At 25.6% G+C, this 57,671-nt stretch carries 46 protein-coding genes and 5 tRNA genes (1 of these 51 running past the window's edge); 25 read left to right on the top strand and 26 right to left on the bottom strand.

All coding sequences use genetic code 11. From position 1 onward, the window contains the following. Positions 1-1,302, top strand: the 3' portion of a protein-coding gene (gene rpoD, locus BUAMB_RS00260; RefSeq protein WP_014499786.1) for an RNA polymerase sigma factor RpoD. Its footprint begins 525 nt before the window's first position; 1,302 of the gene's 1,827 nt are visible here — the last part of the coding sequence; its start codon lies off the left edge, out of view; its stop codon occupies positions 1,300-1,302. 101 nt (positions 1,303-1,403) lie between these two features. Here the strand turns inward: rpoD and cysE are convergent, their stop codons facing one another. The 6 genes from cysE to metF all read right to left on the bottom strand — a co-directional run bounded on the left by cysE (position 1,404) and on the right by metF (position 8,277). Beyond that, positions 1,404-2,228, bottom strand: coding sequence for a serine O-acetyltransferase (cysE, locus tag BUAMB_RS00255; RefSeq protein ID WP_014499785.1), 825 nt, complete (start codon positions 2,226-2,228; stop codon positions 1,404-1,406). Positions 2,229-2,314: 86 nt separating this feature from the next. Next, on the bottom strand, positions 2,315-2,758 hold the full coding sequence (gene secB, locus BUAMB_RS00250; protein WP_014499784.1) for a protein-export chaperone SecB: 444 nt from the start codon (positions 2,756-2,758) through the stop codon (positions 2,315-2,317). Between the two features lie 112 nt (positions 2,759-2,870). Continuing rightward, positions 2,871-3,311, bottom strand: coding sequence for a rhodanese-like domain-containing protein (locus tag BUAMB_RS00245; RefSeq protein ID WP_014499783.1), 441 nt, complete (start codon positions 3,309-3,311; stop codon positions 2,871-2,873). Positions 3,312-3,426: 115 nt separating this feature from the next. Beyond that, positions 3,427-4,806, bottom strand: coding sequence for an argininosuccinate lyase (gene argH / locus BUAMB_RS00240; protein WP_014499782.1), 1,380 nt, complete (start codon positions 4,804-4,806; stop codon positions 3,427-3,429). 72 nt (positions 4,807-4,878) lie between these two features. Beyond that, positions 4,879-6,090, bottom strand: a complete 1,212-nt coding sequence (locus tag BUAMB_RS00235) for an argininosuccinate synthase (protein WP_014499781.1) — start codon at positions 6,088-6,090, stop codon at positions 4,879-4,881. 1,308 nt (positions 6,091-7,398) lie between these two features. After that, positions 7,399-8,277 carry a methylenetetrahydrofolate reductase gene (metF, locus tag BUAMB_RS00230; protein ID WP_014499780.1) on the bottom strand — a complete coding sequence of 293 codons (879 nt, stop codon included), beginning with the start codon at positions 8,275-8,277 and terminating at the stop codon, positions 7,399-7,401. A gap of 100 nt (positions 8,278-8,377) precedes the next feature. On the opposite strand from metF, the gene murB reads away from it, so the two are divergent. The 15 genes from murB to purH all read left to right on the top strand — a co-directional run bounded on the left by murB (position 8,378) and on the right by purH (position 24,663). Beyond that, the gene (murB, locus tag BUAMB_RS00225) at positions 8,378-9,439 is read left to right on the top strand and encodes a UDP-N-acetylmuramate dehydrogenase (RefSeq protein ID WP_014499779.1); all 1,062 of its coding nucleotides are present in this window, start codon (positions 8,378-8,380) and stop codon (positions 9,437-9,439) included. Between the two features lie 127 nt (positions 9,440-9,566). Next, a tRNA-Thr gene (locus BUAMB_RS00220) sits at positions 9,567-9,639 on the top strand. 38 nt (positions 9,640-9,677) lie between these two features. Further along, positions 9,678-9,759: transfer RNA gene (locus BUAMB_RS00215), tRNA-Tyr, on the top strand. Between the two features lie 25 nt (positions 9,760-9,784). Then, positions 9,785-9,856 (top strand) — tRNA-Gly (locus BUAMB_RS00210). A gap of 26 nt (positions 9,857-9,882) precedes the next feature. Further along, positions 9,883-9,955 (top strand) — tRNA-Thr (locus BUAMB_RS00205). A 228-nt stretch (positions 9,956-10,183) separates the two neighbouring features. Next, entirely contained in the window at positions 10,184-10,567 is a 384-nt protein-coding gene (secE, locus tag BUAMB_RS00200) for a preprotein translocase subunit SecE (RefSeq protein WP_014499778.1), read from the top strand. A 6-nt stretch (positions 10,568-10,573) separates the two neighbouring features. Continuing rightward, entirely contained in the window at positions 10,574-11,113 is a 540-nt protein-coding gene (nusG, locus tag BUAMB_RS00195) for a transcription termination/antitermination protein NusG (protein ID WP_014499777.1), read from the top strand. A gap of 39 nt (positions 11,114-11,152) precedes the next feature. After that, the gene (gene rplK, locus BUAMB_RS00190; protein ID WP_014499776.1) at positions 11,153-11,581 is read left to right on the top strand and encodes a 50S ribosomal protein L11; all 429 of its coding nucleotides are present in this window, start codon (positions 11,153-11,155) and stop codon (positions 11,579-11,581) included. A 1-nt stretch (position 11,582) separates the two neighbouring features. After that, complete coding sequence (gene rplA / locus BUAMB_RS00185) at positions 11,583-12,278, top strand: 50S ribosomal protein L1 (RefSeq protein WP_014499775.1); 696 nt, start codon at positions 11,583-11,585, stop codon at positions 12,276-12,278. 270 nt (positions 12,279-12,548) lie between these two features. Beyond that, positions 12,549-13,046: a 50S ribosomal protein L10 gene (gene rplJ, locus BUAMB_RS00180; protein ID WP_014499774.1), complete on the top strand. Its 498-nt coding sequence runs from the start codon at positions 12,549-12,551 to the stop codon at positions 13,044-13,046. 65 nt (positions 13,047-13,111) lie between these two features. After that, positions 13,112-13,480 (top strand): 50S ribosomal protein L7/L12, encoded by a 369-nt coding sequence (rplL, locus tag BUAMB_RS00175; RefSeq protein ID WP_014499773.1) that lies wholly within the window; start codon positions 13,112-13,114, stop codon positions 13,478-13,480. Positions 13,481-13,697: 217 nt separating this feature from the next. Beyond that, entirely contained in the window at positions 13,698-17,723 is a 4,026-nt protein-coding gene (rpoB, locus tag BUAMB_RS00170; RefSeq protein ID WP_014499772.1) for a DNA-directed RNA polymerase subunit beta, read from the top strand. Between the two features lie 73 nt (positions 17,724-17,796). Further along, positions 17,797-22,017, top strand: a complete 4,221-nt coding sequence (gene rpoC / locus BUAMB_RS00165) for a DNA-directed RNA polymerase subunit beta' (protein ID WP_014499771.1) — start codon at positions 17,797-17,799, stop codon at positions 22,015-22,017. A gap of 612 nt (positions 22,018-22,629) precedes the next feature. Continuing rightward, the gene (locus BUAMB_RS00160) at positions 22,630-22,902 is read left to right on the top strand and encodes an HU family DNA-binding protein (protein WP_014499770.1); all 273 of its coding nucleotides are present in this window, start codon (positions 22,630-22,632) and stop codon (positions 22,900-22,902) included. A 183-nt stretch (positions 22,903-23,085) separates the two neighbouring features. Beyond that, positions 23,086-24,663 carry a bifunctional phosphoribosylaminoimidazolecarboxamide formyltransferase/IMP cyclohydrolase gene (purH, locus tag BUAMB_RS00150; protein ID WP_014499769.1) on the top strand — a complete coding sequence of 526 codons (1,578 nt, stop codon included), beginning with the start codon at positions 23,086-23,088 and terminating at the stop codon, positions 24,661-24,663. Positions 24,664-24,785: 122 nt separating this feature from the next. On the opposite strand, the gene metE is transcribed toward purH, so the two are convergent. Both metE and BUAMB_RS00140 read right to left on the bottom strand, forming a co-directional pair. After that, positions 24,786-27,068, bottom strand: coding sequence for a 5-methyltetrahydropteroyltriglutamate--homocysteine S-methyltransferase (gene metE / locus BUAMB_RS00145; protein WP_014499768.1), 2,283 nt, complete (start codon positions 27,066-27,068; stop codon positions 24,786-24,788). A 933-nt stretch (positions 27,069-28,001) separates the two neighbouring features. After that, positions 28,002-28,805, bottom strand: coding sequence for a Cof-type HAD-IIB family hydrolase (locus BUAMB_RS00140; protein WP_014499767.1), 804 nt, complete (start codon positions 28,803-28,805; stop codon positions 28,002-28,004). A 185-nt stretch (positions 28,806-28,990) separates the two neighbouring features. On the opposite strand from BUAMB_RS00140, the gene glmU reads away from it, so the two are divergent. Together glmU and glmS are read left to right on the top strand one after the other, a co-directional pair. After that, on the top strand, positions 28,991-30,367 hold the full coding sequence (glmU, locus tag BUAMB_RS00135; protein ID WP_014499766.1) for a bifunctional UDP-N-acetylglucosamine diphosphorylase/glucosamine-1-phosphate N-acetyltransferase GlmU: 1,377 nt from the start codon (positions 28,991-28,993) through the stop codon (positions 30,365-30,367). Between the two features lie 75 nt (positions 30,368-30,442). Continuing rightward, positions 30,443-32,272: a glutamine--fructose-6-phosphate transaminase (isomerizing) gene (gene glmS, locus BUAMB_RS00130; RefSeq protein ID WP_014499765.1), complete on the top strand. Its 1,830-nt coding sequence runs from the start codon at positions 30,443-30,445 to the stop codon at positions 32,270-32,272. A gap of 126 nt (positions 32,273-32,398) precedes the next feature. Here glmS and rpoH read toward each other — a convergent pair whose 3' ends face one another. Further along, positions 32,399-33,253 carry an RNA polymerase sigma factor RpoH gene (gene rpoH / locus BUAMB_RS00125; protein ID WP_014499764.1) on the bottom strand — a complete coding sequence of 285 codons (855 nt, stop codon included), beginning with the start codon at positions 33,251-33,253 and terminating at the stop codon, positions 32,399-32,401. A gap of 136 nt (positions 33,254-33,389) precedes the next feature. Next, entirely contained in the window at positions 33,390-34,484 is a 1,095-nt protein-coding gene (gene ftsY, locus BUAMB_RS00120) for a signal recognition particle-docking protein FtsY (RefSeq protein ID WP_014499763.1), read from the bottom strand. Between the two features lie 139 nt (positions 34,485-34,623). Between ftsY and rsmD the strand changes: the two genes are divergently transcribed. The 3 genes from rsmD (at position 34,624) to dnaC (ending at position 36,517) form a co-directional block, all read left to right on the top strand. Continuing rightward, on the top strand, positions 34,624-35,196 hold the full coding sequence (rsmD, locus tag BUAMB_RS00115; RefSeq protein WP_014499762.1) for a 16S rRNA (guanine(966)-N(2))-methyltransferase RsmD: 573 nt from the start codon (positions 34,624-34,626) through the stop codon (positions 35,194-35,196). Between the two features lie 82 nt (positions 35,197-35,278). After that, positions 35,279-35,776, top strand: coding sequence for a primosomal protein DnaT (dnaT, locus tag BUAMB_RS00110; protein ID WP_014499761.1), 498 nt, complete (start codon positions 35,279-35,281; stop codon positions 35,774-35,776). Then, on the top strand, positions 35,777-36,517 hold the full coding sequence (gene dnaC, locus BUAMB_RS00105) for a DNA replication protein DnaC (protein ID WP_014499760.1): 741 nt from the start codon (positions 35,777-35,779) through the stop codon (positions 36,515-36,517). Between the two features lie 6 nt (positions 36,518-36,523). Here the strand turns inward: dnaC and efp are convergent, their stop codons facing one another. The 3 genes from efp to BUAMB_RS00090 all read right to left on the bottom strand — a co-directional run bounded on the left by efp (position 36,524) and on the right by BUAMB_RS00090 (position 39,253). Continuing rightward, positions 36,524-37,087, bottom strand: coding sequence for an elongation factor P (efp, locus tag BUAMB_RS00100; RefSeq protein WP_014499759.1), 564 nt, complete (start codon positions 37,085-37,087; stop codon positions 36,524-36,526). Positions 37,088-37,260: 173 nt separating this feature from the next. Then, positions 37,261-38,907 (bottom strand): chaperonin GroEL, encoded by a 1,647-nt coding sequence (gene groL, locus BUAMB_RS00095; protein ID WP_014499758.1) that lies wholly within the window; start codon positions 38,905-38,907, stop codon positions 37,261-37,263. 55 nt (positions 38,908-38,962) lie between these two features. After that, positions 38,963-39,253: a co-chaperone GroES gene (locus tag BUAMB_RS00090; RefSeq protein ID WP_014499757.1), complete on the bottom strand. Its 291-nt coding sequence runs from the start codon at positions 39,251-39,253 to the stop codon at positions 38,963-38,965. Positions 39,254-39,521: 268 nt separating this feature from the next. On the opposite strand from BUAMB_RS00090, the gene BUAMB_RS00085 reads away from it, so the two are divergent. Then, positions 39,522-39,594 (top strand) — tRNA-Phe (locus tag BUAMB_RS00085). A gap of 36 nt (positions 39,595-39,630) precedes the next feature. On the opposite strand, the gene mnmE is transcribed toward BUAMB_RS00085, so the two are convergent. The 4 genes from mnmE to rpmH form a co-directional block, all read right to left on the bottom strand. Continuing rightward, complete coding sequence (mnmE, locus tag BUAMB_RS00080; RefSeq protein WP_014499756.1) at positions 39,631-40,992, bottom strand: tRNA uridine-5-carboxymethylaminomethyl(34) synthesis GTPase MnmE; 1,362 nt, start codon at positions 40,990-40,992, stop codon at positions 39,631-39,633. A gap of 54 nt (positions 40,993-41,046) precedes the next feature. Then, on the bottom strand, positions 41,047-42,660 hold the full coding sequence (yidC, locus tag BUAMB_RS00075; protein ID WP_014499755.1) for a membrane protein insertase YidC: 1,614 nt from the start codon (positions 42,658-42,660) through the stop codon (positions 41,047-41,049). A 189-nt stretch (positions 42,661-42,849) separates the two neighbouring features. Next, positions 42,850-43,194 (bottom strand): ribonuclease P protein component, encoded by a 345-nt coding sequence (gene rnpA, locus BUAMB_RS00070; RefSeq protein WP_014499754.1) that lies wholly within the window; start codon positions 43,192-43,194, stop codon positions 42,850-42,852. Positions 43,195-43,209: 15 nt separating this feature from the next. Beyond that, a complete protein-coding gene (gene rpmH / locus BUAMB_RS00065) occupies positions 43,210-43,353 on the bottom strand; it encodes a 50S ribosomal protein L34 (RefSeq protein ID WP_014499753.1) in 144 nt (47 codons plus the stop codon). 520 nt (positions 43,354-43,873) lie between these two features. Here rpmH and dnaA point away from each other — a divergent pair. Genes dnaA through gyrB form a run of 3 tightly spaced genes read left to right on the top strand, consistent with a single transcriptional unit; the run spans position 43,874 to position 48,738 of the window. After that, positions 43,874-45,169, top strand: a complete 1,296-nt coding sequence (gene dnaA, locus BUAMB_RS00060; protein WP_430393306.1) for a chromosomal replication initiator protein DnaA — start codon at positions 43,874-43,876, stop codon at positions 45,167-45,169. A gap of 4 nt (positions 45,170-45,173) precedes the next feature. After that, on the top strand, positions 45,174-46,280 hold the full coding sequence (gene dnaN, locus BUAMB_RS00055) for a DNA polymerase III subunit beta (RefSeq protein WP_014499751.1): 1,107 nt from the start codon (positions 45,174-45,176) through the stop codon (positions 46,278-46,280). Positions 46,281-46,329: 49 nt separating this feature from the next. Then, on the top strand, positions 46,330-48,738 hold the full coding sequence (gene gyrB, locus BUAMB_RS00050; protein ID WP_014499750.1) for a DNA topoisomerase (ATP-hydrolyzing) subunit B: 2,409 nt from the start codon (positions 46,330-46,332) through the stop codon (positions 48,736-48,738). Positions 48,739-48,802: 64 nt separating this feature from the next. Here gyrB and BUAMB_RS00045 read toward each other — a convergent pair whose 3' ends face one another. From BUAMB_RS00045 to mnmG, 9 genes are all read right to left on the bottom strand, one after another. Then, positions 48,803-49,219 carry a F0F1 ATP synthase subunit epsilon gene (locus BUAMB_RS00045; protein ID WP_014499749.1) on the bottom strand — a complete coding sequence of 139 codons (417 nt, stop codon included), beginning with the start codon at positions 49,217-49,219 and terminating at the stop codon, positions 48,803-48,805. A gap of 26 nt (positions 49,220-49,245) precedes the next feature. Continuing rightward, positions 49,246-50,643, bottom strand: a complete 1,398-nt coding sequence (atpD, locus tag BUAMB_RS00040; RefSeq protein ID WP_014499748.1) for a F0F1 ATP synthase subunit beta — start codon at positions 50,641-50,643, stop codon at positions 49,246-49,248. A 29-nt stretch (positions 50,644-50,672) separates the two neighbouring features. Then, a complete protein-coding gene (gene atpG / locus BUAMB_RS00035) occupies positions 50,673-51,545 on the bottom strand; it encodes a F0F1 ATP synthase subunit gamma (protein ID WP_014499747.1) in 873 nt (290 codons plus the stop codon). 32 nt (positions 51,546-51,577) lie between these two features. Next, positions 51,578-53,119, bottom strand: a complete 1,542-nt coding sequence (atpA, locus tag BUAMB_RS00030) for a F0F1 ATP synthase subunit alpha (protein WP_014499746.1) — start codon at positions 53,117-53,119, stop codon at positions 51,578-51,580. An 11-nt stretch (positions 53,120-53,130) separates the two neighbouring features. Then, positions 53,131-53,664 carry a F0F1 ATP synthase subunit delta gene (locus BUAMB_RS00025; RefSeq protein WP_014499745.1) on the bottom strand — a complete coding sequence of 178 codons (534 nt, stop codon included), beginning with the start codon at positions 53,662-53,664 and terminating at the stop codon, positions 53,131-53,133. After that, positions 53,639-54,148: a F0F1 ATP synthase subunit B gene (locus BUAMB_RS00020; protein WP_014499744.1), complete on the bottom strand. Its 510-nt coding sequence runs from the start codon at positions 54,146-54,148 to the stop codon at positions 53,639-53,641. The genes BUAMB_RS00025 and BUAMB_RS00020 overlap by 26 nt, the downstream gene beginning before the upstream one ends. 141 nt (positions 54,149-54,289) lie before the next feature. After that, positions 54,290-54,529, bottom strand: coding sequence for a F0F1 ATP synthase subunit C (atpE, locus tag BUAMB_RS00015; protein ID WP_014499743.1), 240 nt, complete (start codon positions 54,527-54,529; stop codon positions 54,290-54,292). 37 nt (positions 54,530-54,566) lie between these two features. Beyond that, positions 54,567-55,391, bottom strand: a complete 825-nt coding sequence (gene atpB / locus BUAMB_RS00010; protein WP_014499742.1) for a F0F1 ATP synthase subunit A — start codon at positions 55,389-55,391, stop codon at positions 54,567-54,569. A gap of 196 nt (positions 55,392-55,587) precedes the next feature. After that, on the bottom strand, positions 55,588-57,471 hold the full coding sequence (gene mnmG / locus BUAMB_RS00005) for a tRNA uridine-5-carboxymethylaminomethyl(34) synthesis enzyme MnmG (protein ID WP_014499741.1): 1,884 nt from the start codon (positions 57,469-57,471) through the stop codon (positions 55,588-55,590). Positions 57,472-57,671 lie beyond the last annotated feature (200 nt).

Here is a 57,671-nt window from a genome sequence, read left to right as displayed (position 1 = left end):
TTTTCCCCGACAGCTCTACATATAGGTTCTGAACTCTTAGAAGAAGAACAAAACAATGAAGAAGATCACGAAAATCATGAAGACGATCATTCTATTGATCCAGAACTAGCTAATGAAAAATTTTCTGCATTACGTATGCAATATAATAATACTAATAAAACTATAAAAAATAAAAATAGAAAACATGAAGATTCATTATTAGAAATTTATCATTTATCAGAAATATTTAAGCAATTTCGATTAGTTCCAAAACAATTTGATCATTTAGTTAATAACATGCGAAATATGATGGAAAGAGTAAGAAAACAAGAAAGAATTATTATAAAATTATGTGTTGATATTTGTAAAATGCCAAAAAAAAATTTTCTTAAAATTTTTCCAGTTCAAAATATCGATCATGTTTGGTTTATTCAAGAACAAAATAAAAATCAACCATGGTCTGAAAACTTAACAAAAGTTCAAGATGATGTGTTTATCAGTATAAAAAAATTAATTGAAATAGAAAAAGAAACAGGCTTAACAATTGAACAAGTAAAAGATATTAATAAACGCATGTCTATTGGAGAACTAAAAGCTAAACGTGCAAAAAAAGAAATGGTAGAAGCTAATTTAAGACTAGTGATCTCTATTGCAAAAAAATATACAAATAGAGGTTTACAATTCTTAGATTTAATACAAGAGGGAAATATTGGTTTAATGAAGGCTGTTGATAAATTTGAATACCGTCGAGGTTATAAATTTTCCACATATGCTACTTGGTGGATTCGTCAAGCAATTACTCGTTCTATTGCTGACCAAGCTCGAACAATTCGAATTCCAGTACATATGATTGAAACAATTAATAAATTAAATCGTATTTCTAGACAAATGTTACAAGAAATAGGACGAGAACCAACGCCAGAAGAATTATCTGAAAAAATGTTTATTCCTGAAGATAAAATTAGAAAAGTATTAAAAATAGCTAAGGAACCAATCTCTATGGAAACTCCAATTGGAGATGATGATGATTCACATTTAGGAGATTTCATAGAAGATACAACTTTAGAATTACCATTAGATTCTGCTACATCTGAAAGTTTAAGATCAGCAACACATGATGTGTTATCAGGTTTAACAGCTCGTGAAGCAAAAGTACTACGTATGCGTTTTGGAATTGATATGAATACTGATCACACTTTAGAAGAAGTGGGAAAACAATTTGATGTTACTAGAGAAAGAATACGACAAATAGAAGCTAAGGCATTAAGAAAATTACGTCATCCAAGTAGATCAGAAGTATTACGTAGTTTTTTAGATGATTAAATTTTAATTAATTAAATATAAAATAAAACTTCTGTATTAATATAAGTATATTAATCATAGTTTTTATAAAACAGAAGTTTTTATTTTATATATAAAATTTATTAAATTCCATCACCATATTGAAAATTATTTAAATAAGATACATTATTTTTTTGTTCTTGTAAAAATTGTTTTTTATTATCTAGATTATTTATAATTTTAGCTGGTGTACCAACGACTGTAACATAAGCAGGAATATTTTTTACAACTACTGCACCAGCCCCTATCTTAGCTTTTAATCCGATTTCAATATTACCTAAAATTTTGGCGCCTGCACCAATTATCACTCCTCTTCGAATAGTAGGATGTCTATTTTTTCCTAAATCTTTACCAGTACTACCTAAAGTAACAGAATGAAAAATTGAAACATCATCTTCTATATTAACAGTTTCACCAATAACAATACCATTTGCATGATCTAACATGACACCAGATCCAATATATGCAGCTGGATGAATATCTACTGAAAATTCAGAAGATATTCTACTGTGTAAATATTGTGATAATGATTTTTTATTGATACGCCATAAATAATGGCTAATTCTATATGCTTCTAAAGCATGAAAACCTTTCAAATATAAAAGAGGTATTAAATAATTATTTACTGCTGGATCACGTTCTAAAATAGCTTCAATATCTCGTACTATATATTTTAACATACAATGATTCTCTAAATATACATGATCAAATATCTTTTGAAGAGTTTTTTTAGGAAAAATAGATGTAGATAATTTATTTGCTAATATATAACTTAAAGCATTAATAAAACTTTTGTGTTGTAATATAGAATTATAATAAAAATTTGATAAGATTGGTTCTTTTTTTGAAAATAAATAAGTTTGATTAAGTATTTTGCGCCATATTTTTGATATTTTCAAAAAATACATTATTTTCTCCTGACATGATATTATAATAATTGTAATAATATTTTGATATTTGCATTATTAAACATCGACATATTATATTAATTATTTTATTGATATTCTTTTAATTTAATATGATTCTCATAAAGAGCATCAAAATTAATAGGTGCAAGATTAATTGGAGGAAAACTTCCATGAGATATTAAATTAGAAATATTAGAACGAGCATAAGGAAATAAAATATTTGGACAATCAGAATATAAACAATGTTTTAATTTTTGTTGATTTATCTGAATAATTAAAAAAATACCAGCTTGATCTAAATCACATAAAAATGCTAATTGTTCTTGAATTTTAACTGTAATCTGTATTTTCAAAACAATTTCAAACATATGTTTTTCTATTTCTTTTACTGTATTATTGATATTTAATTTAACATTTGGTATCCAGTCATAATAAAAAATATTAGGTGTATTAGGAGCTTCAAAAGAAGCATCTTTTATATAAATACGTTTAATTTCAAAAAATTCTTTTTGATTTTTTTCATCTAACATAATATGTCCAAAAATAAAATTTTTTTTGTTAATTAATGATATGTAAATATTTTTATTAAAAAATATTATTTATAAAACAATACATAAAAAACTTTTTTTAGTATAAAAATGATTAATGATCTATTTTTTTAACAAACAAAGGTAAATTTTCTAAATTCCAATCATATAAACCATTCTTTAAAATATAAACATTCTTAAATCCATGTTTTAATAGTTCTTTCATACACTTATTATACTCATATGTATTATTTAAAATAAGAATAATAGGAAAAATCTTATATTTTTTTATTTGATTAACATTTCCTAAAAAAATATTTTCTAATGGAATATTAATAGAATTTATAATATGTCCTGTTTTAAAAATTTCAGCAGTACGAGTATCAAAAACAATTGCTTTATCTTCATTAATTAACTTAATTGCTTGAATATTATTAATAATTTTTGATTGTATAAATATGTTTTTAGTAGAAGAAAAAAATAACATAATTAAACAAAAAAACCAAAAACTGACTAATACAATATGTTCACTAATAAACAAAAATAAATCTTGCATAAATGATATTTCCTAATATTTTATATTTTATAAATAAATTAACTGAGCATTTAAAAAATTTTAAATGCTAGTTAATCAATGTAAATCAATAGTATTTTATAGAAAATAAAATATATTAAAAAATATTTAATCGTTTTTTTGCTGTTATTATTTCTTGATCAACTTGATATGGTGCTACACCACCTTTTGATATTCTTTTTAAGAGACAAGATTCTAAAGTAATATGTTTATATATATCATCTTCAATAAGATTACTATAAATATGAAATATAGATAATGTTAAAGAATGTAAAGGTTGGTGTAATTTAATTGCATGAAGTACTATTTGACCAGATATTTTATGAGCTTCACGAAACGTTAAGCCTTTTTTGACTAAATAATCTGCAATTTCTGTTGCATTAGCATAACCTGCTTCTGCAGCTTGGCGACATATATCATGTTTTATTTTTATATTTTTTAAAACTAAAATAGTCATGCATAAACAATTATTCCATGTTTTTATGGCATCAAATAAACCTTCTTTATCTTCTTGCATATCTTTATTATAAGATAATGGAAGAGATTTTAATATGACTAAAATAGACATTAAAGAACCATAAACACGACCGCATTTAGATCGAATTAATTCTAATGCATCTGGATTTTTTTTTTGAGGCATTAATGATGAACCAGATGTAATAGCATCAGATAATTCAATAAAATTCGCTTCACCTGAATTAAAAAAAATGATATCTTCAGAAAATCTTGAGAGATGCATCATACTTATAGAAGCAGTAGATAATAATTCAATGACATAATCACGATCAGAAACACTATCTAGTGCATTATTTGTTGCAGAATGAAATCCAAGAGATACAGCAAGTTCTTCACGATCAATGTTCCATGCTGTACCAGAAAGAGCACCTGAACCAAGAGGACTAATATTTAATCTTTTTAAAATATTTTTTAAACGACTAACATCTCGTTTTAACATTTCTACATATGCTAAACACCAATAAGCAAAAGTAATTGGTTGGGCTCTTTGTAAATGTGTGTAACCTGGCATAATAACATTTTTATTAGCTTCAGCAAGAATAATAAATCTTATTTGTAACTTAATAAGATTATCTAATAAAATATCAATTATTTTTCTACACCATAACTTTAAATCAGTTGTGATTTGATCATTTCGACTACGACCAGTATGTAATTTTTTACCTAATTCTCCAATTTTATTAATTAATTGTTCTTCAACCCAACTATGAATATCTTCACAATCACTTAAAAGAATATTTTTACTGTTAATTTTAATTTCTTTTAATAATTCAACAAGTGCATGCTCAATTGTAATTTGTTCTTTTTTACTAAGAATGTTACTCTTCATTAAAATTTTAGACCAAGCAATTGAAGCCGTTATATCTTCTTGTGCTAAGATATAATCAAATGATAAAGAAGTATTAAATTTTTTAAATAATTTATTTGATTCACCAATAAATCGTCCGCCCCAAAGTGCCATATATTATCTCGATAAAATTATAAATATAATTAAATTTTTTAATAAAAAAGTATCGTTCTATTTTTAATAAAATTATTTAAGTGCATTTTGTGCGCGTATTCTAGAAGATAAAGAAAATAAACGAATAAAACCATCTGCATCAGATTGTTTGTAAACTTCATCTTTTCCAAAAGTTGCATATTCTTCAGAATATAGTGAATAAGGAGATTTTTTTTGAATAGCTGTTACGACACCTTTAAATAATTTTAAAACAACTTCTCCTGTTATTTGTTGTGATAATGAATTTGCAGCTGCTTGTAAAGATTCACGTATTGGAGTAAACCAGCGTCCATCATAAACTACAGAAGACATTTCTAATGCTAGTTTTTCTCTCCACTGAAAACTTTCACGATCTAAAACTAATTGCTCAAGCGCTTTTATAGCTGTCATAATAATCGTACCTCCTGGTGTTTCATAACATCCCCTAGATTTCATCCCAACTAATCTATTTTCAACAATATCAATTCTACCAATACCATGTTTAGAACCTAATTTATTAAGCATTTCAACACATTTGCTAGGTTTTAAATTGATATTATTAACTGATATAACACAACCAGATTTTAAAATAAGTGAAACATATTCAGGTTGATTTGGAGCATCTTCAGGATCTACCGTCCAACTCCAGCAATCTTTATTAGATCTATTCCAAGGATTTTCAAGCAATCCTCCTTCTGTTGAAATATGCCAAGCATTTTCATCTTTACTATAAATTTTTTCGACTGTTGCAGTTGTAGAAATATTTTTTTGATGTAAATATTTTAGTAATGATTCTCTAGAATTAAGATGCCACTCTCTCCATGGAGCTATAATTCTTAAATGTGGAGCTAATGCTGCATATGCCATTTCAAAACGAACTTGATCATTACCTTTTCCTGTAGCACCATGACATAATGCATTTGCATTAATATTTAATGCTAATTCCACTTGTTTTTTGGCAATAATAGGCCTAGCCATTGCTGTGCCTAATAAATAACTACCTTCATATAAAGCTCCAGTTTTTAAAATAGGATAGACATAGTCTTCTATAAATTCTTCTTTTAAATCTGCAATATAACAACTAGATGCACCAGAATGTATAGACTTTTGATTAATTTCATCTAAATCTTGTTTAGATTGTCCTATATCAGCTACAAAAGCAATAACTTCAAAATTATAATTTTCTTTCAGCCATGGAATGATTGCTGAAGTGTCTAAACCTCCAGAATATGCTAAAACAACCTTTTTATGCTGACTTTTTTTCATATATTTAAACTCATCCTATTTGATGACAAAATTATAAATATCTAAATTAAAATGTTTATACTTATGAAGTAATAATAATTTAGTATTTACTAAATTACTAAAAGTTATAATTGTAAGAATAATTTATTTTTACAATAACAATTCTGTTAAATTTAGATTTATTTGAAATTCAATAATTTTAATAATCATAACTACCTTTTTTATTGTTTTAATTCAATATTATTCGTTTCTATTATTTTTATATTTTGTGTCTATATATAAAATTATTATTTAAATAACAAACAAACTATTTCTTAAAAAATAAAAAATATATTACTTTTAACTATAATTAATCTTTCATAAAAATGATTTTTAATAATTTTTATTAACAATAGATATAAAATTTATTTTGTGTATAAAAATTACTATATAATAATTATTGTTGAATATAATATAAATTATTCTCTAGTTATTTTAACTTTTATATTATTACATTTAAAAAAAAATCGCTTAACAACATATAATCTCTCTAATAAAAAAATAGCATTTTTTTTAATAAAATATATTGCATAATATATCTATATTTATATAAATATATTTGAATAAAATGATGATTAATTATTTTTTTAATTGATAATTCATTAAAATATCTGTATTATTATATAATCTATTTAAAAAAAATCTGTAATTAATAATTAATATAAAAAATTAATATCTATATCAAATTGAAAAAATTTTAATAATTAAACGCTCTATTAAAATAAAAATAATTATTTTTAATGAAATATGATACTGAATCAAATTTATAACAACTGTATATGTTTTTATTGATATATTTTTTTATTAAAATATTGTTTATAGTAAATTTTTAATGATTATATAAAAAATACAATATAAAATGATTAATAAACATATAATTTTATATTTTTATATGTTAAATTTCAATTAAATATCAGTGATATACTATTTATTTAATCAAACAAACTAATTTATTTTATTAAAATAAAAATAATATTTTTTATTTAAATTATCGAATCATCTAAATTTTTTCTTGACCATTCAAAAAATTAATAAATAAAGATAAAATAACAAAAAATTAACAAACTATATTGCAACTGTTTTAAAAATAATATATATATAAATCTAAACATTTTATTTAATACATAACTAATAAAATTTTGTATCTCAATAATTAAAAAATAAAATATTTAAAATACTTAAATATATATAAAAAATATTCTAATTATTTATCAAAATATCAATTATATTAAAAGTATGTATTACACAGACACTTTTATGACTGGCATTATAAAAGTATTATAAATAAAATTATAAACCTAAAATATTACAAATAGAATAAGTCATATCTAATTGATTTAAAGTGTAAAAATGAAAATTTTTTATTCCTTCAGAAGACAATTTTTTTATCATATCTATTGCTATATTTGTTCCTATAATTTTTTGTGTAAATATATCATTATCTAATCCATAAAACATATTTAACATCCATTTAGGTATTGTAACATTAGTCATTTTCAAAAAACGTTGTAATTGTTTAAAATTATAAATCGGCAAAATTCCAGGTATAATTTCAACTGTAATTCCATTTTTTATACAATTCTCACGAAACTCTAAATAACAATCTACATTAAAAAAAAATTGAGTAATAGCTCTATTTGCACCTGCATCAATTTTCTTTTTTAAATTAATAATATCTGCTTTAGAATTCTTTGATTCTGGATGTAATTCAGGATACGCTGCTACAGAAATATCAAAATCAGCTATTTTTTTTAATAACATGATTAAATCTGAAGCATACATAGTATGTTGATAATTTTTTTCTATTATATCTCCTCTTAGTGCAACAATATTCTTAATTCCATTATTCCAATATTTTTCTGCTATATATTTTAATTGACGAGGAGTGGAATTAACACAAGTTAAATGAGCTGCAGTAATAATTCCTGTTTTTTCTCGTATTTTTTTTACAATATTATATGTTTGTTGACGTTCCCCGCTATTTGCTCCATAAGTCACAGAAAAAAATTGTGGTTTTAATGTAGTTAGTTTATTAATAGTCAACCATAAATTTTGTTTTAAAGCATTTGTTTTAGGTGGAAAAAATTCAAAAGAACAATGTATACTATTTTTTATATTTTCTATTTTTTGATTCAATATATCTTGATAATATTCAGATAATATATTCATTTTTACATTCCATTTATTGTGTATAAAATGTTTTAAAAACTAATATAACATATAAAAAATATATATTTATTACCTTAATAATATCATTATTGCACATACTATGTATAAAAAAAAATGTTCTCGTAATCCATCATTAAAACATTTAAATACTTTTGCTATAGATATTACAGCAAAAAAAATTGTTTTTGTGACAACAATTCAGCAACTAATTGAGATATCAAAAAAATGTAAATTGTATAATATTCCTTATATAATTTTAGGTGAAGCAAGTAATATATTATTTTTACAAAATTATACAGGAGTAGTAATTTTTAATCGTATTAAAGGTATTAAGATAATTGAACAACATGACTCTTGGTTATTACATGTTAGTTCAGGGGAAAAATGGCATAATTTAGTAAAATTAACTTTAAATTTAGGTATTTTTGGATTAGAAAATTTAGCATTCATTCCTGGTTACATCGGATCTGCAGCAATTCAAAATATCGGAGCATATGGTCTAGAATTTAAAGATATCTGTCAATATGTTGAAATTCTATCCTTAAAAAATTGTACAAAAATGAAAATATATAAAAAATTTTGTCAATTTTCTTATCGAAATAGTATTTTTAAATATAAATACGAAAATGAATACGCAATTATTAAAGTGGGAATAAAAATATTAAAAAATTGGAAACCTATTATCTTATCTTCAATGAAACATTATATTCAAAAAAAAAATATTAATGCATATCAAATATTTAATATAATATGTAAAATACGTAAAAATAAACTACCTGATCCAAAGAAAACTGGTAATGCTGGTAGTTTTTTTAAAAATCCTATTATTACACAAAAAAAACTAAAAAAACTTATATCTTTATATAAAAGCATACCATATTTCCCTCAAAAAAATAGTTTAGTAAAAATTTCTGCTGGTTGGTTGATTGATAATTATAAATTTAATAATATACATATTGGTGATGCAAGTATTTATCAAAAACAAAAACTTATCTTAATTAATAAAAAAAATGCTACTCCCCAAGATATTATACAATTAGCAAAAATAATACATTCATGTATTTTAAATAAATTTCATATCTCATTAGAACCAGAAATAGATTTCATTGGAGCATTCGGAAAAATAAAATCATTAGATGTTTTAAATCACAAAGTATATTAAATAGATATAATAGATATAAAATAATTATTTACGATAAAAAACTTGCAATACCATTTAAAAATTATATAATATATTTTATTAAAAAAGAATGTAATCTTTTTGAAAATTAATAATAACATAAAATATAGCCGGCTTAGCTCAGCAGGTAGAGCAACTGACTTGTAATCAGTAGGTCACCAGTTCAATTCCGGTAGCCGGCAAATTATTAATATAATATAATAATTATTAAATCATTATAGGTGGGATTCCCGAGCGGCCAAAGGGAGCAGACTGTAAATCTGATGTCATAGACTTCGAAGGTTCGAATCCTTCTCCCACCATAAAAATATTAAAAATTATATAAATGCGGACATCGTATAATGGCTATTACCTCAGCCTTCCAAGCTGATGACGCGGGTTCAATTCCCGCTGTCCGCTTAAAAAAATATAAAAAAATAAAATTTGCTGATATGGCTCAGTAGGTAGAGCACACCCTTGGTAAGGGTGAGGTCCCCAGTTCAATTCTGGGTATCAGCATGATAGAAATTATTTGATATCTTCTTTATTTTAGTTTAAATTATTTTCAAATCATTTATCATACATCTCACCTAATACTTTATTGTGAATAAATGCTTAACTTACCTCACAATCCATCAATCTATTTTTAAAAAAATAATTTATTTTTTTTGAGTAATCTTAACAAATAAATATTGACCATATAAAAATATTTTTTCTACTATTCTTTTAGAGTGTTCAGGAGTATGCATGAATAAAAACAACCATAATCAACAAAAATCTAAAATTCTAGAAAAAATAAAATGGTTATCTATATTATTTTTTTTTCTTTTATTATTGTTTTTTACATACTATTTTTATACAACACAATTATTAATTCGTATATTTATTACATTGCTTTTAATCTTATGTATAGGAGGAGTTTTTATATCTACAAAAAAAGGGAAACACATAATATCATGTATAATTATGTCAACAAAAGAAATGAAAAAAATTATATGGCCTACATATAAAGATACTTTATATACTACTTTAATTATCATTTCTGTCACAATTCTTATTTCTTTTCTATTATGGTGCATAGATAGTATAATATTTCGTTTGATAGCATTTATTATTAGTTTAAGGTTCTAAAAATGTATGAAAATAAAAAAAAAATGGTACGTATTACAAGCTTTTTCTGGTTTTGAAAGTCGTGTAGCACAGTCAATACGCGAACATGTAAAATTAAATGATATGCATGATTTCTTTGGAGAAGTCATGGTTCCTTCTCAAGAAGTAGTTGAAATCAGAGGTGGCCAACGTAGAAAAAGCGAATATAAATTTTTTCCTGGATATGTATTAATTCACATGATTATGACAGATTCAACTTGGCATTTAATTAGAAATATTCCTAAAGTGTTAGGATTTATTGGCGGAAAATCAGATAAACCTTCACCTATTAGTGATAAAGAAGTAGAAATTATTGTGAATAGACTGCGTCAAATTGGAGATAAACCAAGACCTAAAACTTTATTTGAACCAGGAGAAATGATTCGTGTTAATGATGGTCCTTTTTCAGATTTTAATGGTGTAGTAGAAGAAGTAGACTATGATAAAAGTAGATTAAAAGTATCTGTTTCTATTTTTGGAAGATCTACTCCTGTAGAACTTGATTTTAAACAAGTAGAAAAAAATTAATATTTTTTTTTTAAAATATTTATTAAAAAAGAGAAAACAATGGCAAAAAAAATACAATCTTATATTAAACTACAAGTTTCAGCTGGTACAGCTAACCCTAGTCCACCTATTGGGCCCGCTTTAGGACAAAAAGGTGTAAATATTATGGAATTTTGTAAATTATTTAATAAAAAAACAGAAAATATGGAAAAAGGTTTGCCGATACCTGTCATTATTACAGTATATACTGATCGTTCATTTACATTTATTACAAAAACTCCTCCAGCGTCTATATTATTAAAAAAATTATCTGGTATTAAATCAGGATCTAGTAAAAATAAATCTGAAATATCGGGGAAAATTAGTCGTGCACAAATCAAAGAAATAGCAGAAATTAAAAAAAATGACATGAGTGGATCTAATATTGAAAGCATGATGCGATCTATTGAAGGAACAGCAAAATCTATGGGACTAATAATTGAGGAATAATATGAAAAAAATAACTAAACGAATCAAAATAATTAAAGAGAATATTGATTGTAAAAAATTATATCATATTAATGAAATTATTAGTCTATTAAAAACAAAATCTACAGTAAAATTCAATGAAAGCATTGATATTGCTATTAATTTAGGAATTAATCCTAAAAAATCAGATCAAAATATAAGAGGCTCAACTATCTTACCAAATGGTCTTGGACGTTCTGTGCGAATAGCAGTTTTTACACAAGGGGAAAATATTGAAGTAGCTCAAAAACTAGGAGTAGAATTTGTAGGTATGCAAGATTTAGCGGATAAAATTAAAACAGAAGGTGTACATTTTAACACTGTTATCGCCTCTCCCGATGCGATGAAAATAGTAACACAATTAGGCCATATTCTTGGGCCTCGTAATTTAATGCCTAATTTAAAATTAGGAACAGTTACTACAAATATAGCGCAAGCAATTCAAAATGCAAAAACAGGACAAGTAAAATATCGAAATGATAAAAATGGTATCATTCATGCTACAATTGGTCGAGTTAGTTTTTCTGAAACACATATAAAAGAAAATTTTAATACATTTTTAGAATCTATTAAAAAATCTAAACCACCTCAATCAAAAGGAATATATATAAAAAAAATTACGTTATCAACAACTATGGGTATAGGATTAACAGTTGATCCATCTAATTTATCTATTTAATAAAATTATTTTTACTTTACTCCATACAAAAAATTAATTATAATAATGTCCTTTTTTTTAAATGTTTTGTTTCTATTTTATTTAAAATAAATCTAATTATATATTAATAAATACAGTTATGTAAAATCTTTATTTATAGTCAGATAGCAATAAAATATAATATAATTATATAACAAAATTTTTATTTGTAGTATAAAATTTTTTATAAAAAATAGTGCAATAAATTATCTCTCTAAAAATCAATTAAGATAAATAAGGAGAATCTGATAAATGGCATTAAGTCTTGATAAAAAAAAAATAATTGTTTCTAAAATCAATACACTATCTAATACAGCATTATCAGCAATAATAGCAGATTCTCAAAATATTTGTGTTAATAAAATTAACCAATTAAGAAAATCTGGACGTGAAATCGGCGTTAAAATGAGTATTATTCAAAATACTCTATTATCTTTAGCAATTCAAAACACTAACTTTGAATGTTTGAAAAAAAAAATAAAAGGTTCTACTTTTATTGGATATTCTATGATACATCCTGGTAGTTGTGCTAGATTATTTAAAGAATTTTCAAAAAATAATAAACAATTTAAAATTACAGGAGCAGCGTTTGAGGGAAAATTACTCTCCGAGTTAGAAATCAATCAACTTGCAGATATGCCAACTTATAAAGAAGCAATAATTAAACTTCTATTAACAATGAAGATATTAATTTCTGGTAAACTTATTTATACATTATCTGCTATAAAACAAAAAAAAGAAACCTCTTAAGGTTATTATTTTTGATGTATTAAAAACATCTAAAATAAATCTTATTGTTATTAGGAATGATTTTTATGTCTATTACTAAAGAACAAATTTTAGAAGCTGTATCAAAAATGTCAGTTATGAATGTTGTAGATCTTATTACAGCTATGGAAGAAAAATTTGGTGTTTCTGCTAGCATGTCTCTTAATAGTAACAATAATCATGAAAAAGAATCAAATGAAGAAAAAACAGAATTTGATGTTTTCTTGAAATCTATTGGTCCAAATAAAGTTCCAGTTATTAAAACAGTACGTAGTGCTACTGGATTAGGATTAAAAGAAGCAAAAGATTTAGTTGAATCAGCTCCAATAGTTTTAAAAGAAAATATTAGTAAAGAAGATGCAGAATCACTCAAAAAACAATTAGAAGATGTTGGTGCTGAAATAGAAATTAAATAATATATACACATTATAATTTAAAAAATTTTAAAATATGGCTGGTGATTATAATTCACCAGCTTTTTCGATCTAAAAAAATTTAAATCATTTTCTAAAAATATTTATAAAAAATGATTAAAACATTAAAAATATTTTAAAAACACTAAAACTGTATCCCCCTTCAGACAAAATGATAAATTAATTTTCTAACTTATCTATCAACGAAATTAGGAACCCCATGGTTTACTCTTATACTGAAAAAAAACGTATTCGTAAAGATTTTGGCAAACGTCCTAAAGTTTTAGATATACCATATCTTCTTTCGATTCAATTAGATTCTTTTAAAAAATTTATCCAACCAGATTTAAGTGGTCAACACGGTTTAGAAGCAGCATTTCGTTCTGTATTTCCTATTTATGGTTATAACGGTAACTCTGAATTACAATATGTTAGTTATCGTTTAGGAGAATCTATATTTGATGTAAAAGAATGTCAAATAAGAGGCGCGACTTACTCAGCACCACTAAGAGTAAGATTACGTTTAGTAATTTATGAACGTGAAATATTAGAAGCAACTGTTAAAGATATAAAAGAACAAGAAGTTTATATGGGTGAAATTCCATTAATGACCAACAATGGGACTTTTATAATTAATGGTACAGAACGAGTGGTAGTTTCTCAATTACATCGTAGCCCTGGAGTTTTTTTTGATAGTGATAAAGGGAAAACACATTCTTCAGGAAAAGTACTTTATAATGCTAGAATTATTCCTTATCGCGGATCTTGGCTAGATTTTGAATTTGACCCAAAAGATAATTTATTTGTTAGAATTGATAGACGCAGAAAACTACCCGTTAGTATTATTTTACGTGCTTTGAACTATAATACAGAAGAAATATTAAATATCTTTTTTGAAAAAAACATATTTAAAATAGGTAATGATATTAAATTAAAATTAGTTCCTGAAAGACTAAGAGGTGAAACAGCCTCTTTTGATATTAAAAAAAATGAAAAAATATATATAAAAAAAGGACGTCGTATTACTGCTAGACATATTCACGCATTAAAAAATGATAATATAACATGTATTATAGTTCCTACTGAATATATATTAGGTAGAGTTGTATCTAAAACTTATATAAATCAAAAAACAGGCGAAAAAATTATTTCTGCTAATACAGAATTATCTTTAGAAATATTAGAAAAATTAAAAAAAGCAGGATTTCATGATATTGAAACATTATTTACTAATGATTTAGATCATGGTCCATATATATCAGAAACATTACGAATAGATTCATCTCATGATCGCATGAGTGCTTTAATAGAGATTTATCGAGTAATGAGACCTGGAGAACCACCTACTAAAGAAGCTACAGAAAATTTATTTGAAAATTTATTTTTTTCTGAAGATAGATATGATCTTTCTTCTGTTGGTAGGATGAAATTTAATCGATCTCTTTTACGTCAAGAAATTGAAGGTTCAGGAACTTTGAATAAAGAAGATATTATTGATGTAATAAAAAAAATTATTGATATTCGAAATGGAAAAGGTGAAGTAGATGATATTGATCATTTAGGGAATCGACGTGTTAGATCAGTTGGTGAAATGGCAGAAAATCAATTTAGAATTGGTCTTGTAAGAGTAGAAAGAGCTGTAAAAGAAAGATTATCTATAGGTGATTTAGATACTCTTATGCCACAAGATGTAATTAATGCCAAACCAATATCAGCTGCTGTTAAAGAATTTTTTGGTTCTAGTCAATTATCACAATTTATGGATCAAAATAATCCTTTATCTGAAATTACACATAAAAGACGGATTTCAGCATTAGGGTTAGGAGGTTTAACTAGAGAACGAGCAGGATTTGAAGTGAGAGATGTTCATCCTACTCACTATGGACGCGTATGTCCTATCGAAACACCAGAAGGTCCAAATATTGGATTAATTAATTCTTTATCTGTATATGCTCAAACAAATTCATATGGATTTTTAGAAACACCTTATCGAAAAGTTAAAAATAGTTTAGTTACTCAGGAAATTAATTATTTATCAGCTATAGAAGAAGGTAAATATATTATTGCACAAGCTAACACTAATATTGATAAAAATGGTTTTTTTATTGACGATTTAATAACATGTCGACATAAAGGTGAATCCAGTTTATTTCATCCTCATCAAATTGATTATATGGATGTTTCTACTCAACAAATTGTTTCTGTTGGCGCATCTTTAATTCCTTTTCTTGAACACGACGATGCAAATCGAGCATTAATGGGCGCGAATATGCAACGTCAAGCAGTGCCTACTTTAAAAACAGATAAACCTTTAGTAGGAACGGGGATAGAACGAGCAGTAGCAGTAGATTCAGGAGTTACAGTAGTTGCTAAAAGAAATGGTTTTATTCAATATGTAGATGCTTCTCGTATTGTTATTAAAGTTGATGAAAAAGAAATACATTCTAGAGAAGCAGGAATTGATATTTATAATTTAACTAAATATACTCGATCAAATCAAAACACTTGCATTAATCAACATCCATGTGTCACATTAGGTGAACAAGTTAAAAAAGGAGATGTATTAGCAGATGGTCCATCTACTGATTTAGGTGAACTTGCTTTAGGACAAAACATGCGTGTAGCATTTATGCCTTGGAATGGATACAATTTTGAAGACTCAATTCTTGTATCAGAAAGAGTCGTACAAGAAGATCGTTTCACTACTATACATATTCAAGAATTATCTTGCATATCTCGAGATACTAAATTAGGTCCAGAAGATATTAGTTCTGATATACCTAATGTAGGAGAAGCCGCATTATCAAAATTAGATGAATCAGGTATTGTATATATTGGAGCTGAAGTCACTGGAGGTGATATACTAGTCGGAAAAGTTACTCCAAAAGGAGAAACTCAACTTACACCTGAAGAAAAATTATTACGTGCTATTTTTGGAGAAAAAGCATCAGATGTCAAAGATTCATCATTACGAGTACCTAATGGTGTATCAGGTACAGTAATAGACGTACAAATATTTACAAGAGATGGTGTAAAAAAAGATAAAAGAACTTTAGAAATTGAAGATATGCAGCTGAAACAAGTTAAAAAAGATCTGACTGAAGAATTTAAAATATTTGAATCTAGTTTATTTAATCATATCAAAAAAATATTAATCTCTTTTAATATTAATTTAGAACAACTGAATAGAACACCATATGAAAAATGGTTTTCTATTGATATAAAAGAAAAAAACAAAAAAAAAGTAATAGAAAAACTTGAAAAACAACATAATGAATTAAAATCAAAATTTGAAAAAAAAATTGACATGCAACGTCGAAAAATCACTCAAGGTGATGATCTTGCTCCAGGAATTTTAAAAATCGTTAAAGTATATTTAGCTGTTAAACGTCAAATTCAACCTGGTGATAAAATGGCAGGAAGACATGGAAATAAAGGAGTAATTTCAAAAATAAATCCAATTGAAGATATGCCTTATGATACAAATGGGGTACCAGTTGATATTGTTTTAAACCCTTTAGGCGTTCCTTCTCGTATGAATATTGGACAAATATTAGAAACACATCTAGGTATGGCGGCCAAGGGAATTGGGGATCAAATAAATAATATGTTAAAAAATCAACAAAATATATCCAATTTACGCGAATTTATACAACAAGCTTTTAACTTAGGTGATAACTTGCGTCAAAAAGTAAATTTTGATCAATTCTCAGACGAAGAAATATTATGTTTAGCACATAACTTTAAAAATGGATTACCTATTTCAACACCAGTTTTTGATGGTGCGCAAGAAAATGAAATAAAAAAAATGCTACAATTCGCAAATTTACCAACTTCTGGTCAAATTATTCTTTTTGATGGAAGAACAGGAGAAAAATTTGAACGACCTGTAACAGTTGGTTATATGTATATGCTTAAATTAAATCATTTAGTAGACGATAAAATGCATGCTCGTTCTACTGGTTCTTATAGTTTAGTTACTCAACAACCTTTAGGTGGAAAAGCTCAGTTTGGTGGACAACGTTTTGGTGAAATGGAAGTTTGGGCATTAGAAGCATACGGAGCTTCTTATACATTACAAGAAATGTTAACAGTAAAATCTGATGATGTAAATGGAAGAACGAGAATGTATAAAAATATCGTAGATGGAAATTATCAAATGGAACCTGGCATGCCAGAATCTTTTAACGTACTTTTAAAAGAAATTCGGTCTCTAGGTATTAATATTGAATTAGAAAGTGAATAAAAAATAGAATTAAATTCTAAAAATATTAATTGACTATCTTAAAAAAAAGTTTTACTCTAACGAGAGATAATCTGTGAAAGATTTACTAAAATTTCTTAAATCTCAAACTAAAAATGAAGATTTTGATGCCATTAAAATTTCATTAGCTTCTCCTGATATGATAAGATCTTGGTCATTTGGTGAAGTTAAAAAGCCTGAAACTATTAATTACCGAACATTTAAACCTGAACGAGATGGATTATTTTGTGCTCGTATTTTTGGTCCAGTAAAAGATTATGAATGTTTATGTGGTAAATACAAAAGATTAAAACATAGAGGCGTAATTTGTGAAAAATGTGGTGTAGAAGTAACACAAAGTAAAGTCAGACGAGAACGAATGGGTCATATAGAATTATCATCCCCTACAGCTCATATTTGGTTTTTAAAATCTTTACCATCAAGAATAGGATTACTATTAGATATGCCTCTTAGAGACATTGAAAGAGTGTTATATTTTGAATCTTATGTCGTTATAGAAACAGGTATGACTAATCTTGAAAAACATCAAATTTTAACTGAAGAACAATATGTCGATGCATTAGAAGAATTTGGAGATGAATTTCATGCTACTATGGGAGCAGAAGCAATTCAATACTTATTAAAAGATATCAATTTAGTTCAAGTATGTAATACATTAAGACTAGAATTAAACGAAACAAATTCTGAAACAAAACGAAAAAAACTAACAAAACGAATTAAATTATTAGAATCTTTTATTCAATCTCATAATAAACCTGAATGGATGATTCTTAACGTATTACCAGTACTACCACCAGATCTCAGACCATTAGTACCACTAGATGGAGGAAGATTTGCAACGTCAGATTTAAACGATTTATATCGTCGAGTAATTAATAGAAATAATCGTCTAAAACGTTTATTAGATTTAGCTGCACCAGATATTATTGTAAGAAATGAAAAAAGAATGTTGCAAGAAGCAGTAGATGCTTTATTAGATAATGGAAGAAGAGGGCGAGCAATTACTGGTTCAAATAAAAGACCTCTTAAATCATTAGCTGATATGATTAAAGGTAAACAAGGAAGGTTTCGACAAAATCTTCTTGGAAAACGTGTAGATTATTCTGGTCGTTCAGTTATTACTGTCGGTCCCTACCTTCATTTACATCAATGTGGATTACCTAAAAAAATGGCATTAGAGCTATTTAAGCCATTTATATATGGAAAATTAGAAGTACGTAGTTTAGCAACTACTATCAAAGCAGCAAAAAAAATGGTAGAAAGAGAAGAATCAGTAGTCTGGGATATTTTAGATGAAGTAATTCGCGAACATCCAGTTTTATTAAATCGCGCACCTACTTTACATAGATTAGGTATACAAGCATTTGAACCAGTTCTTATAGAAGGCAAAGCTATTCAACTACATCCTTTAGTATGTGCGGCTTATAATGCTGATTTTGATGGTGATCAAATGGCTGTACATGTCCCTCTTACTCTAGAATCACAATTAGAATCTAGAGCCTTAATGATGTCAACAAATAATATACTATCTCCAGCTAATGGAGAGCCAATTATCGTACCTTCTCAAGATGTTGTATTAGGTTTATATTATATGACTCGCGAGAAAATTAATAGCAAGGGCGAAGGTATGTTATTAAACAGCTCTAATGAAGCAGAAAAAGTATATCATTTAGGAATTGCTGAATTACATGCTGCAGTTAAAGTACGAATAATAGAATATAAAAAAAATGAAGATAACAGTTTTACTCCAAGAAAAAAGATAGTGTCTACTACGATTGGACGAGCGATTTTATGGATGATTATTCCAAAAGGACTTCCTTTTAGTATCATCAATCAAACTTTAGGAAAAAAAGATATCTCTAAAATGCTGAATACTTGTTATCGTATTTTAGGCATTAAACCTACTGTATTTTTTGCTGATCAAATTATGTATACCGGTTTTGCTTATGCAGCACGATCAGGATCTTCAGTTGGTATTGATGATATGGTGATACCTGAAAAAAAAGCAAATATTATCAGTGAAGCAGAAATTGAAGTAGCTGAAATACAAGAACAATTTCAATCAGGATTAGTAACATCAGGTGAAAGATATAACAAAGTGATTGATATTTGGGCAGCAGCAAATGAACGTGTAGCAAAAGCTATGATGAAAAATTTATCTACAGAATCTGTGATTAATAAAATAGGTTCAAAACAAACACAAATATCTTTTAATAGTATATTTATGATGGCAGATTCAGGAGCAAGAGGTTCTGCTGCACAAATTCGTCAATTAGCTGGTATGAGAGGTTTAATGGCTAAACCAGATGGTTCTATTATTGAAACACCAATTACAGCTAATTTTCGAGAAGGTTTAAATGTATTGCAATATTTTATTTCTACTCATGGAGCACGAAAAGGATTAGCAGACACTGCTTTAAAAACTGCTAATTCTGGATATTTAACACGTCGTTTAGTAGATGTTGCGCAAGACTTAGTTGTCACACAAGACGATTGTCAAACACATGAAGGAATTTTAATGACACCATTAATTGAAGGAGGAGATGTTAAAGAACCTTTACGTGAACGAGTATTAGGACGAGTCACTGCAAAAAATATTAATATTCCTAATACTAAAAATATTTTAATTGAAAGAAATACATTACTTAATGAACAATTATGTGATCTTCTACAAAAAAATTCTATAGATACTGTTAAAGTAAGATCAGTAGTAAACTGTGATACTGATTTTGGTGTCTGTGCTTATTGTTATGGTCGTGATTTAGCTCGGGGTAATTTAGTAAATAAAGGTGAAGCTATTGGAGTCATTGCTGCTCAATCTATAGGAGAGCCTGGTACACAATTAACTATGAGAACTTTTCACATTGGAGGAGCCGCATCAAGAGCAGCATCAGAATCTAGTATTCAAGTTAGAACTCAGGGTATGATTAATCTTAATAATGCTAAATCTGTAAAAAATTCTAATGGAAAGATTGTTATTACTTCTAGAAATGTTTCACTAAACATTATTGATAATTTTGGACGAACTCAAGAAAGTTATAAAATTCCTTATGGAGCAATTATGGCCAAGGGAGCTGGTGAACAAGTTAATTCTGGAGAAACTGTTGCAAAATGGGATCCACATACTATTCCAGTCATTACTGAAGTTAATGGTTTTGTGCGATTTGTAGATATGATAGATGGTCAGAGTATTACCAGGCAAGCTGATGAATTAACAGGTTTATCGTCTATAGTAATATTAGATACAGCAGAGAGAATGTCTATTGGTAAAGATTTAAGACCTGCATTAAAAATTATTGATCATCATGGTCATGATGTACTAATTTCAGGAACAGACATGCCTGCACAATATTTTTTACCTGGAAAAGCTATTGTTCAACTTGAAGATGGGGTAAAAATTAGCTCTGGTGATACATTAGCAAGAGTACCACAAGAATCAGGAGGAACTAGAGATATTACTGGTGGCTTACCAAGAGTAGCAGATTTATTTGAAGCTAGACGTCCAAAAGAATCAGCAATTTTAGCAGAAATTAATGGTATCATATCTTTTGGAAAAGAAACAAAAGGAAAAAGACGATTAATTATTACTCCAGTTAATGGTAATGATGCTTATGAAGAAATGATTCCAAAATGGAGACAATTAAATGTTTTTGAAGGAGAACGAGTAGAAAAAGGTGATATTATATCTGATGGACCAGAATCACCACATGATATTTTAAGACTCAGAGGAGTTCAAGCAGTAACAAAATATATTGTTAATGAAGTCCAAGAAGTATATCGACTTCAAGGTGTAAAAATTAATGATAAACATATTGAAGTCATTATTAGACAAATGTTAAGAAAAGCTACTATATTAAAATCAGGAGATTCAACGTTTTTAGATGGCGAGCAAGTAGAGTTTTCACGCATTAAAATGTCTAATCGTATTTTAGAAAAAAATAACAAGATACCTGCTACTTTTTTAAGAGACTTGTTAGGTATTACAAAGGCATCACTTGCAACAGAATCTTTTATATCTGCCGCTTCTTTTCAAGAAACAACAAGAGTATTAACTGAGTCTGCAGTCGCAGGAAAAAAAGACGAACTTAGAGGTTTAAAAGAAAATGTAATTGTCGGACGTTTAATTCCTGCAGGGACAGGATATGCATATCATAAAGAACGTTTAAATCGTAGACAAAAAAAACATCATCCAATGATTAGTAGTTCTCACGTGAGTGCAGAAGAAGCTTCTGCTAGTCTTTCAGAATTATTAAATTCTACTCTCACAGAAAAATAAAATAATTATTTTAATATTTTAATATATATTTAAATTATGGCTGCTCTTAACAGCAGCCGCAGAAAAAAATATAATAATTTTAAATAATATTGAAATTATTATTTTATAAGATATTAACTGTTCTTAAAATTATTTGTTTTATATTATAATATTAAATAAATAATTAATTTAAAAAATAAAATTTTTAATATATTTATATAAACTTAGTTTTAAGAATTAATAGTGTTTATTATGTGATATATAACAATCTTAAAATATTAAATAATATTCGATTAAAACAAATATACATATTATTAATAGAATATATCAATATACATATATTTTTTCTATATATTATTTTTTAATAATGTTTATATATATTATAAAGTTTAATCTCTATCATGAATGCATTTTTAAACAATTCTTCTTTTTTTATATTTATTTTCATAACATAAATATTTATTCATACACAATAAAAAATTATATTTTTTCTTTTTATATTATACATGTATAAAAAAAGTTAAAAATACAAAAAAAAATGTAGTTTTTCAAGTAAAATTTTCTATCTAAATTTAAAAAAATAATGAATTAATAAATTATTAGTTTTCAGATTTAAATAAAAAAGGAAAAATAATGAATAAAACTCAATTAATTAGCGTTATATCTAAAAAATCTAATGTATCTAAAATACAAGCTAAAATAACCTTAGAAACAACATTATCAACTATAATTGACTCTTTAAAAAAAGGAGAATCAGTACAAATAGTTGGTTTTGGTACTTTTAAAGTTAATTTAAGATCATCTCGTATAGGAAGAAATCCTCAAACAGGTAAAGAAATACAAATCCCTGCTACTAAAGTACCAAGTTTTACATCTGGTAAAACATTTAAAAATGCAATTAAATAATAATTATCTTATTTATATATCTCAAAAATTTATAAGGGGCATTATGCCCCTCATTTTAAACATTATATCTATTATAATTAATTTAAAACATATTTATATTTATTTTAATAATATAAATATCAAAAAATTTTATAGTATAAGAAATTATTTAATTTTTTCTATTTACAAAAAAGAAAGTCTATTATGTTACCAACTAATCTTATAAAAAATGCTTTAATTAGTGTCTCAGATAAAGAAAATATTTTAACAATAGCACAAACATTAATTACAAATAAAATCAAGTTATTTTCAACAGATGGAACTGCAACTATTTTAAAAAAAAATAATATACCTGTAACAGAAATATCAAATTATACCAAATTTCCTGAAATCATGAATGGACGTGTTAAAACGTTGCATCCTAAAATTATGGGTGGAATTTTAAGAAGACAAAATCAAGATGAAAAAACCATGAAGCTATATGATATTTTACCAATAGATATAGTCATTGTAAATTTTTATCCATTTAATAAAATAATACAAAATATTTCAAAAAATAGTATAAATGATATTATAGAAAATATTGATATTGGTGGACCTACGTTAGTACGAGCAGCTGCAAAAAACTATCAAAATGTTATAGTCATCGTAGATATTAATGATGTTAAGAAGATTATAGAATCTATTAAAAATAATACTATAAATATAGAAAATAGATTTAATTTAGCATCTAAAGCGTTTGAATATACATCATCTTATGAAAAAATGATTTCAGAATATTTTATTCAAAAAATAATTTTCATAAAAACAATAGTCATAATTTATTTCCAAAAAAATACATTTTTCTTTTATAAAAAACAAGACTTAAGATATGGTGAAAATCATCATCAACAAGCATCTTTTTACATAGAAAAACATATCTGTCAATCTGGAACTATTAGTACTGCAAAACAGATACAAGGAAAAACTTTATCATATAATAATATAGCAGATGCTGATATAGCATTAGAATGTGTCAAAAAATTCAAAACACCAGCATGTGCTATTGTAAAACATGGAAATCCATGTGGTGTTGCAGTAAGTAATTGCATTTTAAAAGCATATTTATCAGCATATTATGCTGATCCTATTTCAGCATTTGGAGGAATAATTGCTTTTAATGATATCTTAGATATGAAAACAGCTAAAACTATTATTGATACACAATTTATTGAAGTAATAATAGCACCTGAAATTAATATATTCGCAAAAAAAATATTACAAACTAAAAAAAATATCAGAATACTAACTACTGGTAAATTTAAAAATGAAAAAATAGGATTAGATTTAAAAAGAATTACGAATGGTTTGCTCGTACAAGAATATGATTTAGATAATATAGATCATAAAGAATGGATTATAGTTACAAAACGTATTCCAACAAAAATAGAATTTAAAGATGCTATTTTTTGTTGGACTGTAGCTAAATTTGTAAAATCAAATGCAATTGTATACGGACGCAATCAAGTAACTATTGGTATAGGAGCTGGTCAAATGAGTAGAATTTATTCTACAAAATTAGCTAATATAAAAGCACAAGATCAAGGTCATAAAATTATAGGTGCTACAATGGCTTCTGATGCTTTTTTTCCTTTTAGAGATGGAATTGATAGTGCTGCTTCTATTGGTATTAAATGTATTGTTCAACCAGGAGGTTCAATACGCGATCAAGAAATAATTCAAGCGGCAAATGAACATGATATAGCAATGATTTTTACTAATCAGCGTCATTTTAAACATTAATTATATTTATTAAAAAATAGAATAATTATCATTATTTTTTTTTAAATAAAACATTTATAAAAATTAAATCATCATTTAGATTGTTAAATATTCTAAAAGATGATTTAATATCATACCAATAATCAAGTTATTTGATTACTAATAATTTGATTTCTAATTTTTTTAGTCGATATTATCATATTTTTTAAAGATAATATTGTTTCATTCCAATTTCTTGTTTTTAAACCGCAATCGGGATTAACCCATAGACGTTTAAAGGGAATATATTTTCTTGCTATATTTAAAAGTTTATAGATCGACTCTATACTTGGTATATTAGCAGAATGAATATCATATACTCCAGGACCAACTTCATTAAGATATTTGAATTTTTGAAATGATTGTAATAATTTCATATCTGATCGAGCTGTTTCAATAGTAATAACATCAGCATCTAACAAAGCAATAGAATCCATGATATCGTTAAATTCAGAATAGCACATATGTGTATGTATTTGTGTGGTATTTTTGACACTTGATGAACTTAACTGAAATGTCTTAACTGCCCATGATAAATATTCAGGCCAATCACTTTTATGTAAAGGTAAACCTTCACGTAATGCTGGTTCATCAATTTGAATAATTTCTATTTTTGATTTTTCTAAATCTAATACTTCATCACGTAGCGCAAATGCTATTTGTGTTGCAATTTTTTTTAATGAAATATCTTCTCGTGGGAAAGACCAAAATAAAATTGTAACTGGTCCTGTTAACATGCCTTTAACAGGTTTTTTTGTTAAAGATTGAGCATATTTAGACCATTCTATAGTAATAGGTTGAATGCGACTAATATCTCCAATAATAATAGGAGGTTTGACACAACGTGAACCATAACTCTGTACCCATCCATTTTCTGTAAATACAAATCCATCCAAATGTTCACCAAAATATTCTACCATATCATTTCTTTCGGATTCACCATGTACTAATACATCTATATCTAATTCTTCTTGTATTTTGATAACTTTTTTAATATTATTTTTAATACTATTATGATATTCTTGTTCACTAATTAATCCAGATTTAAAATCTCGTCGTAATTTTCTTATATCAACAGTTTGAGGAAAAGAACCAATAGTTGTTGTTGGTAAGATAGGAAAATTAAATTTTTTATGCTGTTCTACAGCCCGAATATTATAAGCATTAGAACGTTTATATTTATAATTAAAAGAATTTGATAAACGTTTTTGCACTTCAATATTATGTACTTTTTTAGAAAAAACACGATTATGAATCGGTGAGCTCCATTGTTTAATTAAATCTAAATTATTCTCATTTAAAGCATTAGATAATAATTTTAATTCTGTACATTTTTGAACTGCAAAAGAAAACCAATTTTTCACTTCTGGATCTAAAGATTGTTCTGTTTTTAAATCCATAGGAGTATGTAATAAAGAACAAGACGAACCAATCAGTATATCTCTATTATTATTTATAATAGGCATAATAAGTTGAAACCATTTTACAAGATCGGCACGCCAAATATTTCTCCCATTAATTACACCTAAAGATAATATCCATTCTGTTGGTATTTTTGAAATAAAATTGATTAAATCATATTTTCCATATACTAAATCAATATGAATACCTTGAACTGGTAAATTACGAATAAAACTTATATTATGTTCAATACTATCAAAATATGTTGTAAGTAATAATTTAATATCTCCATTTAAATGTTTATACACATCATAATAAGCATCTCTCCATTTTTTAGGTAATTCTAAAACTAAAGCAGGTTCATCAACTTGTATTAAATCAATACCCCGATTTGATAATTGTTTTAAAATATATTGATATATTGGAATAATATCTTTTAAAATATTTAAACGATCAAAGTATTCTCCTTTAACTTTTCCCAACCAAAGATATGTAATTGGACCTAAAATTATTGGTTTAACTTTATATCCTAGTGATAATGCTTCATCTACTTCATCTAAAATTTGTTTCCAAGAAAATTTAAATACTGTATTTTGATAAAATTCTGGAACAATATAATGATAATTAGTATTAAACCATTTAGTCATTTCTGACGCAGAAACATCTGGAGCAAAACCTCTTGCTATACGAAATAAACAATCTAAATCAATATCATCACTAGAATTAATAATGTGATGTCTTTCTGGAATATTGCCTAGCATCATAGTAGTAGTTAACACATGATCGTACCAAGCAAAATCTCCAACTGGTATATAATCTATACCTGCTTCTTTTTGTATCTCCCAATTTTTTTTTCGTATTTTAAAACCTTCTAATAAAAGTTCATTACGTGTTAAGTTACCAGACCAATATTTTTCTTGAGCTTTTTTTAACTCACGATATAAACCTATTCTTGGAAATCCGAGAGTATGGTTTAAAATTGTCATATTTAATATCCTATGATTAATAATTAAATCATTTCTTAAAATATTAGATTGATAATTGCGGTGTATTAAAAGTATATTATATACTTTTAATCTTTAAAAAAATTATCATATATAAATAGTTAATTATCAAAATAAAAAATCTTGTCATGAAGATTACAATCTCTCAAAATATAAAAAATATTAAAAAATAGTTTATTGAAAAAAACTAAAATACAACTTCTATTCTAAATGAGTGACAATTATTAAATTTATCAATGAATTATAAAAAAAATAAAATATACATTATATTCATCAGAAATAATAATTTTATTTGATTTTCCTATTTTGGTAAGTATTTGACTGTAATTATGTAAAGAAATATTATATATAATATTGAATCTATATCATTATATTAAATTTATTATATATCTGATGATCAAATAATAATCAAAAAATAATCACAAACTAAGAAATACTATTTATATTTAATATTTTATTATAATTACTTTCATTTATAAATTATTTAATTATTTTGAAAAATAATATTTTTTTTTAAAAAAATATTATATCTAATATTATTAGTCGATTTATGTACTAATAATAGAAGTAATATATAGTAATATTTTTTATAACCTTCTGTGAGAATATCTATGTGATAACAAATAATATATTATATTTTTTCAATAATTTAATTAAAAAATATACATTTTTACACTATTTGATTAAGTAATAAATTATTCTAAAAAATTAATTACCACTTAATTTCAACAATAGAAAATAAAACTTTATAAAACATAACATCAAGATATATATAATCATAAAAAAAATCATTAGATAAAAAATTATATTAATTTTATAAGTTTATACTGTCTAATTACTACTATTTTATTTATTATATATAATACTAATTTGATAATTAAAATAAAAATTTATTAAAATTTTATACTATATTTTTTATTTTCTTATAAAAATATCATATAAACATTTTGCAACACCATTATTATCATTACTATCAATAATTTCAATATTTGGACATTCATTTTTTAAATTTATATCTGCATTTTTCATAATATATGCTTTACCAACAATAGTTAACATGTCTTTATCATTCATACCATCACCAAAAGCAATAAAATTATCTAAAGATATTTTTAATAAATAAGATATTAATTTTAATCCATAACTTTTAGAACTTTTTTTGGATACAACTTCAAGACAAGCAGGATCTGAAAAATTAATACACACTTTATTATTAAACAATTCAATAACTTTTTTTCTAAGTACATATAATTTTTTATAATTATGACTTGTAAAAAAAATTTTACTAATATTTTTATAAATTAAATAATCAGGATGAAAATATTGATATTTTAATAATGACAAATCTGGTAAAAATCGATTTTTTATATTTTGGTTATTAATATACCATTGATTATTTTGATATATGTGCGTAATAATATCTGAGTCGTTATATACGATTTTACAAAGTATTAAAGCAATATTTTTATCTAAATTATCACTAAATATTAGTTTATTATTTATATTATAAATTTTAGCACCATTTGAAGTAATCATAAAAGCTTTTATTTTTAAAAAGTCTCTTATTTTAATAACATCTATATAATGACGCCCTGAAGCTAAAATGAAATATATTTTTTTTTGTTTTAAAATATCTATAATTTCTTTAGTATATTTTGTAATTTTATTGTCTGAAGATAACAAAGTTCCATCTAAATCTAAAACGATGACTTTATACATAAAGATAACCTAATAAAAAACAATATATTTTATTATAAAATATATTCTATGTATACTCATTAAAATCTCATTTATATAAACATTAATATACTCAAAAAACTAAAAAATATTAACTTATCACGTTCTCTTTCAATAAAATATTTTATATTTATAATTATATTACAAAAATTTATACAAGGATATTTATGTTAAAACAAAAAATTATCGTAGTAATACTTGCTGCTGGAAACGGTACTAGAATGCAATCAAACTTTCCTAAAGTATTGCATGTTTTAGGAGGAAAAACAATTTTAGATCATGTTATTCATACTGCACAATCTATAAAACCTAAAAAAATTATATTAGTATGGAACAATAAAAAAAAAATCAAAGTATCTAATCCTAATAATATTCCTATTGAATGGATTATACAAAAAAATCCACAAGGAACAGGTCAAGCAATACTATTAGCTATAAAAAATATTATTAATAATGAAAATATTTTAGTGCTATATGGAGACGTTCCTTTAATATCTATTGAATCAATAAAAAAATTACAATACGCTAAAAAAAATTCTAAAATTAGTTTATTAACAATAAAAATGAATAATCCTTATGGATATGGACGTATTTTACGAACTAAGGGAAGAGTTAGCGGTATAGTTGAAGAAAATGATGCAAATGATAAACAAAAAAAAATTAAAGAAATATATTCTGGAATATTTATTGCGCCAAGTCAGGATTTAAAAAGATGGTTAAAAAAAATTAATAACAAAAATAAAAACAAAGAATTTTATGCAACTGATATTATTGCTTTAGCTTACTTTGAAAAGCATTATATTAAAACAATACAACCATTAAATCAAGAAGAAATATTAGGGATTAATAATAAAAGACAATTATCAATTGTAGAACATATTTTTCAAAAAAAACAAATTAATAAATTACTTGATAACGGCATTATATTAAAAGATTCTTCTCATTTTATTTTACGTGGGACGTTAAAACATGGTCAAAATGTTGAAATAGATACAGCAGTAATTCTTGAAAAACATGTTGTTTTAGGTGATGATGTGAAAATTGGTCCAGGATGTATCATTAAAAATAGTACTATTGATAGTCATACTAATATTCAGGCATATACAATTATAGAAAATTGTCAGATAGGTAAAAATTGCACGATAGGTCCCTTCACTCATATAAAAGATAATGCTAAATTAGATAAACATGTCACAATAGGAAATTTTGTTGAAATTAAACATAGTATAATTAAAAAAAAATCTAAAGTAAAACATTTAAGTTATATCGGTAATGCTGAACTTGGTTCTCAAGTAAATTTTGGAGCTGGAAGTGTAACATGTAACTATGATGGTGCTAATAAATTAAAAACTATTATTGGTAATAATGTATTCGTTGGTTCTAACACACAATTAGTTGCTCCTATAAACATTATTAAAAATACAACTATTGCTGCAGGAACTACTGTTACAAAAGATGTAAACATACCATGTTTAGTATGCAATAAAAAAGAACAAATTTATAAAAAAAATTGGAAACGACCTCAAAAATCGCATAAAAAATAATCATAACAACACATTAAATCAGTATATTTATTTTCAATAAATAATATATTTTATTAAAAAATCAAAGGTATTAATATGTGTGGTATCATTGCTGCAGTAACAAAACGTAATATTATAAATATTCTAATTGATGGAATGAAAAAATTAGAATACAGAGGATATGATTCATCAGGTTTAGCAATCATCGATCATCACAATCATATTATTCGCATTCGTTGTGTTGGCAAAGTTGATTCTCTTATAAAAAAAATAAATAAAAAAAAAATATTAGGAAATATTGGTATTGCACATACTCGCTGGGCTACTCACGGTAAAATATCAAAAGAAAATACTCATCCACATATGTCATCAAACATTGTAATTGTGCATAATGGAATCATTGAAAACTGTTCTATATTACGTACTTTTTTAAAAAAACAAGGATATAAATTTTATTCTGATACTGATACAGAAGTTATTGCTCATTTATTACATTGGGAACAAAACCAAAAAAAATATTGTCTTAAAAAAGTCATACAAAATAGCATAAAAAAATTATATGGTAATTATAGTATGGTTGTAATGGATAAAAATAACCCTTCAAAATTGATTGCAATACGATCTGGTAGTCCACTAGTAATTGGACTTGGAATAAAAGAAAATTTTATTGCTTCAGATCAAATTGCATTATTAAATATTACAAAACGCTTTATATATTTAGAAGAAGGAGACATAGCTATTGTTCAAAATAATAAAATTAATATATTTAATAAATATAATCTTCAAATAAACAGAAAAGAAATTCTATCTAATATAGAATATAAGTCTGCAAATAAAGGAAAATATCATTTTTATATGGAAAAAGAAATACATGAACAACCTTGTTCTATTAAAAATACTTTAAAAAATCGGTTGCAAGAAAATCAAACAGTATATTTTTCTGAATTAGGATTGAAAAAAGATAATTTGTTAATTAATACAGAACATATTCATATCGTTGCATGTGGAACTTCATATCACGCTGCTATGGTAGCAAAATATTGGTTTGAATCACTGGCTAACATTCCTTGTGATGTTGAAATTGCATCTGAATTTTCATCAAGAAAATTAGTTGTAAGACAGAATAGTTTATTCATTACTTTATCTCAATCAGGTGAAACAGCTGATACACTAGCAGCATTAAGATATTCTAAAAAACTTGGTTATTTAGGAAATTTAACTATTTGTAATATGGAAGGATCATCCTTAGTTAAAGAATCAGATTGCTATATATTAACTCAAGCTGGTTTAGAAATTGGAGTGGCTTCAACGAAATCTTTTACTACTCAATTAACTGTGCTACTTATGCTTATCTCTAAAATAATTACTTTAAAAAATAAAAACAATAATACAGCAAAAATAATTATAAAAACAATACAACATTTACCTCAAAAAATTCAAGAAATTTTAAATAAAAAACAAATAATGAAAAAAATAGCTCAAAATTTATCAAACAAACAAAATGTACTATTTCTTGGAAGAGGGGATCAATATCCTATTGCGATAGAAGGAGCTTTAAAATTAAAAGAAATTTCTTATATTCATGCTGAAGCTTATCCATCTGGAGAACTTAAACATGGCCCTCTTGCATTAATTGATAAAAATATGCCAGTTATTATTATTGCTCCCAAAAATTCTTTATTATCAAAAAATCAACAAAACATCAAAGAAATTTCTTCTAGAGGTGGTTTAATTTATATTTTATCTGATCAAGATTTTGATGATGAAGATAATATTCATATAATCAAATTACCATATATAGAAGAATTGATAGCTCCTATTTGTTATGTAATTCCTTTACAATTATTAGCTTATTATATTGCTCTAATAAAAGGTAAAAATATTGATCAGCCAAGACATCTTGCGAAATCAGTTACTGTCGCATAAAATTTTATTAAGTGAAAAATTTTATTAATTAAATATTTTTAAAGAGTATGAGTTTTCTATTTTATAAAACTTAATCTCATACTCCATATCTATTTTAATTTGATTATATCAAAAATTATTTTCAATCTAATTTTCTATAGCTATTTTTAATTTTTTCATTGCGTTTTTTTCTAATTGTCGAACTCTTTCTGCAGAAATACCATAATGATCTGCTATTGTTTGTAAAGTATTTTTTTGATCTTGATCTAACCAACGCGCAGAAATAATGTTTCGACTACGTTCATCTAATCTTGATAAAGCATTGCTTAATTTTTTCGTTGCATGTTTTTCCCAGTTATCTTGCTCTAAACCATTAGCAAAATTAGATTTTTTATCTTCTAAATACTGCATAGAAACATTAATTTTTCCATCAATATCTTCATCTGGTAATGGATTAAAAATGACATCTTGAGCAGACATACGTGATTCCATTTCTTTTACATCTTTACTACTAACTCCTAACTCTTTAGCGACAACTTGAATTTCTTCTTCGTTAAACCAACCTAATCTTTTCTTAGTTTTTCTCAAATTAAAAAATAACTTTCTTTGCGATTTTGTAGTAGCAACTTTTACAATGCGCCAATTACGTAAGACATATTCATGTATTTCTGATTTAATCCAATGAACAGCAAAAGATACAAGACGCACTCCTATCTCTGGATTAAATCTACGTACTGCTTTCATCAATCCAATATTTCCTTCTTGTATAAGATCAGATTGAAGCAAACCGTATCCTGAATAGTTACGTGAAATATGGATGACAAAACGGAGATGAGATAAAATTAAAGTTTTTGCAGCATCTAAATCGCCATGATAGCGTAATCGTTTAGTAAGTATTTTTTCTTCTTCAATGGAAAGCATTGGCCATAAATTAGCTATTCTAATATATGCATCTAAATTACTTGGTGGTGTAACAGATAAAATCTGTACTTTGTTAATCATTTCAATTCCCGCATAAATGAATTGTATATACTGAATTATTAACATGTGGGACTTATATATAATACTGTAATTAAAAGTATAAATCAAAGATTTATACAAAATAATTCATTCAGTTTTTATAAAATTATGACATCATTTAATAATATTTTTTTTCTATAAATATAGCATCAATAAACTCATTACTATTAAAAATACCTAAATCTTTTGAATCTTCACCAATTCCAATATAACGAATTGGAATTTTAAATTGATCTGCTAAAGAAAAAATCACTCCTCCTTTAGCAGTTCCATCTAATTTAGTAATGACAATACCAGTTAAATTTAATGCTCTATGGAATATTTCTGTTTGTTTTATAGTATTTTGTCCGTTACAAGCATCGATAATTAACATTATTTCATGTGGAGCAGATATATCTAATTTTTTAATAACTCTAACTATCTTTTTTAACTCTTCAATTAAATGTATCTTATTATGCAATCTTCCAGCAGTATCAATAATTAATATATCTATTTTTTTTGATTTAGCTGATTTCACTGCATCAAAAATTACTGCTGCTGGATCTGAACCAAAATGTTGTGCTATTACTGAGATATTATTTAATTTTCCTAATATTTGTAATTGTTCTATACCTGCGGCTCTGAATGTATCTGCAGCAGCTAACATAACAGATTTTCCTTCAGATTTATATTTTTTTGCTAATTTCCCTATAGTAGTTGTTTTACCTGTTCCATTTACTCCTACTACTAAAATAACAAAAGGCTGATGTTTAGAAATTTCTAAAGGAATTTCTACTGTTTTTAAAATATTATACATATTTTTTTTTAACAAAAAATAAAGTTTTTCAGAACTTTTCAAATCCTGACGATTGACATCTTTTATTAAATTACTGATAATTCGATTACTAGTATCAATTCCAATATCAGCAAGTAACATTTTTTCTTCTAGTTCTTCAAAAAGAACATCATCTATAGTTTTTGATAAAAAAATATTATTAATACCATTATGCAATAATTGCTTTGTTTTTATTAAACCTTTTTTTAATCGTGAGAAAAAATTGGTTTTTATAACTATATTCGTTTCATCTTCACAATTAATATCTGTATCAATATTATTTAATATTTCTATTTTATTTTTTTTTTCATTATTATTTTGTATAATATCTTGTGTTTTTTCTTTTTTTATTTTAGAACTTAACCAAGTAAAAAAATTATCTTTTTTACTATTTTTCATATTAATTTACCTCAATTACTTAAGTTATATATTCATAATAAAAATTATATATTTCAATTTCATTAAAAATATTTTTTATAAATTTATAAAAAATAAAAATTTAAATAAATTATATCACTAACACAAAAAATCTAATCTAATGCATAATTCTTTTTACAAAAAATATGGAAAAATTTATATTATTTCCGGAAAATTTAAAGGTAGAAAAATATCTTTTAACAATTGCAATCATGTACGTCCTACTACTAATCAAATAAGAGAAACGCTATTTGAATGGTTATCTAAATATATTGAAAATGCAACATGTCTTGATTGTTTTTCAGGTAGTGGTGCTCTTGGAATTGAAGCTATATCTCGTCATGCAGCATTTTTAACTTTTTTAGAAATAGAAAAAAAAACATACTGGACTCTAAAAACAAATATACAAAAATTAAATATATCAAATGCAGAAATTATACGTACTAATACATTTTATTGGTTAAAAAAAAACAGTAAACCATATGATATAATTTTCATTGATCCTCCTTATTATCATGGATTAGTTGAAAAAACTATTAACTTATTAGAAAATAAAAAATGGATAAAAAAAAATTCACTGATTTATATAGAACAGGAAAAAAATCAGTCTCTTACGATACCAAATAATTGGATGTTATATAAAAATAAAAACAAAAATCAAATACAATATTATTTGTATATCGTTAATAAATAAAAAGATAAAAATATTACATATTGAATAACTCATAAATTACAATAACTCAAAAAATATAAAAATCATATTAGGTAAAATATTTATGAAACTTTTAATTTCTGATAAAATAAATTTTGATTTATTTTGTCAAAATCCAAATCAAATAATTGAAAAATCTAATAAAGGTGTACTAGAAATATTAAAAAATAACTCAACTATTTTTTATATCATCACTCCTGAAATTTTTAATAAAATATTTGATTTACAATATAAATTAAAAAATCATCAAAATGTCAACACAAAAAATATAAATAAAAAATTTTCTATGCACCCAGACTGGACACCTGATCAAGATTTTATACGCCATGCAGCATTATGGGGCATTATTCTAAATAAAGAAGTATCAAAATCAGAGCTAGCTGCTTTTATCTCTTATTGGCAAGCAGAAGGATGTTTTTTTTATCATATACAATGGCAACAAAAATTAGCTAGAAGTCTACAGAACAGTAGATCAATTGAATATAAACTACAAAAAAAACGAGATATTACATATATACCAACACCTGATCAAACAATACCACATGGATTTCGAGGTAAATAAATGATATTTTCTACTGATTTCTTTAAACGTCTTCAACGTTTAATGCCTAAAAATATAAAACCTAAATTTGATAATGATGAAGATTTATTTGCTTGGAATCAAGAACAAGGAAGAATTTCTTCTGAATCTATACTACGTGCAAATAAAGCAATGAAAATGCAACGTATTTTAGGAAGATCAGGTATTCGTGAATTATATATGAATTGTTCATTTGATAATTATAAAATTGAACATGATGGACAAAGAAAAGTACTGATAGCATCGAAAAAATATGCTGAAAAATTTAATGATAATATTGCTAGTTTTATTTTTTCAGGAAAACCTGGAACTGGAAAAAATCATTTAGCATCAGCAATAGGTAATTATTTAATTTTACATGGAAAAAGTATTTTGCTTGTTACAGTAGCAGATTTAATGTCGAATATCAAAGGAACATTTAATGGTGCAAGTAATATCACAGAAGAAAATTTATTACATAATCTTAGTAGTGTAGATTTATTAATGATTGATGAAATTGGTATGCAAACTGAATCTCGTTATGAAAAAGTTATTATAAATCAAATTGTTGATAGAAGATCATCATCGAAACGCTCTACTGGAATGTTGTCTAATTTAGATCATAAAGGAATGAAAAATTTATTAGGTGAAAGAGTAATTGATAGAATGCGTTTAGGAAATAGTTTATGGTTAACATTTGAATGGGACAGTTATAGACAATATGTAAAAGGAAATGAATATTAAAATTTTTTATTTTACTCGCGATATATATTGACCAGATCTTGTATCTATTTTAATCAATTCACCAATTTCAATAAATAATGGTACTTTGACAATAGCGCCTGTAATTAATGTAGCTAATTTAATATTTCTTGTATTTACTGTGTCACCTTTTAAAGTAGCCTGTACGTGTATTACTTTAAGATTAACGAAATTATTAGGTACAACAGAAATAGGTTCATTATTCCATAAAGTTATAGTACAAGTATCTTGTTCTAATAACCATTTTTTATTAACACCAATAATGCTCTTCTCTACTGGTAGTTCTTCAAAAGTATCATTATTTATAAAATACCAAAAAAGACCATCATTATATAAATAAGATAAAGTATATTCTTTTATATCTGCTACTTCTAAATAATCTGTAGATTTAAAAGTTTTTTCTATTAGTTGTTTTGTTAATAATTTTCGTATTTTTACACGTACAAATGCTTGACCTTTTCCTGGCTTAACAAATTCACTAGATTCTATTAAACATGGTTCTTTTTCAAATATAATTTTACTACCTACACGAAAATTATTACTATAATGCATCTTTTTATAATAACCTTTATTATATATTATGATAATATTTGTTTTTTAACAAAAAATCAAAGATTGTTGATATTATGTAACTAATATTAAAAACTTTCCTCAGATAAATAAACCTGAGGAAAGATATTTTTAAATTAATTTAAAATCATCATCAAAAAAAAATAAATGTCTGTTTACATCATTCCGCCCATACCACCCATTCCTCCTGCAGGAGCAGAATTGGAATCAGAAGATTTATCTTCTTTTGGTAAATCAGTGACCATGCATTCTGTTGTAATCATTAGACCTGCAACAGATGCTGCATATTGTAAAGCAGAACGTGTTACTTTAGTAGGATCTAATATTCCGAAATCTATCATATCACCGTATTGATCACTAGCAGCATTATAACCGTAGTTACCTTTTCCATCTTTAACGTTATTAGTAACTACAGAAGGTTCTTCTCCAGAATTAGAAACAATTTGACGTAATGGAGCTTCCATAGCACGTAAAGCAACTCGAATACCAACATTTTGATCTTCATTTTGACCACGTAAATGAGATATTTTACCTGCTACACGTACTAATGCAACACCTCCTCCAGCAACAACTCCTTCTTCAACAGCTGCACGAGTTGCATGTAATGCATCTTCAACACGAGCTTTCTTTTCTTTCATTTCTACTTCTGTAGCTGCTCCTACTTTTAGTACTGCTACTCCTCCTGATAATTTTGCTAAACGCTCATTTAATTTTTCTTTATCATAATCAGAAGTAGCTTCTTGAATTTCTTGTCGAATTTGACTAATACGACTTTGAATGGTATGTTTTTCACCGATACCACCAATAATTGTAGTCGTATCTTTGCTAATAACAACGCGTTTTGCTTGACCTAAATCTTCTAAAGTAGATTTTTCTAATTCCATAGCTAATTCTTCAGAAATAACAGAACCACCAGTAAGAATAGAAATATCTTGTAACATTGCTTTACGACGATCACCAAATCCAGGAGCTTTTACTGCAGCAACTTTTACAATACCACGCATAGAATTAACTACTAGAGTAGCTAATGCTTCACCTTCTAAATCTTCTGAAATAATTAATAATGGCTTGCCTGATTTTGCAACAGATTCTAATATTGGCAACATTTCACGAACATTAGATATTTTTTTATCAGCCATTAAAATGTATGGATTCTCTAATTCAACAATACCAGTTTCTGGCTTATTAATAAAATATGGAGATAAATAACCTCGATCAAATTGCATACCTTTAACTACTTCAAGTTCATTTTGAAGACCAGTTCCTTCTTCTACTGTAATTACTCCATCATTACCTACTTTTTCCATTGCCTCTGCAATGAGAGCACCAACTTTTTCATCAGCATTAGCTGAAATAGTACCTACTTGAGTAATAGCTTTAGAATCAGAACATGGAACAGATAAATTTTTTAATTCTTCTACTGCACTAATAACTGCTTTATCAATTCCACGTTTCAGATCCATAGGATTCATACCAGCAGCTACTGCTTTTAAACCTTCATTAACTATAGATTGTGCTAATAATGTTGCTGTTGTAGTACCATCTCCCGCTGCATCATTTGCTTTTGATGCAACTTCTTTTACCATTTGAGCACCCATATTTTCAAATTTATCTTCTAATTCAATTTCACGAGCTACAGATACACCATCTTTTGTAATACTAGGAGCACCAAAAGATTTATCTAAAACAACATTTCTTCCTTTTGGACCTAAAGTTACTTTTACTGCATCTGCTAATACATTTACTCCACGAAGCATTTTAATTCGAGCTTCATTTCCAAATTTTACATCTTTAGCGGCCATTTGACATTTCCTTTAATAAATTTGTAATGGATATAGCATATTATAGTTTAATGTACTATTCAACAATTGCTAAAATGTCACTTTCATTTAAAATTAATAATTCTTCATTATCAATTTTTTCTGTTTTCGCACCATAACCTTCATTAAAAATAACAACATCACCAATTTTAACATCTAATGGTTTAATTTCTCCATTATCTAATACACGACCTTTTCCTACAGCAGTGACTGTTCCTCGAGTTGATTTACCTGCAGCAGAACCTGTAAGTACAATACCACCTGCAGATTTTGATTCTACTTCTTGACGTTTAACAAGCACACGATCATGCAATGGACGAATTTTCATATGATAATGCTCCTTGTAGATAATTTAATTATTTTTTTAAAATTTTGAATAAAATTTATAAAATTCATTGTATTAATGTAAATATATGGATCTTTAGTAAAACTTTCAAGGGTAAAAATTATTTTTTATTTTTATGTTATATATAAATTTATATTTTTATAATTTTAAAAACCTTTATTTAATTAGTTATAATAATATTAATAATAGTAAATTTTTAATTATAAAAATATTGACAAAGTTTTATATTTAATGATTTAATATATATCACGCCCGGATAGCTCAGTCGGTAGAGCAGGGGACTGAAAATCCCCGTGTCGGTGGTTCAATTCCGCCTCCGGGCATATCATATTATATGAATTTAATATAAAATTTTTATTTTATTTTCCAATACAAAAATTAGAAAAAATATTATTTAATAAATCAGTAGAAGTATATTTTCCTGTAATTTCTCCTAAAAATCTATGAATAATATTTAACGAATCAGCTAAACATTCAATATTTTTAAACAATTTCCATTGTTTTTTTGCTACTAAAAATTCATTATACGCTAAATCAATTTGATGAATATGACGTCGACGAGCAATAAAAATACTTTCTCGACTGTTACATTTTTCAATTTGAATAATATTTTGACGCAATATATCAATTCCTATACCTGTTTTTGCTGATACACTAATACATTTTAAACCTACTATTTTTTCAAAATTACACTTATTTTTGATTAAATCACTTTTATTTAATACAAAAGTTATTGGAATATTAATTTTAGAGAGATTATGAATGAACTCATCACATATCTTTTTTTGTTCAGATAATTTAATAGTTGCATCAATTACAAATAAAATATGATCAGATTGTTTAATCATTTCCCAAGCACGAATTACCCCAATATTTTCTACTAGGTTCTCTGTATCACGTAAACCAGCAGTATCAATTAATTCACAGGTAATACCATTAATACTAATATGTTCATATAACAAATCTCGTGTAGTACCTGGAATATTAGTAACGATAGCTCTATTAGATGATGATAAAATATTTAATAAACTTGATTTTCCAACATTAGGCGGGCCTGCAATTACTATTTTTTTTCCTTCTCTTAATAACTTACCTTCTACTACTATTTTTTTAATTTTTAAAAACTGATTATTTAATTTATTAAATTTTGAATCAACGATATCTTCAATATTAAGATTAATATCTTCTTCTGAAAAATCTATATTAGATTCTATATATACACGAAATTTTATAATTAAATTCATCAATTCCGTGATAAACAAAGAAAAGTGACCTTGTAACGAATGTAATGAAGCATAAATTGAGGATTCTGTTTCAGCATTAATTAAATCATCTATAGATTCAGCTTGAATTAAATCTAATTTATTATTTAAAAACGCACGTTCAGAAAATTCTCCTGGTTTAGCTAGTCTAACATTTTTAATAGATAAAATTCTTTTAATTAATAAATCCATAATTAATGGACTACCATGACCTTGTAATTCTAATACATCTTCACCTGTAAAAGAATGAGGAGCAGGAAACCATAAAGAAATACCTTGATCTAATACATTAGAATTTACATCTAAAAATTTTGAATAAGTAGCAAATCTTGCTAGAGGAACTCGTCCTAATAATTCCATAGCAACAGTTTTTGACTGTGTTCCAGATATTCTTAATATTCCAACAGAACTTTTTCCTGGACAAGTAACTTGAGCAACAATAGTTTCATTATGAATCATAAAATATTTTCTTTATATGATAATGTTAAAAAGTTTTTACTATCTTTCAATTAACTATTTACTATAATTTTTATTAATTTTATTTATATGAGATAACACAAACTTTTGTTGTATAATAGTGACTAAATTACTTATAATATAATATAAAACTAATCCTGATGGAAACCATAAAAAAAACATTGTAAAAATTACAGGCATACAATTCATAATATTTTTTTGAAGTGAATCAGAAATATTATTATTAGATGATGTTTTCTGAATAAAAAACATTGTTATCCCCATAATAATAGGCAATATATAATATGGATCTTGATTAGATAAATCATGAATCCATAATATAAAAGGTGCATGACGCAATTCAACCGATCCTATAAGCATATAATAAAGAGATAAAAAAATTGGCATCTGAATAAAAATGGGGAAAAAACCACCTAGGGGATTAATTTTTTCTTTTTTATATAACGCTATCATTTCTTTACTTATACGTTGTTTATCATGCGAATATTTTTCTTTTATCTCTTTAATTTTAGGTTGTAATGTGCGCATTTTAGCTATAGAAACATATTGTGCTTTTGTTAAAGGATAAGTAATACCTTTCATAATAAAAGTAATAAAAATAATAGAAAAACCCCAATTTCCTAAAATATTATTTAACATAGTTAACAATTTAAATAATGGTTGCGACAAAAACCAAAGCCAACCATAATCTACTGTTAAATCTAAATATGGAGCAATTAATTTCATTTCATTTTGTTTTTCAGGACCAATCCATAACTTTGATTTTATAATCGATCGAGAATTAGGTAAAATATGAATAGGAGCAGATTTATATCCAATCGCAGCAATGTCGTTCTCTAAATGTGATGTATATAATATATTTTTTCCTAAATTTTGAGGAATCCAAGCTACAGCAAAATATTGTTGTAACATTGCGATCCACCCATGTTCTGTAACAACATTTAAATTTTGATTATTAGAAATTTTATCAAATTTATATTTTTCATATTTATTATCACTACTTGAATAAGCGGCACCTCGAAAAGTTTGAAGTGCAAAATTATGACTATAAATATTACGTCTTTTAGGTATATTAATAGTTTGTTTAATTTGTCCAAACATATTCATTTCTAAAATCTTTTGAGTAGAATTATAAATATCATACTCTATATCAATATCATACTGATTCGATTTAAGAATAAAAGTTTTTTTATAAATTATACCTTCATTACTGACCCATGTGATAGGCACACGTAATTCTGTTTGATCATGTTTTAATTCAAACAAATTTTTACTAGAAACATATAATGGCCGACTATTGTTTGCAGGATTATCTGGACCATTTTTTCCAATTAACCCACTTTGGGCCTGATAAATAAAATCAGATGCTGTATCAAGTAATTTCAAAGGTTTAGATGAATGTAGTGTATCTTTATATACAAGCAAAGAAGCTTCTTCTATATCTCCTCCATACATATTAACTACTAAACTTAATACATTATTTTTAATAAGAATTTGTTTTTTATTTTGTTTTATATTCTCCATATGAAATATTGGATGTATTTGTTCATTTTTGGTAATATTCAAAAAGAATTTTTTATGCCAAGCTTGCCAAATTAAAAAAGAAAACAACAAAAAAGCAAAAATAAAAAAATTACGCTGTACTTCCATAATTAATATTCACTTTTATTTTTAATTTTAAAGGTCAATTATATTATTTACTTAAATTTACAGATGTCACTTTAGTAATATATTATATTATTAAATAAGCTTATAAATAAATAAGCTTATAAAACATATACATAACAAGATAAAACAATTATCTTTTCTATAAATAATTTAAAATTGTATATAATAAAATTAATAATAATGAGACCATAAATTATTTAACATCTCTATAACACATTTATTATTTAAATAAATAATGTTTTTTTGAGCTATCACTATAAAATCCATTGATGGTAATTTATATTGCAATAAACGAAAAGTTTCACGAACTAAACGTTTAATTAAATTACGATTATGAGCATATTTAATATTTTTTCGAGGTACACTAAGACCTAATCTAGGATACCCTAAAATATTAACACGCCCTAAAATACTAATTTCTAAAGTATTATATTTTTGACATGGTTTATCAAAAACATGTTTAAAATGTATAGAATATAATAATCGTTTATTCCTTTTAAAAAAATAATTAAACATAATATTAATAACCTATTACTTGCTAGAAACAGTTAAACGTGTTCTTAATTTAGCTCGTCTTCGTGATAAAATATAACGACCATTTTTAGTGGCCATACGCGCTCTAAATCCGTGTGAACGATTACGTTTTAATATTGAAGGTTGAAAAGTTCGTTTCATTATAATTTTACCTAACTATTTTAATAAAAAAATCACAATATTGTATCTTACTAAGATTAATTATTCTAAATGATATAGTCAATTAACTTTATTGTATAAAATAGATATATATAAAAATATTTATAACAATATTTAATTATAACAATATATTTAGAATGAATTTATATAAAAAAAATATTTTTCATTTTGTATTCTGTTATGATGAATATACTTTTATTAATAATAAAAGTGCATCTAAAATCACTTCTTTAGATAAATAAAATATCTCAATAATATATTATATCCTTTTTCAGTATATTCACCAATCTTAGATTGTATAACTTTTAATATAAAAACATACAATTTTATATTAATGTTTTGTGTAAAATTATATATATCAACATCAATATATAAGAAATAAAAATATTTTAAATTTTATTTTTATTAATTTTGTTCGATCTTGGAGTCTACCGTGTCACTTTGTATTTGGAAACAGTGTCTTGACCGGTTACAAGATGAGCTTTCTACCACAGAGTTTAGTATGTGGATACGCTCTCTGAAAGCCAAACTAAACAATAATATCTTAGAAATATATGCTCCGAATGAATTTGTTTTAGACTGGGTACAAGATAAATACTTAATTCATTTAAAAAAAATACTACAAGATTTTTGTGGTTCTAATTCTCCATTAATTAAATTTAAAATATATCAAATTTATAAAGAGAAACATTTAAAAAACAACATTTTAAACAATACTTTTAATACAGATAACAAATTAATCTGGAATAATATTCCAATATTTAAAAATATTTCTTATCATTCTAATATTAACAACAAACATAATTTTGAAAATTTTGTAGAAGGACAATCTAATCAACTAGCACGATCTGCAGCATTTCAAGTAGCTAAAAAACCTGGTCATTCTTATAATCCGTTATTTTTATATGGAGCAACAGGATTAGGTAAAACTCATTTACTACATGCTATAGGAAATGGAATTTTATTACATAAATATAATATTAAAATCATTTATATTAACTCTGAACGTTTTGTTCAAGATATGGTAAAAGCATTAAAAAATAATTCTATTGAAAAATTTAAATTATACTATCGTTCTGTTGATGTATTACTTATTGATGATATTCAGTTTTTTGCACATAAAGAACGTTCACAAGAAGAATTTTTTCATACATTTAATACATTATTAGAAGGAAATCAACAAATTATTTTAACTTCTGATCGTTATCCTAAAGAAATTAATGGTGTTGAAGATCGTCTAAAATCAAGATTTGGTTGGGGTTTAACTGTTGCTATAGATCCACCAGAGTTAGAAACTCGAGTAGCTATTCTGATTAAAAAAGCTGATGAAAAAAATATCACTTTATCTAATGAAGTTGCTGTATTTATTGCTCAAAATTTAAGTTCTAATGTCCGTGAATTAGAAGGTGCTCTTAATCGAGTAATTATTAATTCTCGTTTTACTCATCGTACTATTACTGTAGATTTTGCTCGAAAAGCGCTAAGAGATATACTTGCTCTCAAAAAAAAACTTGTTACTATTAATAATATTCAGAAAACAGTTGCAGAATATTATAAAATTAAAGTTAGTGATTTATTATCTAGAAAACGTTCGCGTTCAATCGCGCGTCCAAGACAAATTGCTATGGCAATGGCAAAAAAATTAACTTGTCATAGTTTACCCGAAATAGGAAATTCTTTTAATGGAAGAGATCATACTACAGTATTACATGCATGTCGTAAGATCGAACAATTAATAACAGAAAGTAATGAAATTAAAAAAGATTTTTTAAATTTAATTAACACTTTATCAATGTGATCATATGAAATTTAATATAAACAATAAAATTTTTACTCAAAATTTACAAAAAATAAACCGATTTATCACAAAAAATATTTCTTTTCCTATATTAGAAAACATATTAATTTCTATTAAAGATGATATCTTGTCATTAACTACAACAAATTTAGAAATAGAATTAATCGCAAATATTAAATTAATCAAACATTATGTATCAGGAAATACTACTGTTTCTAGTCGAAAACTTTTAGATATCTGCCGAAATTCGTTAAATTCATCAAATATAAATATAGAATTACATGCAAATAAAATGCATATAATTTCTGATACCAGTCAATATATCTTAAGAACTTTACCGGCTGATAATTTTCCAAATCATAATAATTTTCATCATATTTCAGAATTTTATATTGATTCAAATATTTTAAAAGAAATGATAGAAAAAACTCATTTTTCTATGGGGAAACAAGATGTACGTTACTATTTAAATGGTATGTTATTAGAAATAATAAATAATTCATTGTATATGGTAGCTACAGACGGCTATCGTTTGGGAATGACCCATACTCTTTTAACAAAAAAACAAAAAATAGAATCTTTTTCAATCATCATGACAAGAAAGGGAATTATAGAATTATATAAATTATTAAATATTTCTAGACAATTAATAAAAATTTTAATTGGTAAAAATAGTATTAGAATATATATAGAACAATTAGTATTTACTGCACAATTAATCGAAGGAAAATTTCCTAATTATAATGGTTTATTTTTAAAAAAAAAAAACAATGGTATTATTTTAAATTGTGCATTATTAAAACAATCGCTATTACGTGCTTCTATTTTAACACATGAAAAATTTTGTGGAGTAGAGATATATATTAAAAATAACCAATTTAAAGTATTATCTGATAATCAAGAAGAAGAAACAGCAAAAGATACATTTAATATAAATTATATTGGTCCTTCAATAAAAATATCAATTAATGTTTATTATATATTAGATATACTAAATTCTATTAGTAGTGAAAATATTCTTTTATTTCTCAATAATTCTAATAATTCAATTCAAATTGAAGCAGAACATGATGCTTCAACTATATACATAGTGATGTTATTAAAATATTAAAAAATAATTTTAATATGTCTTATTTTACTTAAAAAATTATAGGAAAACTATGAATTATACATACAACTCTTCTCATATAAAAATTTTAAGAGGACTAGATGCTGTTCGCAAAAGACCAGGAATGTATATTGGAGATACAGATGATGGAAGCGGATTACATCATATGGTTTTTGAAATAGTTGACAATTCTATCGATGAGGCATTATCAGGTTACTGTAAAAAAATTAAAGTGATAATTTATGCAGATAATTCCGTATCTGTCGAAGATGATGGTAGAGGTATTCCTACTGATATTCATCCTGAAGAAAAAGTTTCAGCAGCAGAAGTAATTATGACAGTTTTACATTCTGGTGGAAAATTTGATAATTCTTCATATAAAATATCAGGAGGATTACATGGTGTAGGAATATCAGTTGTCAATGCTCTATCAGAAAAATTAGAATTAGTAATTTATAAAAACAATAATCAATATCAACAAATTTATTATAATGGAAAACCAAAAAATCCTCTTTCTATTATTGGTTCAAGTCATCATTCTGGCACATATATAAGATTTTGGCCTAGTTATAAAACTTTTACTAATAATACAAAATTTCAATATGAAATTTTATCTAAGCGTTTACGTGAACTATCTTTTCTTAATTCAAACATCACAATTTATTTAGAAGATCATAGATCTAATATTAAAAATTGTTATCATTATAAAGGCGGTATTAAAGAATTTATAAAATTCTTAAATATAAAAAAAACACTAATTCATCCAAAAATATTTTATTTTAAATCTAAAAAAGATAATATAGAATTAGAAGTAGCTATACAATGGAATCACACTCATCAAGAAAACATACTATGTTTTACTAATAATATACCTCAAAAAGATGGCGGAACACATTTAGCTGGTTTTCGTTCTGGAATGACACGAACATTAAACTTACATATTGAAAAAGAGGGATATAATAAAAAAAACAAAATAACTATTATCGGAGAAGATACACGTGAAGGATTAACAGCTATTATATCAATTAAAATTCCTGATCCAAAATTTTCATCTCAAACTAAAGATAAACTAGTCTCTTCTGAAGCACGGTCAGCTATAGAATCATTAATTAATGAAAATCTAATCGAATATCTTTTAGAAAATCCTACTGATTCTAAATTAATCATTCAAAAAATTATTAATGCAGCTAAAGTAAGAGAGGCAGCAAAACGTGCAAGAGAAATTAATAAAAGAAAAAATATATTAGATCTAGGTGCTTTACCTGGAAAATTATCTGATTGTCAAGAACACGATCCTAAATTTTCAGAAATTTATTTAGTAGAAGGAGATTCAGCAGGTGGATCTGCAAAACAAGGTAGAAATCGTAAAAATCAAGCTATTCTTCCTTTAAAAGGAAAAATATTAAATGTTGAAAAATCAAAATTTGATAAAATGATTCTCTCTCAAGAAGTAGCTTCGCTTATCACAGCATTAGGATGTGGAATTGGAAAAAATGAATTCAATATTGATAAATTAAGATATCATTATATTATCATAATGACTGATGCTGATGTTGATGGAGCACATATTCGCACTCTGCTTTTAACTTTTTTTTATCGTCAATTACCTCAACTTATCGAAAAAGGATACATTTATATTGCACAACCTCCATTATATAAATTAAAAAAAGGGAAAAAAGAAAAATACATTAAAAATGATGAAGAAATGAATCAATATCAAATAAAAAATGCATTAAAAGATATTATCTTGAAAAATAATAATGATCTTAATAATAAAAACATTAAACAATTTAAAAAAATTATTTATGATTATGATCATATTAAAAAAATCATGAAAAATAGTAAATATAATTTCCCAAAAATCATTTTAAATGAATTAATTTATCACGATCATTTAAATAATTTTAAAAATATTATAACAGTAAAAAATTGGATTTATCAATTAGTAGAAAAACTAAATAAATATAATACAAACAATTGCATATATTCTTATGAAATTAAAAAAAATATTGATAATAATAAATATGAACCGAGTATAAAAATATCTAGATATGCATATCATAAAATATATAAATTTAAAGAAGAATTTTTAATAAGTAAAGAATATTCATTAATTACTACTTTAGGTGAAAATTTTAAAAAATACTCTTTTGATAAATTTACAGTAGAAAAATCAGGAATAATCTATAAAATAGATAATATACAAAATACTTGGAAATGGTTAATGAAACAATCTAAACGTGGTTTATTTATACAACGATATAAAGGTTTAGGAGAAATGAATCCAGAACAATTATGGGATACAACAATGAATCCTAAAACTAGAAATATGTTAAAAGTGACTATTCAAAATGCGATATCAGCAAATAATTTATTTAATACTTTAATGGGAGATACCGTCGAACCTCGACGAAAATTTATACAAGAAAATGCACTAAAAGCAAAAAATATTGATATTTAATGTTTTAAATATAATATTTTTTAATATTTGCGGCAGGACAAAACCAGCCGCGAAAGATGAATTATTATTTGCATTTATCCATCATTTCAAGTACACGTAATTTTGCAATTTCTTGAGAAATTGTTAATAAAATATCATCTTTTTTTATTTTTTTATTTTGGTTTTTGATATCTTTTTCAGCATTATGTTTATTCTTTAAAATACGATTACGATCTAAATTAACAGCACGAATAGCTATATCGGCTAAAATAGATACAACAGATGGTTGTATTTCTAATATTCCTCCTGATATATAAATACATTCTTCTTTTTTATCTGTTGTGTGATGTATATATATCATTCCTGGTTTAATAATACTTAACAATTGAGTATGTCCTGGATAAATACCTAATTCACCTTCACTTCCAGTGACTCGTATTTTTTTTACTAAACCTGAAAAAATACGTTCTTTTAAACTAACAACATCTAAATAAAAACTCATAAAATACCCAATTTATTTTTTTAATATTATAATGTTTTTGATTTTTCTATCACATCCTCAATAGCGCCTACCATATAAAATGCTTGCTCAGGTAAAGAGTCAAATTCACCTTCAATTATTCCTTTAAAAGCACGAATATTATCTTTTAATGACACATATTTACCTGGAAAACCAGTAAAAATCTCTGCTACAAAAAATGGTTGAGAGAAAAATCTTTGTATTTTTCGTGCTCTTGAAACCAATAATTTATCCTGTTCAGCTAATTCATCCATTCCTAAAATAGCAATAATATCTTTTAATTCTTCATATCTTTGTAATATCGATTGAACACCTAATGCTGTTTCATAATGTTCATCGCCTACTATATAAGGATCTAATTGACGACTTGTTGAATTCAAAGGATCAATAGCCGGATAAATTCCTAATGATGCTATTTGACGACTCAAGGTTACAGTAGAATCTAAGTGAGCAAATGTTGTAGCAGGTGAAGGATCTGTTAAATCATCCGCAGGAACATAGACTGCTTGAATAGAAGTGATTGAACCTTTTTGAGTTGATGTAATTCTTTCTTGAAACAAACCCATCTCTTCTGCTAACGTTGGTTGATAACCTACTGCTGATGGCATTCGACCAAGTAAAGCAGAAACTTCAGTACCTGCCAACGTATAACGATATATATTATCGATAAATAATAATACATCTTTTCCTGTATCACGAAATTTTTCTGCGATAGTCAAACCAGTAAAAGCTACTCGTAATCTATTCCCAGGAGGTTCATTCATTTGACCATATACTAACGCTACCTTATCTAAAACTTTAGAAGTTTGCATTTCATGATAAAAATCATTCCCTTCTCTAGTTCTTTCTCCTACACCAGTAAAAACTGAATAACCAGAATGTTCAAGAGCTATATTCCGAATTAACTCCATCATGTTTACAGTTTTTCCAACACCTGCACCTCCAAATAAACCAACTTTTCCACCTTTTGCAAAAGGACAAATTAAATCAATAACTTTTATACCTGTTTCTAAAATCTCTTTCGTACTAGTCCGTTCTTGATAGCTTGGAGGAGCGCGATGAATTTCCCAATATTCTATTTCAGATCCATTTTTATTTTTTAAAACGCCTTTATTATCTATTGTTTCCCCTAATACATTCATAATACGACCTAATGTCACTTTTCCTACAGGTACTTTTATATAATGACCAAGATCAGTAACTATTAAACCTCTTTTTAAACCATCAGATGAACCCATAGCGATAGTTCGTACTACACCTGAACCTAACTGTTGTTGTACCTCTAAAATAAGATTAGAATGCTTTTTTTTAACTTCTAAAGCATTATATATCTTTGGAACTGCATCTTGATTAAATTCTACATCGACTACAGCCCCAATAATTTGGATAATTTTTCCAGTAGCCATTATTTTATTAACACCTCAAATAAAAATTTTCAATCAGTTGAAATAGCAGATGCACCTGAAACAATTTCCGTTAATTCTTGAGTAATATTAGCTTGACGAACTTTATTATAAATTAATTGTAATTCTTTAATACGATCAGCACTATTATCTGTTGCTTTTTTCATAGCAATCATACGAGCTGCTTGTTCACTTGCAATATTTTCTAAAATACTTTGATATACCTGTGATTCAATATATCGATTAAATAAAGTATCTAAAATTATTTTTGACTCTGGTTCATATAAATAATCCCAATTTTTACAGTTTATATTTTTATATTGCATATTAGAAATAGGTAGTAATTCAGTAATTTGAGGATATTGAAACATTTTATTATGAAATTTATTATAAGCAATAAAAATTTTATCAATTTGTTCTAATTGGTATTTATTAAATATTATTTGAACAGAATTCATTACTTTATTCAAACTAGGATATTCTCCTAAACTACTTATTTCAGAAAGAATATGACTTCCAAATAGTTTAAATACTGATAAGCTTTTTAAACCAAATAATATTAAATCACATGGAATATTTATTTTAGCAAATTCTTGAATCTTCAATAATGCGTTTTTAAAAAGATTAGTATTTAAACTACCACATAATCCTCGATCAGTAGATATAATAATCATACCAATACGTTTTACGACTCTTTTTTTTAAATATATATGTTTATATTCTAAATTACCTTGTAAAACATGATTAATTACTTTTTTAATAATATCAGCATATGGTTGACTAGCTTTCATTCTATCTTCAGTTTTTCTCATTTTAGATACTGCAACCATTTCCATAGCTTTTGTAATTTTTTTTGTATTAACAACACTTGCAATTTTATGTCTAATTTCTTTTGTACTAGTCACTATATTCTCATATTCAATTGATGACTCTTGTTTTAAAATTGATTTTTTTTAAAATTAGTAATTAATTTTTTAAAAGTTTCTTCTACAAAAACGTCAAAATGACCCTTAAAATTGATTTTTTGCATATCTTCAAAATAATAATGTTTAGCATACACTAATATATCTTTTTCAAATCTCATAATTTGATCTATAGAAACATCATTAAGAAAATTATTTTCAATAATAAAAAGTATAAGACTTTGTTCGGCAATCGATAATGGATTATATTGTTTTTGTTTGAAAAATTCTGTAATTTTTTGACCATGATTTAATTGTTTTCTAGTTATTTCATCTAAATCAGATGAAAATTGAGCAAATGCTGCTAATTCTTGATATTGTGCTAATGCTGTACGAATACCAGAAGACAATTTTTTAATGATCATACTTTGTGCAGCACTACCTACACGAGATACAGATATACCAGGGTTTACAGCAGGACGAATACCTGAATTAAATAAACTTGCTTCTAAAAAAATTTGGCCATCTGTAATAGAAATTACATTAGTAGGAACAAATGCAGATACGTCTCCAGCTTGCGTCTCAATAATTGGTAAAGCTGTAATAGAACCTGTTTTTTTTTGAAAAATTTTATTTTGATTCATATGCTCTATATATTTTAACGACACACGCGCTGATCTTTCTAATAAACGAGAATGCAGATAAAATATATCTCCTGGAAAAGCCTCTCTACCTGGTGGTCTACGCAATAATAAAGAAATTTGACGATATGCAATAGCATGTTTTGAAAGATCATCATACACAATTAAAACATCTTCTCCTATATTTCTAAAATATTCCCCCATTGCACAACCAGAATACGGTGATAAATATTGCAAAGCAGCAGCCTCTGCAGCGGAAGCAACTACTACGATAGTATTAAATAAAGCATTATTTTCTTCTAATTTTTTAACAACATCAATGGTAGTAGATAATTTTTGTCCAATAGCAACATAAATACATTTTATTCCAGATTTTTTCTGATTAATAATTGTATCAATGGCAAGTGCTGTTTTACCAGTTTGTCTATCTCCAATAATTAATTCGCGTTGCCCTCGACCAATAGGAATCATTGCATCAATGATTTTATAACCAGTTTGCATAGGTTCATTAATAGACTGTCGATCAATTACTCCAGGCGCATTATTTTCTACTGGAAAATATCCATCATTTTTAATTGAACCTTTTCCATCAATAGGAGAACCTAATGTATTCACAACTCGACCAAGTAAATTAGATCCAACTGGAACTTCTAAAATTTTACCCGTACACCGTACTTTCATTCCTTCAGTAATATGAAAGTAAGGTCCCATCACTACTGCTCCAACCGTATCCCGTTCTATATTTAAAGCAATTGCATATTCATCATTAGATAACGAAATCATTTCGCCTAACATAACGTCAGAGAGACCATTGATTCTTATGATACCATCACTGACAGAAATAATTGTGCCTTCATTATAAGATTGATTAAAAATTTCAAATTGAACTATTCTTTTTTTAATTAATTCACTAATTTCTACAGAATTTAATTGCATGTATTATTCTCTTAAAAATTTAAATCTTCAGACAATTGCTTAAGATGATTTTGAATAGAAAAATCAAAAACAGTATCATTTATTTTAATAATTATACCACCTAATATCTGCGGATTCACTGTAAATAATAATTTCGTTTTTTTTAAAAAAAAATTTTCTAATATTTTTTGTATTTTAATAATATACTTGTCTTGTAAATCAAACGCGGTACTTAATTTAATAATTAAAATATTTTTATAATCAGCTTCTAATAGCAAAAATTGTTTTAATATATTATTTATAATATTTAAACGTTGATTTGCAGCTAATAATTTAATTAAATTTTTTCCACATTCATTTATGATATTATTACTAATTGTAATAAATGCTAATGCTAAATCTTTTGATGAAAGGGCTCCTGATAAAAAACCGCTAACTTTTTTTGAAGAAGCAATTAAATTGATAAAAATTAAAATATTTTTCCATTCTTTAATATTATTATTTTGAAGAGCTATTTGAAAAATAGCTTGAGCATAAGGTCTAGAAATAGTATCTATTACAGACATTATTTTTTACCTTTTTTAAAGAAACAACAAGATCATCTAAAAAGTGAATATTATCATTTTTAGAAATATTTTTTTTAATAATTTTGCTTGCAATTAAAATTGATAAATCTACAATCTCTTTATATAAATTTTCACGTGCATTCATAATATTAACATCTATTTCAGATTGAGCATTGAGAATAATTTTCTTACTTTCTAACAACGCATTTGTTCTTGCTTCATCTAATATTAAAACTTTTTGTTTATTTGCTTCATGTAAAATATTAGACGCTTGTTTTTTAGATTCTAAAATATTTTGTTCTATTTTTTTTTGAATAATACCTAGTTCATCCTTAGCTTTTTTAGAATTTATTAATGATTCTTCTATTTCTTTTTGTCTAGTCTCAATAGCTAAAATAATAGGTGGCCAGACATACTTCATACAAAACCAAACAAATAAAATAAATGAAATAGCTTGTCCGATAATTGTAGCATTAAGATTCACAGTAATGCGCCCTTACATTCGAATAAAAATTAATCTTTACGCTATCTAAAAAAACGTAAAGATCTTATTAGTATTTCAAACAAATACAACAAAATTTTGTTTCTTAATATAATTTTATATAAATTTAAAAAAAACACATAATCATGATACCGCAAATAACATATATAAACCTAAACCAACTGCGATCATTGGAATAGCATCAACTAATCCCATAACAACAAAAAACTGCGTTCTTAATAATGGAACTAAATCCGGTTGTCTAGCAACTCCTTCTAAAAATTTACTACCTAAAATCCCAATACCAATTGCTGCTCCAATTGATGCTAATCCCACCATTATAGCTACTGCTATATAAAGCATGTCACCATTTACATTTGCCATTATTAACTCCAATTTTTTAATAAAATTACAATAAATTTTAGCTTTTATGAGATTGAGAAGCTATCGATAAATAAACAATAGTTAATACCATAAAAATAAAAGCTTGTAAAAAAATTATTAAAATATGAAAAATAGCCCATGGAACATTTAAAAAACATTGTAACCACCATGGTAGAAAACCGGAAATTAAAATAAAAATCATTTCGCCTGCATACATATTTCCAAACAATCGCAATCCTAAAGAAATAGGTTTAGAAACTAATGCAACTATTTCTAAAATAAAATTAAAAATAGAAAATATAGGATGATTAAAAGGTTGTAAAGTCAATTCTTTTAAAAAACCTATAAATCCTTTTATTTTTATAGTATAAAATACAATTAAAAAAAATACACCTAATGACATTGATAATGTAATATTAATATCAGCAGAAGGTACTATACGCATAGCTGGTAATTTAAAAAATTTTTCAGATATTAAAGGAATAAAATCAATTGGAACTAAATCCATAAGATTCATTAAAAAAACCCAAACAAAAACTGTTAATGATAATGGTGCAATAAGAGTATTTTTACCCACATACATACTTTTAACATTCGAATTTATAAATTCAAAAACTAATTCAATTCCAGCTTGTAACTTATTAGGTATACCTATATGAATTGTTTTTCCAACAATATAAAATACACTTAAAAAAAAACAACCAAGAATGAGAGAAAAAATTATTGAATCAATATTTATTACCCAAAAATAAGAAGACATTGTTCCTGGTTTAATGATTTGAAAGTTACGTAAATCTATTTGTAAATGATTTAAATGATGACTAATATATTTTTGAGGATTAGATATTTTTTCTAAAATCATATTTTTCTCTTTTTTAATAATTTTAATATAATTTTAAAGAAATTATACAATAAAAAAAATACATTCAGCAAATAGTTAATTTTAAAGAATTATTATTCTAAAGAAAATAATTATGTATTTTAAATGAATTAAAATCAAATTTTTAATTAAAGATATTATTAAATAGTTATGACCTAATATACATTGATTATAATCATTATACACAAATAAGACTGGTTTTTTTTAAATAAATTAATAAAATTGATATCGCCGCTGGCGTAATACCAGGAATACGTGATGCTTGTCCAATAGATAATGGTTTATAATCATTCAATTTTTTAGCGACTTCAGAAGATAAACCTTTGATTTTTTGATAATCAAAAATATCTGATAGAAAAGTGTTTTCATTTTTTAAATGTCGATAAATTTCTTCTGATTGTCTTTTAATATAACCTTCATATTTAATTTCATTTTCTATTTGTTCAACTACTTGTAAATCATACACACTTTTTTTAAAATTGCTTAATTGTTCTAACTGTTGATATTTAATTTCTGGCCGCTTTAATAATTCAGCTATACTTTTCGACTCAACTAAATTAATATTACATAATTTATTCAAAATTTTAGCATCAGATGACATAGGATGTATTTTAATATTATTTAAACGCTTCATTTCTTTTTCAATATTACATACTTTTCTGTTATAACGTATCCATCTTGCATCATTAATCAAACCAAACTTACGACCAATTTCAGTTAAACGTAAATCCGCATTATCTTCTCTTAATATCAAGCGATACTCTGCACGTGAAGTAAACATTCTATACGGTTCATTCGTACCCTGTGTCGTTAAATCATCAACTAAAACACCTAAATATGCTTGATGACGTTTAGGAAACCAACTTTTAATATTTTTTGATTTTAATCCTGCATTTAAACCTGCTAATAATCCTTGTGCTGCAGCTTCTTCATAACCTGTTGTTCCATTAATTTGACCAGCAAAAAATAATCTTTTAATTAATTTACTTTCTAAAGTTAATTTTAAATCTTTTGGATCAAAAAAATCATATTCAACAGCATATCCAGGAGTAATAATTTTGGAATTTTCCAAACCTTTTATTGAATGTACTATTTGTTCTTGAACTTCTAATGGCAGACTAGTTGAAATACCATTAGGATATATTATCATGCTAGATAACCCTTCAGGTTCTAAAAATATTTGATGTGATTTTTTTTCAGGAAATCGCACAATTTTATCTTCAATAGAAGGACAATATCTAGGTCCTAAACTTTTTATTAAACCTTCATAAATTGGACTTTGATGTAAGTTATTGCGTATTATTTCATGTGTTTTTTCATTAGTATGTGTTAAATAACATGGTATTTGTTTAGGATGATTTGAAACATCTCCTATAAATGAAAAAACTGGTGTAGGAACATCACTATATTGCACAAATAAATCATGAAAATTAATACTGTTAATATCAATACGAGGTGGCGTACCAGTTTTTAATCTATTCACTCGCAAAGATAATTCTCTCAAACGAATAGATAAATCTACAGAAGCTTTTCCATTCATTCTCCCAGATGAATAACTATTCAATCCTATATGTATTTTCCCACCTAAAAATGTACCTGTTGCTAATATCACCGATTTTGAATAAAAATTAATTTGGTCATGTGTCACAATACCTATCACAGTATAATTTTTAATAATTAAATCTTTTACCTCTTTTTCTAAAATTAATAAATTTTTTTGTTTTGTTAAAAATTTTTTTATATTTTTTTTATAAAGCAATCTATCTGCTTGAGCTCTAGTAGATCTGACAGCAGGACCTTTTCTAGAATTTAAAATTCTAAATTGAATCCCCGAATAATCAATTACCTGAGCCATCACACCTCCTAATGCATCTATTTCTTTCACTAAATGACTTTTTCCAATCCCTCCAATAGCTGGATTACAGGACAACACACCTAAATCTGTAATTTTTTGAGTTAATAATAATGTTTGACAGCCCATTCTAGCTGAAGCCATAGATGCTTCTATACCAGCATGACCTCCACCAATAACAATTACATCAAAATGATTTAAACGCAACATAAAATAAAACCTTTCAAGAAAATAAACTAATCAAAATATTATTAATATTTAATTAAAGATAACACATGTTAATATCAAACATAAAGTCTTAAAAAAAGATATTTTTTTTATTTTTAGATTTGTTTTAATCTTTAATTAATTAAAAAAAAAAAAAAATAATAATACTTATTATTATTAGTCAAGACAAAATCTGTGGATAA

This window comes from Buchnera aphidicola str. Ua (Uroleucon ambrosiae), from assembly GCF_000225465.1.
GTDB lineage: Bacteria > Pseudomonadota > Gammaproteobacteria > Enterobacterales > Enterobacteriaceae > Buchnera > Buchnera aphidicola_B.
Note: the sequence above shows the minus strand (reverse complement) of the source record. Positions and strands in the feature narration are given on the sequence as shown.

Coding starts and splice junctions, on each gene's coding strand:
- rsmD (WP_014499762.1), top strand. CDS start 34,624: ATGCATAATTCTTTTTACAAAAAATATGGAAAAATTTATATTATTTCC.
- BUAMB_RS00160 (WP_014499770.1), top strand. CDS start 22,630: ATGAATAAAACTCAATTAATTAGCGTTATATCTAAAAAATCTAATGTA.
- rplK (WP_014499776.1), top strand. CDS start 11,153: ATGGCAAAAAAAATACAATCTTATATTAAACTACAAGTTTCAGCTGGT.
- metE (WP_014499768.1), bottom strand. CDS start 27,068: ATGACAATTTTAAACCATACTCTCGGATTTCCAAGAATAGGTTTATAT.
- atpD (WP_014499748.1), bottom strand. CDS start 50,643: ATGGCTACTGGAAAAATTATCCAAATTATTGGGGCTGTAGTCGATGTA.
- groL (WP_014499758.1), bottom strand. CDS start 38,907: ATGGCCGCTAAAGATGTAAAATTTGGAAATGAAGCTCGAATTAAAATG.
- argH (WP_014499782.1), bottom strand. CDS start 4,806: ATGGCACTTTGGGGCGGACGATTTATTGGTGAATCAAATAAATTATTT.
- mnmG (WP_014499741.1), bottom strand. CDS start 57,471: ATGTTGCGTTTAAATCATTTTGATGTAATTGTTATTGGTGGAGGTCAT.
- efp (WP_014499759.1), bottom strand. CDS start 37,087: ATGCATTATAGTAATAATTTTCGTGTAGGTAGTAAAATTATATTTGAA.
- rpoB (WP_014499772.1), top strand. CDS start 13,698: ATGGTTTACTCTTATACTGAAAAAAAACGTATTCGTAAAGATTTTGGC.
- purH (WP_014499769.1), top strand. CDS start 23,086: ATGTTACCAACTAATCTTATAAAAAATGCTTTAATTAGTGTCTCAGAT.
- dnaC (WP_014499760.1), top strand. CDS start 35,777: ATGATATTTTCTACTGATTTCTTTAAACGTCTTCAACGTTTAATGCCT.
- BUAMB_RS00025 (WP_014499745.1), bottom strand. CDS start 53,664: ATGTCTGTAATAGATACTATTTCTAGACCTTATGCTCAAGCTATTTTT.
- rnpA (WP_014499754.1), bottom strand. CDS start 43,194: ATGTTTAATTATTTTTTTAAAAGGAATAAACGATTATTATATTCTATA.
- rpmH (WP_014499753.1), bottom strand. CDS start 43,353: ATGAAACGAACTTTTCAACCTTCAATATTAAAACGTAATCGTTCACAC.
- BUAMB_RS00045 (WP_014499749.1), bottom strand. CDS start 49,219: ATGAGTTTTTATTTAGATGTTGTTAGTTTAAAAGAACGTATTTTTTCA.
- glmU (WP_014499766.1), top strand. CDS start 28,991: ATGTTAAAACAAAAAATTATCGTAGTAATACTTGCTGCTGGAAACGGT.
- rplL (WP_014499773.1), top strand. CDS start 13,112: ATGTCTATTACTAAAGAACAAATTTTAGAAGCTGTATCAAAAATGTCA.
- secE (WP_014499778.1), top strand. CDS start 10,184: ATGAATAAAAACAACCATAATCAACAAAAATCTAAAATTCTAGAAAAA.
- BUAMB_RS00140 (WP_014499767.1), bottom strand. CDS start 28,805: ATGTATAAAGTCATCGTTTTAGATTTAGATGGAACTTTGTTATCTTCA.
- murB (WP_014499779.1), top strand. CDS start 8,378: ATGTATAAAAAAAAATGTTCTCGTAATCCATCATTAAAACATTTAAAT.
- ftsY (WP_014499763.1), bottom strand. CDS start 34,484: ATGAAAAATAGTAAAAAAGATAATTTTTTTACTTGGTTAAGTTCTAAA.
- secB (WP_014499784.1), bottom strand. CDS start 2,758: ATGTTAGATGAAAAAAATCAAAAAGAATTTTTTGAAATTAAACGTATT.
- glmS (WP_014499765.1), top strand. CDS start 30,443: ATGTGTGGTATCATTGCTGCAGTAACAAAACGTAATATTATAAATATT.
- atpA (WP_014499746.1), bottom strand. CDS start 53,119: ATGCAATTAAATTCTGTAGAAATTAGTGAATTAATTAAAAAAAGAATA.
- BUAMB_RS00090 (WP_014499757.1), bottom strand. CDS start 39,253: ATGAAAATTCGTCCATTGCATGATCGTGTGCTTGTTAAACGTCAAGAA.
- atpE (WP_014499743.1), bottom strand. CDS start 54,529: ATGGCAAATGTAAATGGTGACATGCTTTATATAGCAGTAGCTATAATG.
- dnaN (WP_014499751.1), top strand. CDS start 45,174: ATGAAATTTAATATAAACAATAAAATTTTTACTCAAAATTTACAAAAA.
- metF (WP_014499780.1), bottom strand. CDS start 8,277: ATGAATATATTATCTGAATATTATCAAGATATATTGAATCAAAAAATA.
- BUAMB_RS00245 (WP_014499783.1), bottom strand. CDS start 3,311: ATGCAAGATTTATTTTTGTTTATTAGTGAACATATTGTATTAGTCAGT.
- nusG (WP_014499777.1), top strand. CDS start 10,574: ATGAAAATAAAAAAAAAATGGTACGTATTACAAGCTTTTTCTGGTTTT.
- mnmE (WP_014499756.1), bottom strand. CDS start 40,992: ATGATTCATAATGAAACTATTGTTGCTCAAGTTACTTGTCCAGGAAAA.
- atpB (WP_014499742.1), bottom strand. CDS start 55,391: ATGATTTTAGAAAAAATATCTAATCCTCAAAAATATATTAGTCATCAT.
- rpoH (WP_014499764.1), bottom strand. CDS start 33,253: ATGATTAACAAAGTACAGATTTTATCTGTTACACCACCAAGTAATTTA.
- yidC (WP_014499755.1), bottom strand. CDS start 42,660: ATGGAAGTACAGCGTAATTTTTTTATTTTTGCTTTTTTGTTGTTTTCT.
- dnaA (WP_430393306.1), top strand. CDS start 43,874: ATGTGGATACGCTCTCTGAAAGCCAAACTAAACAATAATATCTTAGAA.
- BUAMB_RS00235 (WP_014499781.1), bottom strand. CDS start 6,090: ATGAAAAAAAGTCAGCATAAAAAGGTTGTTTTAGCATATTCTGGAGGT.
- rplA (WP_014499775.1), top strand. CDS start 11,583: ATGAAAAAAATAACTAAACGAATCAAAATAATTAAAGAGAATATTGAT.
- dnaT (WP_014499761.1), top strand. CDS start 35,279: ATGAAACTTTTAATTTCTGATAAAATAAATTTTGATTTATTTTGTCAA.
- rplJ (WP_014499774.1), top strand. CDS start 12,549: ATGGCATTAAGTCTTGATAAAAAAAAAATAATTGTTTCTAAAATCAAT.
- gyrB (WP_014499750.1), top strand. CDS start 46,330: ATGAATTATACATACAACTCTTCTCATATAAAAATTTTAAGAGGACTA.
- cysE (WP_014499785.1), bottom strand. CDS start 2,228: ATGTATTTTTTGAAAATATCAAAAATATGGCGCAAAATACTTAATCAA.